This window comes from Myceligenerans pegani, from assembly GCF_014892515.1.
In the GTDB taxonomy this organism is placed as follows: domain Bacteria; phylum Actinomycetota; class Actinomycetes; order Actinomycetales; family Cellulomonadaceae; genus Myceligenerans; species Myceligenerans pegani.
The window spans coordinates 17,859-66,101 of the sequence record NZ_JADBGR010000111.1; the positions used below are offsets into that span (position 1 = coordinate 17,859).

Consider the following 48,243-nt stretch of genomic DNA (forward strand, 5'->3'; position numbering starts at 1 on the left):
GTGCGGGGGCTCCGCCCCCGCAAGAAATGACGAAGGCGGCGCGGCCCTCCAATGGAGGGCACACGCCGCCTGCCGTCTCGTGGCGGGTGAGGGATTCGAACCCCCGTAGGCAGTGCCAGCTGATTTACAGTCAGCCCCCTTTGGCCGCTCGGGTAACCCGCCGTGGTGCGGGAGCAACACTAACCCGTCCGGGGCCCGCACGGGAAATCGAATGTCGCATCACGGCCGGTGATCACGCTCACAGGCCCATCGGCCCGGTCGCGTCGGCTTCCGCCTTATCGTGGCCGGGTGAGCTCGACCGTGCCCGACGAGGCATCCCCCCGGCCGCACCGTTCCGCCGGACCCGGCCGGCCGTCGTCGGACCTCACCGGCCGCGCCCCCGCGGACGACATCGGCGGCGGGCCGGAGCACGGCACGGCGCACGGCGCGGAGCACCGCCCGGACCGCTGGGGCCTCCCCCTCGGCTTCGCGGCGTTCCTGTTCTGGGGCATCGGCATGCCGCTGTTCTTCCCGCTGCTGGAGCCGGCGGGCGCGATCGAGATCATCGCGCAGCGGATCCTGTGGAGTCTGTTCTTCTGCCTGCTGGCGCTGCTCGCGATACGGTCACTCGGCGAGCTGCGGACGATCCTGACGAGCCCGCGCACGGTGGGAACGCTGGCGATCGCCTCGGCACTGATCGTCGTGAACTGGACGGTGTACGTGTACGGCGTCCTGACCGAGCGACTGCTCGACGCCGCGCTCGGGTACTTCCTGAACCCCGTGGTGACGGTGCTGCTCGCGGTCCTGGTGCTCCGCGAGCGTCTCCGGCCGGCCCAGTGGGTCGCCGTGGGGCTGGGGCTCGCGGCGGTCGTGGTGATCGCGACGGGCGTGAGCGGATTGCCGTGGATCGCGGTGTGCCTCGCGCTGTCGTTCTCGGTGTACGGGCTGGTGAAGAACCGGACGGGCCGCTCGGTGGGCGCACTGCCGGGGCTGACGGTGGAGACGCTGCTGGCGGCTCCGGTGGCGGCGGGGTACCTGATCTGGCTCGGCGAGGCCAACACCTTCGCGGATCACGGCCCGGGCCATGCGGCGCTGCTGGCGTCGGCGGGGATCATCACGGCGCTGCCGCTGCTGCTGTTCGGGGCGGCGGCGCGCCGGCTGCCGCTGTCGGTGATCGGGATGATGCAGTATCTCGCGCCGACGCTGCAGTTCCTGGTCGCGGTCCTGATCCTGGGCGAGCACATGCCGCCGGCGCGCTGGGCGGGCTTCGCCCTCGTCTGGGCGGCCATCGTGACCCTGGCGTGGGACGCCCTGCGGGCGACGCGCCGCAACCCGCGCCCGCGCTAGCGGTCGCGGGCCGAGTGGTCGGTTCCATGCGTGGTCGGCTCCATGTCGCGGGATCGGTCGCTCGGGGAGCCGATCATCCGACGTCGGACCGGCCACGGACGGCGGGGACGCTCAACCCTCCGCCAGAAGTTTCTCCAGGGCGATCGCCACGCCGTCCTCGTCGTTGGAGCCGACGACGTCGTCCGCGCCCGCGAGCACGGCCTCGTGGGCGTTGGCGACGGCGATGCCGCGGCCCGCCCAGCGCAGCATCGGCAGATCGACCGGCATGTCGCCGAACGCCCAGACGTCTCGCGCGACGACGCCGAGCCGGTCGCACCACCGCTCGAGGGTCGCGGACTTGGTGACGTCCAGCGGGTTGAGCTCCGCCAGGCCGATCGCTCCGGAGTAGGCGAGGTTGGCCCGTCCGTGCGCGATCCGCCCGACGACGTCCTGCAGCGCGCCGGGCTCCGTGACCGGGGACTGCGCGATCAGTTTGAGGACGGGATCCAGGCCGAGGGTGTGCTCCACGAGCAGGGCGCGGTGTGCGGCCGTGATCCCGGGTTCGGCGAAGTCGGGCGAGGACACGAAGGCGGGATCGTAGGCGGGGCCGCTGACACGCTCGGCGACGAGGGCGACGTCGGGCAGCGTGGTGCGCAGTTCGGCGACGAGCGAGCCGACGACGTCGTCGGCGAAGCCCCACGACTCGATCACCTGATCGGCGGCGAGGTCCCAGACCGCTCCCCCGCCGAAGCAGATCACGTGTCCGTGCCCGCCCACCAGATCGGCGAGGTGCCCGAGGGCGCGCGCGGGGCGGGCGGTGACGAACACGACCTCGATGCCCTCGTCCTCGACGGCCGCGAGCGCCTCACGGGACCTGTCGGACACGGTTCCCCCGGTCCGCAGCAGGGTGCCGTCGAGGTCCGTCGCGATGACGCGGGGGCGGTTCGCGGGTGCGGGGCGGGGAGGGATGGTCACCCCGCAACGGTACTGCGACGCGGTGTTCCCGGAAACGCTCGTTACTTTCCTTGTCAGCTCAAACATGGACGTATTCACTGGTACCGGGAGCCGCGCAACCCGTCAGGTTCCCGCATCCGCATGAAGGGCTCCGCGATGCTGCGTCTCATCTTCACTCCGGAAGACCTGGCCCGCGTCCGGCTCGCGCCGGGTCCCGATCCGTTGTGGGAGTCGCTGCTGAGCGCCCACCAGGTGCACGCGCTCGACGGTGCTCGGATCTTCGGGGCCTGGCACCGGCGGGTCGTGCCGGACATGCCGCGCGCGGCACTGCCCTACCTGGCGCTCACCCCGCCGGTCGGGTATTCGCCCGACTTCCTGACGCCGGAGGGCGGCAGCACCGACTTCGCGGCGGGGGCCGAGAACATGCTGTACACGCCTCCGGAGCGGATCGCGGCGGAACTCGGCGTCCTGGGGCGTGACCGGAGGATGCCGGGGTGGGCGCACGACCTGGCCGAGGGGTCGCCCCGTGCGCTGCGCAGCCTCCGGGCGGCGATGGCGGCGTTCCATGCGCACGCCGTCGAGCCGGTCTGGTCCCGGGTGCGGCGCGTGGTCGACGCGGATCGGTCGGCCCGGACGCAGGTGCTGGCGGCGTCGGGCGTCGAGGCGGTCCTGTCGACGTTGCATCCGACGACGACGTGGGCCGACGGCGTGCTGACGGTGCACAGCCGCGTGATGCGTCGCGACATCCACCTGGCCGGGCGGGGGCTGACCCTGGTCCCCTCCTATTTCTGCTGGCGCATGCCCATCACGCTCGCGAATCCCGATCTGGCGCCCGTGCTGGTGTTCCCGGTCGCGCACGAGCGGCACCTGCTCGACGAGCCGGCGGGAGGCGAGGGCGCGCTCGCGGCGCTGCTCGGGCGGACGCGGGCCAGGGCGCTGCGGGAGCTTGCCGGATCGGCGTCGACGACGCTGCTGGCGCAGCGGATGGACATCTCGCCGGCGTCGGCGTCGGAGCACACGACGGTACTGCGTCGCGCCGGGCTGGTGGCGTCGCAGCGCGACGGGCGGCGCGTGGTGCACGTCCTGACGGAGCTGGGCCAGGGCCTGCTGGAGGGGACGACCTAACCGGCGTGGCCGTCCGTATCGGCCCGGGAACGCCGGTCCGCCGGTGCGGCGCTCCGGCGGAGGGCAAGTTCGCGCAGGCCGAGGAAGAGGGGGAGGGTGAAGGCGATGGCGACCGCGAAGCTGAGCGGCACGAGCACCCAGACCCAGCGGGCCCAGCCGAGCCGGGCGCCTTCGGCGAGCATGAACAGGCATGCGGCGACAGCGACGACGATGACGTCCACCGCCGCCGAGGAACTGGCCGCGTTGGCGAACCAGCCCTCGAGATAGCCGATCCCTTGCGGGTCGGCGATGAACGCGATGTTGAAGGCCCAGGTGCCGACAAGGCCGGTGACCGCGAGCACGAACCAGGCGACGGCCAGGGCGATGCGGACGCGGGAACGGATCGCCGATGGTGCGGTCATGACATCCTCCTATTGATACTCAAACTATCGATAGTTATGCTATCAGCATGCGGATCTCGGAACTCAGCGAACGGAGCGGCGTCAGCCCTGCCTCGATCAAGTACTACATCCGGGAGGGACTGCTGCCCGGCGGTGAGCGAACCGGCTACAACTCGACCGAGTACGACGAGAGCCATGTCGGCCGCCTCCGCCTGATCAGGGCGCTGATCGACACGGGTGGACTCACGGTCGCCGCCGCCCGCAAGGTCATCGGGGCGATCGACGATCCCGGCATCTCCCTCGACCACGTCCTCGGGATCGCGCAGCAGGCGATGCCGGAGAGTGCCGAGCCGCCGTCGGACATCGCCCTCGATCGCGTGCGTGCGGTGATGCGCGAGCGCGGCTGGTCGACCGTCGCCGAGAACCCCGGCATCACGCTCGCGGCGACCGCGCTGGACGACTTCGCCGCGACCGGCCGGACCGATCTGACCGCACTGCTGTCACGCTATGCCGCGGCGATCGATCTGATCGCGGAGGCGGACCTCGACTTCGTCGCAGCGCGCGGCGGCGACCGCGACCAGGCCGCCGAGACGGTCGTCGTCGGAATCGCACTCGGTGACGTGCTGCTGGCAGGTCTGCGCCGCATCGCACAGGAATCCCTCACCCACCGGCGCTACCGGGGCGGCGTCGTCCCGAGCGACAGGAAGGAACCCTCATGACTCCGCCCTCGACCGCACCGCTCCGGGCCGCCGCGCCCCTTCCCGCACTGCCCAGCCCTGACCGCTGGCACCGGCCGCTCGTCGGCCTCGCGGTCACCATGGCCGCCCTCACCGTCGCGACAGCCGTCCTCGCCATCGTGGACCCGCGGGAGATCCTCGGCCAGAACGCGTGGTTCAAGCCGCTGAAGTTCGCCCTCTCGATCGGGATCTACGCCGTCACCCTGGCCTGGCTCATCGGCCGGACGCAGCGCTTCCGGCGTACCGCCGACACACTCGGCACCGCGACCGCCGTCGCACTGCTCGTCGAGATCGCCGTCATCGCCGGCGCGGCGGCGGCCGGCACCACGAGCCACTTCAACATCGCCACCCCGCTGAACGCCACGCTCTGGGCGACGATGGGTGCGTCCATCATCGTCGTCTGGGTCGCGACCCTCGTCGTCGGAATCGCCGTCGCTCTCGATCCCGGCCCTGACGCGGCCCGGAACCTCGCCGTCCGCGCCGGCGTCGTACTCGGGCTCGTCGGCATGGGCCTCGCCTTCCTCATGACCACCCCCAACGCCGACCAGATCGACGACTTCCAAGGCATCGCCGGCGCGCACGCGGTCGGTGTCGCGGACGGCGGACCCGGCCTGCCGTTCCTCGGCTGGAGCACCGAAGGCGGCGACCTGCGCATCCCGCACTTCTTCGGACTGCACGCACTGCAGGCGATCCCGCTCGGCCTGCTCGCACTCGAACTGCTCGCCCGCGGCATCGCCCCGCTCCGGGACAGCCGGGTGCGCTCCCGACTCGTGCTCGTCGGCGCGCTCGCGTTCGCGGCGACGATCGGCATCCTCACCTGGCAGGCGCTCGCCGGCGAGTCGATCGTGCGCCCCTCCGCCCCGACCCTCGCCGCCGGCGCGGCAACCGTCGTCGGCACGCTCGTCGCGGCGGGCGCCGTGCTCGTGACCGGCACCCGCTCGGCCGGACCGGGATCTCCCCGGAGGACTCCGACCCGCCCACGTGGGCCGCGACCGGGGTGAGGGCGTCACCGGGTGGGCCAGGGCCTGCTGAAGGGGACGACGACGTCACCGGAGTTCTCCGGCCCTCGGGGTCCGTTGCTCCTCGCTTGGCCTCCGGTCGTCCTGAGGCCCTAACTTCGGGGCATGGGTACGAGCGAAGCACACGTGCGGGAGTCGCGGCTTCCCGAGCCGGTCGACGTCGTCGTGGACGAGGCGCGCATCGCGACCTACGTCCTGGATCCGGAGCGCGGGACCCCGGCGGGGGACGTGGTGTTCTGCCACGGCACGCCGTGGTCGGCGCAGGTGTGGGCGGAGGCGGCGCGGCACCTGGGCAACGGGTACCGGGTGTTCCTGTGGGACATGCCCGGCTACGGGAGATCGGCGCAGGATCCGGAGGTGCAGGTCGATCTCGCCTCCCAGATGTCGCGGCTTGCCGCGCTGCTCGCGCACTGGGGCCTGGACCGGCCGCACGTCGTGGCGCACGACATCGGAGGGGCCGTGGCGCTCGGTGCTCACCTGCTGCACGGCCGGGAGTACGCCGGGCTCTTCCTCTGGGACGTGGTGACACTCGAGCCGTGGGGATCGCCGTTCTTCCGGTTGGTCGCCGAGCACGGCGACGTCTTCGCTCAGCTTCCGGCCGCGCTCCACGCGGCCCTGGTCCGGGAGTACATCGCCGGTGCCGGCCGCCACCAGCTGACGGCCGGCTGGCTGGACACGCTGACCGGGCCGTGGCTGGGGGCGACCGGTCAGACGGCGTTCTACCGCCAGATCGCCGCGCTCCGGGTCGAGCACACCCGGCCTGTCGTGGCGCGCCTGGGACAGGTGCGCTGTCCGGTGGCGATCGGCTGGGGCGAGCGGGATCCCTGGATACCGCTGGAGCAGGCCACACGACTGCGGGACCTGCTTCCTGGACAACCGTCGGTGCTCACACTGGCGGACGTGGGCCATCTCGCCCCGGTCGAGGCGTCGGCACCCGTGTCCCGCGCCCTCGACGACTGGCTCGGCGGTTCCATGGCGCGCGACGGCTGAGCCATCGGTCCCGTCAGCGGTGACGGCGGCAGCGGGCCTCGTAGGACTCCGCCCCGCCCACGTGGGCCGCGACCGGGGTGAGGGCGTCGCCGGGTGTGGCCGGTCCGGCGTCGGGCACCCGGATGTGGAACGCCGCCTCCGCACCACAGACCACGCAGACCGCGGTGAGCTTGTCGACCGACTCGGCGAGCGCCATGAGCGCCGGCATCGGCGCGAACGGGCGGCCGTCGAACGTGACGGACAGGCCGGCGACCACGACGACGAGGCCGCGCCCGGCCAGGACGGAGGCGACGGGGACGAGGTCGTCGCCGAAGAACTGCGCCTCGTCGACCGCGACGAGTTCGGTGTCCGGGCCCAGCAGGCCGGGGATCGAGGATGCGGTGTCGACGGTGCGTGACGGCAGTTCCAGTCCCGAGTGGGACGTGACGCGCCCGGTCCCCTCCCGGGTGTCGAGTTCGTGGCTGACGACGGCGACGCCGCGCCGGGCGATCTGCGCGCGCCGCACCCGCCGCACCAGTTCCTCGGACTTGCCGGCGAACATCGGGCCGGCGATCACCTCGATGCGGCCCCGGCCGAACCCGTCGTCCATGGGGTCAGTCAAGCACCGGTCGGTCGAGGGGACATCAGGGCGACAGCAGGAGAAGTTCGTTCCCGTCCGGGTCGGTGAGGAGGATCTCGCCGGACCGCTCCCGTTCCGTCGCGCGCGTGGCGCCCAGACTGACGAGGCGATCGGCCTCGGTCCGCGGGTCGTTCCCGTCGGGCGCCAGTTCGAGGCTCAGGCGGTTGACGCCGGTCGACGGCTTCGGGTAGAGCGGACCGCCGCTCCAGGTGATCTTGACCCCGCCACGCGGGGACTGGATCGCGGTCTCCTCGTCCTGGTCCCAGACCAGCCGCCAGTCCAGGGCACGGCTCCAGAAGTACCCGGTCACGGGGAACCCCTCGCAGTTCAGCGCGCCGATCTTGCCGCAGCCCGCGAGGAACTGATTCTCCGGCTCGATCACGCAGAACTCGTTCCCCTCGGGATCGGCGAGGACGACATGCCCCTCGTCGCCGCGCTGCCCGACGTCGTACGGCGCGCCACCGTGCTCCAGTGCTCGGGACACGGTCCGCTCCTGGTCCTCGAGCGACGTGCTCGTGACGTCGAAGTGCATGCGGTTGCGGCCGGACTTCGGCTCCGCCGTCGGGACGAAGTGGAGCCCGAATCCGGCGTCGGCGTCACGTACCCGCGCGCCGTCGTCCGACACCGTCTCGACCTCCCAGCCGAGGACCGCCGCCCAGAACCGCGCCAGCGCGGCGGGGTCGACGGCGTCGTAGCGAACGGCGACGAGTCTGGCTGCCATGCCTCGACGGTAGCCCTGCGGCCGCGGACGGACCACGGAATTCTCGGGCGGCGCGGGCAGGACGTGGCTCAGGAGGACATCGCTGCGCGCTCGGCCGCATCGTGGAGAACGCAGAATTCATTACCTTCCGGGTCGGCGAGGACGACCCAGCCGCCACCGTCCGGTCCGCGGTGGTCGGCCACGTGGGTGGCTCCGAGGTTCATCAGCCGTTCGACCTCTTCCTCGCGGGTGGTCTCCGGACGGAGGCACAGGTGAAGCCGGTTCTTGATGGTCTTGGGCTCCGGGACCTGGTTGAAGAAGAGGACCGGGCCGCCGGGCAGCATCACTTCGGTCTCATGGTCACCGGGTTTGTCGTCTGGATGCATCGCGGCATCGAAGACCTGACTCCAGAAACGAGCGAGCTCGTAGGCGTTCGCGCTGTCGACCGCCACGTTCTGCAACATCGAGACCATGCGTGAGAGCGTGCCCGACGCTCCTCCAGGGCTGCAACCAGAATTCGGCCGTCAGCGGTAGTTGGTGAATCGCAGTTCGGACATTTGGTGCGGTGCGGTAGGGCGGGGAACGGCTGGGATCGTTGGAATTCCAACGGTCCCAGCCGTTGGTACATACGGGGTCCGACGGCGAGATGCGGACTTCTTGCGGACTGTCTGCGGACCGCTGGGCGCGTTGTGACCCCCACCGCGCCCAACAGACTCGTGAATATCTCTGAACCACAGAGCCGCAGAGTACGTGGTTGGGTCTGCTGCACGAGAGTTTCGGTTACGCAGCCAGGATCAGGTCTGCGAGATTGAGGTCTCAAGCTCGACCGGTGTGAGCCCGCTGCCGCTGCATCGCAGCCGACGCGCACCGGGACTACGATGAGATATGGGCACCCGCGGAGTCGGCTCGCACGAAGCTGGTCATGATCTTTCGTCGACACGGGAGACGACTCCCGACGAGGACGCCTCGCGAGCGCAGTGGGATGACGACGGCGGGTTCGAGCCGCGGGCCCCTCAGAGCGCGGAGGCTCCCGGCACCGGGACTGCCCCGCGCGGGGGACTGTTCTTGCGCGGCGTGCTCGATTCCGCTCTTCCGCACGAGCTCGGGACGGCCGACGAGCCGGAGCGGTACACGGTCTCAGCGGTCTTCTCCCGGCGGGTCTCCGCCGAGGAGCGTGCTCTTATCGAGGCTCCGAGCGTCCCGGCGATGCTCGCCGAACATGGGTACCCGGGAGTGTCCTTGAAGGTCGCGGACCGCCGTCTGGAGATCGCGGGGACGAACCTGGCGATGCTGGCCGCCGGACTGGCCGCTGAGGTCGCCCGGGTGTTGCGTGAGGTCGAGCAGCAGGTGCTCGCAGAGCGCGAGCGGCGCGACGACGAGCGTCTTCGGTGGAGCGAGGCGGAGGCGATACGCGCGGCCAAGGTGAAGGCCGAGGCGGAACGTGTTCGCTTCGAGTGAGCAGCCCGGCCGAGCGCGGACAACGGAGGGCCGCCGTCCGGCCCGGGCGGTGACCCGCGACTACTCCGTCCTGGCGAAGCTTGTGCGGGAGTCGGGGCTGCACCGGCGACGGTACGGGTACTACTGGACACGTCTGATCGGCACCACCATCGCCTTCGGGCTGGTCTGGACAGGGATCGTGCTCGTCGGTAACTCGTGGTGGCAACTCCTGCTCGCCGGAGCGCTGGCCGTCGTCCTGGCCCAGCTGGCGTTCCTCGGCCACGACAGTTCCCATCGCCAGATCTTCCGCTCGCGGGCGTGGAACGACTGGACCGGGCGCGTCCTGGCGAACGTGTTCGTCGGCCTGAGCCACATGTGGTGGACCACGAAGCACAATGCCCATCACGCCGCGCCGAACCAGGAGACCCGCGACCCGGACATCTCCCCTGGAGTGATCGCCTTCACGCCCACGATCGTGGCGAGCCGCCATGGCTGGCGCCGCTGGTTCACCCGCCGGCAGGGCTGGTTCTTCTTCCCACTGCTGCCGCTGGAAGGGCTCAACCTGCACGTGGCGAGTGTGCGTACCGTGCTCGGCACCAAGCCCGTGGTGCATCGCGGGGTCGAGGCTCCCGTGCTGCTGACCCGGCTGGCCGTGAACGTCGCCGTGCTCCTCGTCCTGCTGCCGCCCTCGATCGCCGCCGCCTTCCTCGCTGTGCAGCTCGGTCTGTTCGGTGTGCTGCTCGGCGGCGCGTTTGCCCCGAACCACAAGGGGATGCCGATCGTCCCGGCCGGTACCGAGATCGACTTCCTGCGCCGGCAGGTACTCATGTCACGCAACATCCGGAGCAATGTCGCGGTCGACTTCTTCATGGGCGGGCTCAACCGGCAGATCGAGCACCATCTCTTTCCGAGCATGCCCCGGCCCAACCTCCGTCGGGTCCAGCCACTTGTCCGGGAGTTCTGCTCGACTCTCGGCGTCCCATACGCCGAGGTGGGTTTCTTCCGCTCCTACGGGATCGTCATCGGCTACCTGAACGATGTCGAGCACCGCGCGCGCGACCCCTTCGGGTGCCCTGTGGCCGCCCAGCTCGGCCGTTGAGACACGAGTACCGGCGCCCGGTGAGAAGGCGCGTAGAGTGGAAGACATCCGGGCGAACGTGCCCCACTCGAGGTGCGCGGGCCCGGAACCGCAGGGAGGCCGTCATGGCCACCATTCCCACCCCCACCCCGCCGCGGCAGTCCGCGATCGATGGCAGCCCCAACAGGCCGAGCCCTGACCCGCACGGGTCGAACCGCATTCGGCGGACGGACCCCCACCCTGTCAAGGTCCGCCGCAGTCGTGCCGGTTCTGCTTGGGTCGGCATCTGCATCGCGGCACTCGTCCTGGTGGCGCTGATCATCTTCATGCTGCAGAACACCCAGCCGGCGCTGGTCTCGTTCCTGGGCATGCAGGGGTCGGTGCCGCTCGCCGTAGCCCTGCTCATCGCAGGAGTCGGCGTCGGCATCATTGCCCTGGCGATCGGTACGATCCGGATCACTCAGCTACGACGTCGCCTGCGCGACGACAACGGCGGAGCGCGCTGAGCGAAACCGTCGCACGACCCCACACCGGGTCAGGATCCGCCCCGGCGTCAGGTCCGGGGCGTCGGACCCAGCCCTGTCACGTCGGGCCCTGCCCTGTCGAGGGGCGGGGCCCCGGCACGCGGACCACCAACGACCTGGGACTGATCCGGATCCTGGCCGCGGTCACCTGACCGAAACCGTCACCGTCGAGCTCAACGGACTGCGGGGACTCGAACCGCGCGGTCAGGCTCCGTCCTTGCACATACTCCATGGCACGCAGCCGTGGCACGGACCGCAGGACGACCCTGCCCGCGTACGAACGGTCGAGGAAACCACCGATCATGAGGCGCCACCCGACGCGCACCCATTGCCAGAATCCCTTGGGCCGCAGGAGGACGACGTCGAGCAGGCCGTCGTCCACCTCGGCGTCGGGCAGCAGCAGGATCCCTGCGGTGAGAGTGCCGCAGTTGCCGACGATCACGGTGTGCGCGCGGACGGTGTGCTCACGAGCATGATCGACGCGGTAGTGCATGGTGAACCGCTTGTTCCCCACGACCGACCGGCTGATCGGGTCCGCGTAGGCCAGCCAGCCGACTCTCCGTTTCAGCGCGGCGTTCGTGCCGGTCGCCATGCTCGCGTCCAACCCGATACCCGCCATCACCAGGAACAGGTGCGTGGACACCGGGCCGTGGGGGTGCTCGAACTCGGCCAGGCCCACGTCGATCATGCGGTCCGAACCGCTGAAAGCTACCTGGACTGCCGCCTCCAGCCCTACCCGTAGCCCAAGTTCGCGAGCCAGCAGGTTCCCCGTCCCTCCGGGGACGATCGCCAGCGGAATCCCGCTCGAACGGAGTTCCTCGGCCGCTGCTCGCACCGTACCGTCACCGCCGACCACGACGACAAGCGCCGGATCATGACCCAGCGCGCTCCTCACCGCCTCACGTCCCAGGCCCTCAGATGTCGTCTCGAACCAAAGATGCGGTTGCCACCCCTGGCGCCGTTCCTCCGCAGCAAGCGCCACGCGAAGACGAACGACATCGACCCGGACCGGGTTCACGATCACGGCGGCGCGATCTCCCGACGGCGCGTGTGCGCGAGGCGAACCCTGCACGATCACCACTACCCGAACAAAGCCATCGTGGACTCCCCTGCTGATGCCGTCTGCCGGCCCGACGCCACAAGTGTCCCACGCATGACCATCAGCCGACCCAACGCCGGGTACGTGCTGCTGGGACGACGCAGAGACACAGCTGGACACGGCATCGGCCGGGAGCGTTGGAAATCCGACGATCCCGGCCGATGGCGCGGTTGGAGCCCGACGGCGGTTCGTGGACCTCCGGACTGTGTGCGGGACCGCACGTCGGCGCGCCAACCCGCTGACGAAGCATTCGGCGAGCATGGCGGGGACGGTGGGCAGAAGGCGCTGCGGCGCTGGCCCGGGTGGCACACTGGGCCGATGGCGGCCGACGCTCCGACGATCTTGGCGACCTCGATGGGGTTCAACCGCGCACGTGACCCGTGGCGGCCGGGTCCGGTCTTCACCTACGCGTTCGATCTGGCCGGTGGCCCCTCACGGCCGAGGGTGTGTTTCGTATCGACCGGCACGGGCGACCGGAAGAGCAGTATCGACGCGTTCCATGCCGCGTTCGCCGGCACCAGAGTGCGTGCCTCGCATCTGGCGTTGTTCGAGGAGCCGAACGTCCCGGACGTGGCGGAGCATCTGCGTGAGCAGGACGTGATCTGGGTGGACCGGGGCAGCGTGGTCAACCTGCTCGCGGTGTGGCAGGCGCACGGGCTACCCGAGGTCCTGGCCGGGTGCTGGCGGGCCGGGGTCGTGCTGGCGGGTGAGTCGGCCGGGTCGTTGTGCTGGCACTCGCGTACGGTGACCGACTCCTTCGGCGACGTGCGTACCGGTGATGGCCTGGGCCTGCTGCCCTACGCCAATGCCGTGCACTACGGCGAAGGCAACCGGCGAGAGGTCTTCCACCAGCTCGTCGCCGAGGAGACCGAAGCCGGCTTGATCGGGTACGCCACCGACACCGGCTCGGGGCTGCACTACGAGAACGACACGCTGGTCGCAGCAATCTCCGACCGCCCGCGCGCGGGCGCCTACCGCGTCACTCGGTCCGTGGGCGGCGACGTGCAGGAGGAACCACTGGAAGTGGTCCGCCTTAAGCGGGGCAAGGGCTCGTAGACGGCGGTCAGAGGGACAGGCGGTGGGTGAGGTCGGCGATCTCACTGCGCACGTCAGCGCGGTGTTCCCACCGGCGTAGCACGGGCAGGGTCCGACGCACCTCTGAGAGCGCCGAGTGCGAACCTACCTGGTCACAGGCGTCCAGGGCGTCCCAGGCCAGGCGGAGCGAGTCGTCTGGCTGGCCCGCATTGGCGTAGGCGCGGGCCAGCTTGGCGCGGCTGATCGTCGCCGTGCGGAGCGAGGAGTGAGCCAACCCGTCCAGCCGCGGTTGCAGGGCGTCGATCACGCTGTCTCCGCGTCCGAGGTAGATGTCGCATGTCGTCTGGTAGACCGCGCGGAGGTTGTCGCCGACAACGCTGCGTTGGCCGAGGTGGGCTTCGTCGTCTCTGCTGGCCCGGGCGAGCAGTCGCATCGTCTCATCCAGTGCCCGCTCGCTGGCGTCGGCCTGCCCGGCCAAGGCGAGACCCATCGCCGTCTGCTTGTAGGCCAGGCCCCGCACCCAGGCCAAGTCGGTCATGCTCAGGACCGGCGCTACGGCGTCGACCGCCCGGAGCCCGTCGCCCGTGAAGTTGACCACCAGCATGGAGCGGCGCACGAAGGTGTAGCCGATCATCGGTTCCCACCGGGCGGTGGCGGCCCACTGGGCGGCACGGTCGACCCAGTACAAGGCGCCGGAAAGGTCGCCTGCTTCCTCACACAGCCATGACAGGGACTCGACATATCGGGCCTGCATCACGGCGAACGCCGTGCGCTGAGCGGTGCTCGCGCGTTGGCCCAGCCGGTCCAGCAGGGCCACCTTGCCGGTCATGTCTCCGATGAGCTGGGCAGGTGGCACAGACCGCGCCGCTGTCGCGAAGCCCACGAACGCACGCTCGAACGCTGCGAGCGAGTCACCATCGGCGGCGAGTTCGAGGCGGTCGAGGAGGTCATCGATCCGGCTGGCCAAGGTGCCGCCAAGGGCGCCGATGGTGAGTCCTGCCAACAGTTCACGTCGCGAGATCGGCATCGTTACGCCTCCTTCCGGCGGCCGCAGTACGACGACGTCATCAAGCGCATTCGCATTTGGTAGACGGGTGTGGGAAACAGTATCCGCGCCGGAGGCGAGCGTGGCGATGGCCCCGCCTGTGCCGTAGACCGCGTCCAGGGCCTCGGCCAGCCATGGCTGAAGCTGGCGCCGCCCCTTCTCCACGTACGAGAGCAGCGATTCGGCGCAGCCGACCTGCCGGGTCACCGCTGCCAGCGTCAGGCCCCGAGATGTGCGCAGTTGCCGCAGCATCGCGCCGAGTTGCTGGTCACCGGGCATGCGGGCGCTCCTCGGCAGTGTGATGGCCGGCTTGACAGTTCTTCACAGCCGAGCGCGATCGCTCGACCGCGCCCAGTCAAGCACAGCAGCCTTCTGGTGGGCGGTCAAAGACCGCCGCATCCCGAAGACGGCTTCGACAGCGCCTTCCGAACTCGGCAGTACGCACCCTCTCGAACTTCGATCGACCGGAGCACGACATGCTGACCACCCCACACGAGTCCACGACGCCCGGCCGCCCGGTCAAGGTGGTGTTCCTCGACTACGACGGCACGATCGTGCGCGAGGGGGACGACATCGTGCCGGAACCAGTACGGAACGCGGTTGCCCGGACCATCGCGAAGGGCATCAAGGTCGTGCCCTGCACCGGCCGATCCGCACTGGGCATCTTGCCCGTGGCCGAAGTTCTCGGGCTGGGCAAGGGCTCGGTGTTCATCGCCTCCAACGGCGCGATCACCGGCGAGCTGACCGGGAAACGTCATCGTCCGTTCGACGTCGTGCGTAAGCGGGTGTTCGACCCGTGGGCCGCGCTGACGGTGGCGATGGCGGTAGAACCGCAGGTCAGCATGGCTGTGGAGCAGGTCGGGGTCGGATGGCGCGTGAACAAGCCTTTCCCCATGGGTCGGCTGCGAGGGCTTCAGCACATCGTGGACGAGCGGGTGCTGTGGTCGGAGCACACCACCCGTGCCGTCGTGCACGCACCGGGGATCGCGGCCTATGCCCCGCAGATCGAGGGCGCCGGGTTCACCGCGACACCGACCGCTGACGACTGGATCGACGTGACGCAGCGCGGCCTGTCGAAGGCGACTGAGGCCGATGCGCTGCGGCGCCGGTGGGGTATCCACCCCGACGACACCGCCGCGATCGGCGACGGCCGCAACGACATCCAGTTGCTGCACCAGGTCCAGCACGCCTTCGCCATGGGGCACTCCGCCCAGGCTGTAAAGGACGCGGCCGACTACATCACCGGCACGCTCGACCACCACGGAGCGGCCTCCGCGCTGAACACCCTGACCCTGTCCACCCGGAAGCCCGAACCGGCCATGACGAAGGCAGGGGCACGATGAGCATCTTCGAGGGCGAGGGAGACTTCACCGCCGAGACCACACACGGCCCTCCGCGCGAACCCGCGCAGTGGCAGGTGGGTGATCGGGTACGAGTCGTGGGCGGATCGCGCCTCCTGCTCGGCGCGACCGGCACCGTCGTCGAGGTCGACGTCTTCGAGGCCGGACAGGTCAGGGTCGACATCGACCGGGCCGGATTCGGCAGGGCACTCCTGGCTTCCCACGAGTTGGAACCGGCCGACGGTACGACGTCGTGATCTGGCTGGTGGTCGGCTACATCGCCCTGCTCGCCGTGCTGCTCGGCGTGCTGCGCGCCTCGCAGGTGCGACGGTAGACGGCCGCATCCCACAGCCCTCCTGGCCTTCCTGACCTTCCGTTCTAGCGGTCGGACGTGCACCCCCGGAATCCCTGCACCTCCTTGCACAGCGTCCGCCGCGAGCCCGCCCACCCCCGGGCGGGTACCTCAGGCGGGCCGGGACCGACGCCCCTCGGTCCCGGCCGGCACCCCAAGCACCACCGACGACGAACCCGGAGGTAACGACCGACATGTCCCAGCACTCCGTCGCGGTCGGCTACGCCCGTGACACCTCACAGCTCGCCGTCGTACAAGCCCACGCCCGCGACCACGGCTACCGGCTGGCCCACGTGATCGACGACAGTCGCGACGCCGCCACGATTAGCCAGCTCACCAAGCAAGCGATGGACCGCGGCGCTGACGTCGTCATCCTGCCCGGCGACGCGATCCTGTCGACCGCCCGCAAGAGGCTGGAGAAGGAGCTGACGAGTGTCGGCGCGAGGTGCGTCGTGCTCGGCGCCCCGAGCGCCCCGGCCCGGGCCGCACTCGAACGCGTCATGCCACGACGCGACTTCGACGCCACGCGGGGGAGGCACACCAAGGGAGCCGCCCAGAGGACCGACGCCTGACAACTCAAGAACTTGCGGCCGGGCGAGCACCCCCGGAATTCCCTGCACCTCCATGCACGGCGCCCGGCCGCAGGCCCGCCACCCCGGCGGGCCCAGACGGGCCGGGGCTCACGCCCCCGAGTCCCGGCCCACCCAGGATCCAGCGGGCACCTCGCGGTGTGCGCCTTTGCTGGATTTGCGCCTGGGCGAGGCTGCCGGCCTCCAGGTGGGGGACATCGACTTCCTGCGCCGCACCATCGGGGTCAATCGCCAGATCCAGGGTTCCACGGACAAGACCACCACGGTCGAACCGCCGAAGTACGGGTCCGAGCGGACGATCCACGTGCCGCGCGAACTTCTCACGCTGGTGTCCCAGCACATCGCGAAGTTCGCGCCGCGCGGCGACGAGCGCTGGATCTTCTGGAACCCGAACCACGCGGACAACGGGCTGTGGAACCACAACAGCGCCGGGCAGGCATGGCGGACGACACGGCGCGCTGCCGGTCTGGAGGCGTTCACGCTCCACGACCTGAGGCACTTCTACGCCTCGGGACTCATCGCGGACAACTGCGATGTCGTCACCGTGCAGCGAGCGCTCGGGCACTCCAGCCCGACCATCACCCTCGGCACCTACGCACACCTGTGGCCGAGCGCCGAGGACAAGACGCGGGCGGCGGCGACATCCCTGATGCGCACCGTCCTGTCCGCGAAGCCCGCCGCCAAGGCGGCGCAAACCTCCTGAGGCGAGCGGCCCGAAACCTTGGCGACCGCCCGCCCACGGTCCTCAGCGAACGGACTTGCGGACTCTCTGCGGACCGAGAGGCCAGAAATAGCCCTGACCAGCACCGTCAGCGGTAGTTGGTGAACTGCAGCGCCACGTCCAGGTCCGCCCCCTTGAGGAGGGCGATGACCTCCTGGAGCTGGTCGCGCGACTTCGACGTGACGCGCACCTCGTCGCCCGTGACCTGGGTCTTGACGCCCTTGGGGCCCTCGTCGCGGATGATCTTGGTGATCTTCTTCGCGTTCTCGCCGGCCAGGCCCTCCTTGAGGGACCCGACGAGGCGGTACTCCTTGCCGGACGGCTGCGGCTCCTTGTCGCCCGTGTCGAACGACTTGAGGGACACGCCGCGCTTGATGAGCTTCGTCTGGAACACGTCGAGCATGGCGAGCACGCGCTCGGCGGAGTTGGCGGCCATGACGATGTTGTCCTGGCCGCTCCACGAGATCGACGCGCCCACGCCCCGGAAGTCGTACCGCTGCGAGATCTCCTTGGACGCCTGGTTGAGGGCGTTGTCGACCTCCTGGCGGTCCACCTTGCTGACGATGTCGAACGACGAGTCGGCCACGACCGTGCTCCATTCTTCCTGGTGCGATCAGATCCTGGGTCAACCGTAGTCGTCCCGGGAAGCAGGCACCGCCTGTTCGGACGGTCCGCCATGGATCCGGATCACCTTCTGGGCGGGAACAGGTCGGCGGAGGACCCGGCCGGTCGCCGTCGTCAGCTCGTCCGATGATCCCGACACCGGCCGCCTCGGCTCATTCGATACTGTGGCGAACCATGTTCCGCAGTCTCGACCTCGCGACCTGGCGGCGCCGCACCGAGTGGCCGCTCGTGACGATCGCCGTGCTCTTCCTCGTCGCCTACGGCCTGCCGATCGCGTTCGACGGCGTTCCCGCGTCCGTGGAGATCGCCTGCGACGTGTTCATGACGATCGCCTGGATGGTGTTCGCCGCGGACTACATGGTGCGGCTCCACCTGTCCGGGTACTCGTGGGAGTTCGTCCGGCGGAACTGGATCGACCTGCTGGTCGTCGTGCTGCCCCTGCTGCGCCCGCTCCGGCTCCTCCTGCTGATCAAGGTGATCCAGCGGTTCAGTCGCACGGGGGTGCAGCGCCTGCGCGGGCGGGTCGTCACCTACGCGACGGGCGGCACCGCGCTGCTGATCCTCACCAGCGCCTTGGCGATCACGGACACCGAGCGTCACGTCGAGGGCTCGAACATCACGAACCTGGGCGAGGGGTTCTGGTGGGCGATCGTCACGATGACAACCGTGGGGTACGGCGACTTCTACCCGGTCACCGTCACCGGCCGGTTCATCGCCGCGGGCCTCATGCTGGGCGGCATCGCCCTGCTCGGTGTGGTCACCGCGACGCTCGCCTCGTGGATGGTGCAGACCGTCGAGGAGGCCAACGAGCAGGAGGAGGCGGCGACCCGCCGCCAGGTCGACGTCCTGGCCGAGGAGGTGCGCACGCTCCGCGCGGAAAGGGCGGAGGAGGTACGCACACTGCGGGCCGAACTCGCCGAGGCCCGCCGTCACCTGGGCCACGACGGCGCGCCGACAGGGGCCACGCGGCCGGAGGAGAACTGACGGATCGCGCCGTCAGAAGCCGCCGAAGCCGCCCGGGCCGTACTGACTGCCGTAGCTGCCGCCCGGACCGCCCGCCATGCGCTCGAGGCGTTCGATGCGGTCCTTCATCGGCGGGTGCGTGGCGAACAGGCGGGCCATCCCGGCGCCGCGGAACGGGTTCGCGATCATCACGTGCGAGACGTTCGTCAGCTCCCGGTCCTGGGGCAGCGGGGCGAGCTGGGTCCCGCGCTCGAGCTTCCGGAGCGCGGACGCGAGCGCGAGCGGGTCACCGGTGAGCTTGGCGCCGTCCTCGTCGGCGTCGAACTCGCGCGTGCGGGAGATGGCGAACTGGATCATCGTCGCCGCGATCGGCGCGAGCAGCGCCGTCGCCAGCGCCGCGATCGGGTTCCCGCCCTCGCGGTTGCCGCCGAACCACATCATCGCCGTGGCCACCGACGTGATGACGCCGGCCATCGCCGACGCCACCGACGACGTGAGGATGTCGCGGTTGTACACGTGCATCAGCTCGTGCCCCAGCACGCCCCGCAACTCGCGCTCGTCCAGCAGGCTCAGGATGCCCTCCGTGCAGCACACGGCCGCGTTGGCCGGGTTGCGGCCGGTGGCGAACGCGTTGGGGGCCTTGGTCGGTGAGATGTACAACCGCGGCATGGGCTTGCGGGCCTGGGTCGACAGCTCGCGCACGATCCGGTGCATCTCCGGCGCCTGCAGCTCCGTGACCGGGTAGGCGTGCATGGCGCGGATCGCGAGCTTGTCGGAGTTCCAGTAGCTGTACGCCGTCGTCCCGAGGCCGATGAGGACGAAGATCCACAGCCACGTCTGCCGTCCGCCCATCAGGACCCAGATCCCGAGGAGCACAGCCCACATCGCGCCGAACATCGCGGCGGTCTTCAGACCGTTGTAGTGCCGATGCATCGCTACTTCCTTTCCACCCACCCCGCTGAACGGCTCGTCGCGGCGAAGGGTTCCCGAGCGTTCACGGACGGTGTACGCGGGACCCGGTCGGCGAGCGGCCATGGGGAACGCTACCCATGGCCCGTCGGTGGGCGGGCTGCTTGGGTACATGTCGGAGAAGTAGGTAGATCGGCCCCTGTTCGCCGGGCATGATGTACCTGCACAGGTGAGAGGAGGCGTGGTTGAGCGGCAACCTGTACGGCGCCGACATCGAGGCGCTGCGGCGGCTCGCGGACCGGATCGCCCAGGGCAGCGAGACGCTGAACGGCGTCGTCGGGGTCGTGGAGTCGGCCATGCCGGATCCCGGGCAGTGGAGCGGTCCGGACGCCGAGAGCTTCCGGGACGAGTGGTACAGCACCCACAGCCCTGCGCTCACGGCGTCGGCCCAGGCCCTGGCGGATGCGGCCGAGACCGCGCGCAGCAACGCCGACGAGCAGGACGCGACGTCGGAGAACCTGGGTGGCGGCGGCGCCGGAGGTATCGGCAGCGGTGTCGGCGCCGTCGGCGGCTCCGACCGGCCGGGCAGCGTCTTCGACGTGCTCGAGACCGGCTGGGCCGCGATCGGCGCCGGCGGGGCCGCGTGGAAGGCGTTCAAGTACGGCCGCAATCTGCTCAATCTCACCCGCGCGCTCGACACCGCCGGCGATGCGGCCGCCGCCGCGACGACCTTCATCCGGCAGGGAATGCTCGCCGACGGGATGGGCATCGTCGGCAGGCTCGGCACGTTCGGCAGGTACGCGGGCATCGCCGGAGGCGCCTTCGGCGTGATCGGCGGGGTCAACCAGATGTTCAACCCGCGGTACGACGGCTGGCGCGGCGGGGTCGACCGGGTCATGGGCGGCATCGGCGCCGTCGGTGGCGTGGCCACGATCGGCATGTTCATGGGTGCGGCGGCGTTCACCGGCCCCGTCGGGATCGGTATCGCCGTCGGTGCGGGGCTCGTCGTCGGTGCGTGGGAGCTCGGCAACCTGATCTACGACAACTGGGACGCCATCTCCGGATTCGTCTCCGATCCGCTGCCCTATCTCGCGGACGGGCTGGACGCCGTCACCGACTTCGCGGGTGATGCCGTCGACGCCGTCGGAGACGTGGCGAGCGACGTCGGTGACGCGATCGGCGACGCTGCCGGGGCCGTCGGCGACTTTGTGGGAGGGTTGTTCTGATGAGCGAGCAGAATGCGATGACGTTCTCGGAGGACGACGTCCAGGCCGCGCGGGCGACTCTGGCACAGGCACGGGACGGCGAGGTCGTCGGTGTGGTGATCCTCACGGACGAGGAGGTGGCGATCCTCGACGGGCTCGAGAACGAACAGCTCGTGCCCACCCCGTGGATGGATGCCCAGACCGGCGGCGACCGGTCCCTGATGGGCAGGGTGGCGCTGCGGTCGATGCTCTCGCGGGAGCTGGTGCAGCCCGTCGACACCGACGACGGCAGCGTCAAGATCACGGCGCACCCGGGGATCACCGGGCCGCTGGTGCTCCGGCGTTCCGCCCAGGAGATCCTCTCGGTGGAGCGTACGAGCTCGAACGGCAAGGACTGGCTGTTCGCCTACGTCCACATCGAGGGCGGCAGGTCCACGGTGCTCGAGGAGGAGATCTCCGGCTCGGGACACCACGTCTTCTCGGTGTACCCCGCGGCGCTGCTGGGTGAGCGGTTCGAGAAGTTCTTCGATCCGACGGGAACGGCCGCGATGAGTTCCTCGCCGAAGAGCTACTCGGCGGAGGCGTTCGAGAGCGCCGTCCCCCGCCTGCCCCAGCTCAACGAGGCCGTGGCGGTGAGCATCGTGTCCGGTGTGCGCCGAGGGAGCGACACGCTGCTCAACGCGTCCGTCTACGCGGGGCCGCACGGCGTCCACGTGCTGCGCGGCAGCGAGCACGACGGCGACGGGACGCCGGTGACCTACACGCTCCAGGAGGTCGGGCCGCGCGGACTGCGCGCCCTCCCCACGGAGATGATCCCCGCATGAGCGGCCTCGGCAGGTGGAGCCTCTGGACCGGCCTCGGCCTGGTCGTCGTCGCTGTGGTCTGCGTCGCGCTCACCCTGGTCCCGGTCGGCGTGATCGCGGGCGTGCTCGGCGTCGTGGCACTGGGCATCGCCGGGTACGACGCGATCTACAACGCGCTGGACCGTGCCGAACTCCGCCGTCGCGCGGCCCGGGCGGAACGCGAGCGCGGGCAGGGACACCGGCCCGGCTCCTGAGGGAGCTGGGGGATCCGAGGGACGATCCTCACAGGAACGCCACGTCCGCCCCCTGGGCGTGGGGTGAGCCGAGCCTTACCCGGTCGGTAGAATCGCTCCTGGCCTTCGATTGTGTACAGTCCCTCGACCGGAAGGCGCCTCTTCGTGAGCACCCGACCTTTGCGCGTCGCCGTCGTCGGTGCCGGACCCGCCGGCATCTATGCGAGCGACATCCTGTCCAAGACCGACCTCGACGTCTCGATCGACCTGTTCGAGCGCCTCCCGGCGCCGTTCGGGCTGGTCAGGTACGGCGTTGCGCCGGATCACCCGCGCATCAAGCAGATCATCGTGGCGCTTCACAAGGTCCTCTCCCGCGGTGACATCCGCCTGCTGGCGAACGTGGATTTCGGCACGGACGTCAAGCTCGAGGACCTGCGGCAGTTCTACGACGCCGTGATCTTCTCCACCGGCGCCATCAAGGACGCCGAGCTGAACATCCCGGGCACCGACCTGGACGGCTCCTACGGGGCCGCGGACTTCGTGTCCTGGTACGACGGGCACCCCGACGTGCCCCGCACGTGGCCGCTCGAGGCGCGCGAGATCGCCGTCGTCGGTGCCGGGAACGTCGCCCTCGACGTGGCCCGCATCCTGGCCAAGCACCCCAAGGACCTGCTGCCCACCGAGGTCCCGGCGAACGTGTACGAGGGCCTGCAGGCCTCGCCGGTGACCGATGTGCACGTGTTCGCCCGCCGCGGTCCGGCGCAGGTGAAGTTCTCGCCCCTGGAGCTGCGGGAGCTCGGTCACGTCCCGGACGTGGACATCATCGTGTACCCCGAGGACTACGACTTCGACGAGGGCTCCGAGGCCGCGATCAACTCGTCGAACCAGACCAAGCAGGTCGTCAAGACCCTCACCGACTGGGCCCTCGACGACCCGTCGACCAAGACGGCCTCCCGCCGCATCCACCTGCACTTCCTGCACCAGCCCGCCGAGGTGCTCGGCGAGGACGGCAAGGTGACCGGCTTCCGCACGGAGCGCACCGCGCTGCAGGGCGACGGCACCGTCAAGGGCACGGGCGAGTTCCACGACTTCCCGGTGCAGGCCGTGTACCGGGCGGTCGGCTACTTCGGGTCGCCGCTGTCCGAGATCCCGTTCGACGACCACAAGGGCGTCATCTCCAACCGCGAGGGTCGCGTCGTCGACATGGACGGCGAGCACGTGCCCGGCGTGTACGCCACCGGCTGGATCAAGCGCGGCCCGGTCGGCCTCATCGGCCACACCAAGTCGGACGCGTCCGAGACGGTGAAGCACCTGGTCGAGGACGTGGTCGGCGTTGCCGACGGCGCCGACGTGTCGGAGGGGAACCTGGAGGGCGGCCGTACCGCCCCGCAGGGCGACCCCGACGCCATCACGGCGTTCCTCGCCGACAAGGGCGTGCGGGTCATCGAGTGGTCCGGCTGGGAGCTGCTCGACGCGCACGAGCGCGCGCTCGGCGAGGCGGAGGGCCGCGAGCGGATCAAGGTCGTCCCCCGTGAGGAGATGGTCACGATCAGCCAGGGCGTGCACCAGGCCTGACACCAGGTACGACGACGGCCGGGGCCGCCTTCCGCGCGAAGGTGGCCCCGGCCGTCGTCGTCGGCCCGGACGCGGCGTCGCCCGCGGCTCGGCGCTCAGGCCGGGCGACGGTCCGCCAGGAGGGTGAGCGTCGTGTACGGCATCGTGACCCTGCCGCCGAGGGCGTCGACCACGCGCGCGTTGCCCTCCAGGACGCGTTCCAGCGCGTCCGGCGACAGGCGCTCGTGCCAGGCCAGCGTGGGCACCTGGTCGACCCACGCGTCGCGGGTGAACTCCACCTGCCAGGGAATGTCGCGCCTGGTCACCGGCCCGAACGCGCGCGAGCCCCAGATGCCCGTGACGGCGGCTCCCGCGAGCTTCTCGTAGCCACCCAGCGGGGAGCGTTCCCAGGGCACGAAGTCCAGCCCCATGTCGACGTCGCGGTAGACGTCGGCGAGCGCCGCGGCGACCTCGGGTTCCGGGACGCAGACGTTCCAGAACACGGCGAGGCGTCCGCCGGGCCGGAGCGCCGTGGCGGCCTTGACGGCGCCCGCGCGCTGCTTCACCCAGTGCCAGGCCTGTCCGGAGACGACGACGTCGTATCCGCGCCCCGCCGGATCCCAGTCGTCGAACGGCCCGTCCTCGACCGCGAATCCCGCGGCCCGCGCGACGGCGGCCATGCGGCCGTCGGGCTCGACCCCGGTGATTCGGCACCCGGCGTCGCGGAACAGCGCCGCGGCGGCGCCGGTGCCGATCCCGACGTCCAGGACCGCGGGCCGCTCCTGCCGAGGCAGCACCTCTGGCGGGGACGATCCCGCCCCGGCCGGCGAGGGCATCGGCAGCGGGCGGCCCGGGCCCGGTCCGATACCGGCCGGACCCGCGCCGACCGGTCCACCACGGGCCCGGCCCGCACCGACCCGCCCCATGCCGGCCAGCACGACCTCGGCCAGCTCGGCCGGATAGCCGGGCCTGGTGCGGTCGTAGCGCTCCGCGTCCTCGCCGAACGACACGGCGATCTCGCGCAGCGAGCGCCCCCGGCCGGGCGGACCGGTCATCGCCGTGCTGATCAGCCCTGCCAGTCGCCGGTGAGCTCGAGCGACTGGTCCACCTGCGAGACGAAGTCCTGCGTCATGACGCTCTCGACGCCGGAGAGCTGGATCAGGGAGGGCGCTCCCTGGCTGTCGGTGATGCCCCAGACCACGGCCACGTAGGCCTCGCCGCCCGACTGGTAGGTGTAGGAGGTGTTCGCCCGCTCGCCGTCCGTGCGGAGCGTGTTGATGGGGGCGAAGTTGTCGTCGGTGGACCCGGTGCCCTCGACCTGGCTGATGAACCACTCGACGGACTCCTGCGCGCCCATCGCCTTGCCGCCCGGCATGAAGGCGATCCGGCCCGCGACGCCGCCCTGGTCGTTCGGCTTCTGGTGGATGTACTTCCACGGGTCCTCGTCGGCGGAGGGCGCCCAGTCGGCGGGGACCTGCGCGGTGATGTGGGAGGCCTGGATCGTCTGCATCCCCGAGGCGGCGTCACCGGCCGAGTCCGCACCCGCCGTGCTCTCGTCGGTCGCGGCGTCCTGGGTGCTCTCGGTCCCGGCCGTGGCCGAGTCCCCGCCGACCTCTTCCAGGTCGCCCACGGAGAACGAGCAGGCGGTCAGGGTCGACGCGAGCACCCCGGCCGCCAGGGCGGCCAGCAGGGAACGTCGGGTTCGCATGGTGAATCACTCACTTCCTGGGTCGAGGGCCGTCCGGCTGCGCGGGTGAAAGCTATCGTGTCGCGCGCTTCGTGCCCATCACGTCGATGCGTTGTGCCTACTTCTCGAAGATCCGCGCGCCGAACCAGTCGAAGCGCGGCCGCCAGCCGTTGTTGCGCAGCACGGTGAACACCGGGACCTTGGCGTCGGCCGGCTTGAGCATGACGCCGCCCTCCCAGGACGTACGTGCGCCGAACGAGCTCCGTGTGGTGACCTGTCCGTCAGCACCTTCGACGAAGGTCGCGGACTGCTGCCCGGCGGTCTTGCCGCGGGTCCATTTCCAGTTCCCCGCGACGAACCCGCCACCGGGGCTGATCGCGGCCCGGACGGATGCGGACCCGGAGTACTCGACGAACTTGTAGTGCCCGGTGGCGGAGTCGAGGTCGACCTCCATGCGCCAGGCGTACGCCTGCTTTCCCCTGACGAACAGCGTCTGCCAGCGCACCTCCTCGACCTTCCAGCGCACGTCGACCCGCGCTCCTCCCGGCGTCCGCGACGCCTCGATGAGGTACGGCAGCCCGTCGCTGTTCATGCCCAGGAGATCCGCCACCACGCGGTCGACCGGGGTCGGGGCGGCCGCCGACGCGACGGCCGCCTCCGGGACCTGTGCCTTCTCCCGGGCGGAGGCGGCGGCCTTCATGCCGCGCCGCATCGTCCACATCCCGCGGGCGAATGCCAGGACACCCACGACGACGAGCAGGACGATGCCGAGTGCCACGTTCCCGGCGAGGAACGCCCAGACCGCCACCGCCGCCAGGACGAATCCGAGCGCGAGTACGGCCACGCGGCTGACGACCGCGAACCGCGCGGCGTCGTCCTGCTCCGTCATTGGTCCGCCAGCTTGACGCTGTCCTGGATCTCGCGGACCTGGGGCCAGATCTCCGCGGCCTGCGGTCCGGCGCACGTGCCGGTGACCTCGACCATGTCACGAACGCCGTCGTGCTCCACCACCGCGATCCGCAGCGCCTGCGCGATCGTGCCGGTCTGCTCGGTGGTCCACGCCCCTTCGATCCGCACGGCGGGCAGGCCGCCGAACGTCGTGTCCATCCGGCCCACCTCCTCGTAGCCCGGCGTGGCCTGGAACTTCTCCACCGCCTGCTCGATCACGGCCTCGACGGTCTGGTTCGGCGCCATCCGCTGGATCACGACGACGACGTTCGGGCGGAACTCGCCCTCGGGCCGCTCCTGGATGATGGCCATCTGCGCCTGCGGCACCGAGTGCGTGACCCAGCCCTCGGGGCAGTCCATGACCACGGCGGGGAAGCCCGGGAAGGTCTCGCTCGGGTAGGTGACTGTGCTCATGTCTCCATCCAATCAGGTTGTACCGCGGCCATGTCAGAGGCTCCCGATCAGGTCACCCGCGCCGTCGATGAGGTCGCCGCCGACGTCGGCGATCGCGTCGACGGTGTCAGCAGGTGACCAGTTGACCTCGAACTCGAGGCCCGCGCCGATCCCGAGGGCGGCGCCGACGTCCACGCTGACTCCGACGTTGTCCCAGCCGACGTTCGCGTCGATGTCCGCGTGCGCGCCGATCCCGGCGTACACCGTTCCGCCGACGTTGGCCTCCACACCGGCGACGTTGACCCCGGCGTCGGCACCGGCCTCCGCGCCGGCGAAGGCATCGAAGCCGGCACTCGCGCCGATGCCGTGCGGACCGACGGACACCCCGGCATCGGCCTCGGCACGTGCGCCGACCAGCGCCGACGCGGACCCCTCGGCCGAGAGGTGTTCGCCGTACCCGACCTGGCCCTCGGCACTGGCGCCCACGCCGACGCTGCCGCCGACCTGACCCTCGGCCACCAGCCCGTTCTCCGAGATGCTGACCTGGCCGGAGGCGTCGTACCCGGCGCCGGCCTGCACACCGGCCGATCCCGAGCCGTGGAAGCCGTCCTCGCTGCCGAAATCGCCCTCGACGCCGTTCTCGTAGCCCACGAAGCCGCCGGTCTCCCCCTCGGCGAGCGTGTGGCTGATGTTCCCGCTCTCGGACGGGGTCACCTGCGACTCGTTGTGGTGCGTCGTGTTGCCGTTCTCGTCCGTCGTGGTGTGAGTCTCGCTACCCCACTGGCTGCCGTTGTGGGTGTTGTTGGAGTAGTCGTACCAGTCGTTGCTGTTCTCGGCCCCCGGGTTCGCGCCCGGCGAGGTCAGGGGGTTCCCGCCGTCGTCCTCGGACCCACCACCGCCACCACCGCCACCGGCGCCGACACCCACACCGGTGCCCACGCCACCACCGCCGGACAGGTCGTCCGACGTCTCCTGCTGATCGTCCGCGTTCTCGCGCACCGTCGCCGCGACGTCGTTCAGCGCGGCCGCCGTCTCGCGCAACCGGACCGCGTGCACGTCGGTCCACTCCGCACGGAACTCCTCGCCGTCCGGGCCGCTCCACGCGTCGATGGCCGGCATCGCCGAGTCGACGACGGCGACGACGTTGCCGAGCGTCTCACCGCCCTGAGCGACCCGATCGGCGAATGACCGCAGCGCCTCGATATCGGCACCATAGAGCCCTCCGCTCATGGTTTCTCCTCACATCCCTCCGCGCCAGGGCGGTTGCGTCGGTCCCTCAGAGCGAGCCCGAGGTGCCTTCCTGTTCCGCGGCGTTGGCCTCGGCCGTCCCGGCGAAGGTGTCGAGCGCCGAGGCGATCTCGTTCAGCTTCGCCGCGTGGGTGCCCGTCCATTCGCTCTCGAACTGGTCGGCGTCCGGCCCCATCCAGTCGGTCTCGGCCAGCTGCGCGGTGATGTCCTGCACCGTGGCGCGCACCTCCTCGGCCTGTTGCCGCAGGACGTTCGCCATCTGCCGGACGGCCTCGATGTCGAGGCCGAGCATGTCTCCAACCATGTCCCTCTCCTTCCCTCCCGGCCGCCTCTGGGTCGAGCAGCGGTGCGTGAACCGGCGCTCCGCGCTCGCCCGGATCGGACTGGTGGATCTCGTCTCCTGACCTGTGCTCCCGTGACGCGCGATGGGTGCGGCACCGGACCGGCACCGCACCCATCGTGTTCACGCCGCGAGGACGAACGCGTCAGAGCGCGTTCGAGGTGCCCTCCTGCTCGCTGGCGTTGCGCTCGGCGGTCTGGCCGTGCTCGACGAGCTGGTCCGCGATCCGCTGCAGCTGCGTGAAGATGTTGCCGTCCCACTCCTGCTCGTACTGGGAGGCGTCCTGGCCGTTCCACTCGGTCTGCTGCATCTGCGCGTTGACCTGCTCGCCGGCCTGCCGGATCTGGTCCGACGACTGCTGCAGAACCTGGGCCAGCTGCCGGACTGCCTCGACGTCACTACCCGAGACGTTGGCTGCGCTGTGCTGAAGCGGCATTCCCTACTCCTTCGTCGGTGGCTGCCCTGGTGGGCGGCCTCGGTTGATTTCGACACCACGTACTCAACCAGAGCCCGTGGCACTGCGGAATGGGGAGAGTTCCCCATCCCCGTCGCACGGCCCGGGCGCGTCACCCGGGCTGCGCGACGTGGATCTTGGCCGGCCGGCCGGCGCTGATGAGGAATCCACGGCCGGGCGGGAAGTCCTTCCGCCGCAGCCGGCCGAGCGGGGTGTTCATGAGCGTGTCGCCCTCCATGTCGCCCGGCGTCATCAGGATGCCGTTGCGGCCCGACTTGAACGGGCCGGCCAGCGCGAACGCCTTCGACCAGGTCGACGACTCCGATTCGCCGATCACCATGATGTCCTTGCGCACCGCGGCCTTGACGAACGCCTCCAGCGGCTTCTCCGCCGGCGTGCCGGTCAGCTCGGTGTAGTTCTCGATCATGACCGTGAGACTGCCGGGGGCGAACTTGTCGGCCTGGACCGCCTCGGTGAGCTCCTTGGCGGCCTCCTGGACGTCCTCGGGGGTCTGGGCCACCGAGTCCCACAGGTCCATCGAGCCCACGCTGCTGCGCCGCGACGAGAAGTACACCAGCCGCGTCCTGGTGCTCCGCCGCAGGGACGTGGCGATCGTCACGAACGTCGTCGTGCGGCCCGAACCGGGAGGGCCCGCCAGCATGAACGGCGAGCGGTCCGGGAGAGCGATCGGCGAGATGTCCAGATCCCGCAGACCGATCGTGGGCCGGTTGCCGACGGTCGGCGGCAGGGCGCTGAGCATGAAGTCGTCCGACAGCCGCTCGACACCGGGCGCTCGACGCGTCCCCGCGCGCTCCATCGCCTGTTCGAGCTTGCCCACCTCGCGCGACTGGACGACGCCGTTCGAGTCGCCGCCCAGGACGGCGATCTGCGCCTCCTGCCCGAACATGATCGCCCGGCCCGGGGCCGACGTCGGGCCGAGGACGTCCTTGGGCACGTTCAGCATCATGTAGTCGTCCTCCCGCGCCATGCGGTGCACGATGCGCTTCTGCACCGTGGACGCCAGCGACGGCGGGATGTTCGTGGACCGGTCCCCCGTCATCACGATGTGGATGCCCACGGGGCGGCCGTCCGTGGCGAGCTGCGTGAACGCGCCGAAGATCGAGAACCCGCGTCCCGCGAGGATCTCGTACGACTCCCGGAACGCTCCGAAACCGTCCACGAGGACGAAGATGCGCGGCTCGTCGGGCCGGTTCGCGATCTTGCGGTACTCGACGATGCTGTTCGCCCGCACCTCCGAGTACCGGGCGGAGCGGGACTCGAGCTCCTCGGTCAGCCGCCGCATGAGGCGGGTGATCCGTTCCTCGTCCTCGCCGTCGATGATGGCGCCGACGTGCGGCATGTTCTCCAGCATCGCCAGGCCGCCCGAACCGCAGTCGATGCCGTACACCTGGGTCGGCCCGCCGCGCACCGTCAGCCCGGCCGAGATCGCGACCGTGCGCAGCGTGGTGCTCTTCCCGGAACCGCCGGTGCCGTAGACGGCCATGTTCCCGTCCTGGTCCGGTTCGTAGTGCACGGTCGGCTGCGCCTGTCCGTGCGGATCGTCCAGGACGCCGAGCAGGAGTTTGGCGTCGGTCCGCGGGTTGGGCAGCAGGGCCAGGTCGTAGGTCTCGGCGAGTTCCGGCAGCCACGGCTTACGCGGCTCGGGCACCCCGGCGATGGTGGCCGCCTCGCGCATCGTCCGGACCATCCGGGAGATGTCGTTGGGGCCGGGGTCGCCGCCGTCGTCGGACACCTTCGTCGGCATCTCCCACTTCCGCGCGACGCCGAAGTCCAGCTCCTCGACGTCGATCTGGGCGGGTTCCGGCTCGTCCGAGGTCCAGCCGCCGGCGTACCCGGTCTGGAACGTGGTGATGCGGCCCGGCCCGGTCTTGGCGGCGCCGCGCCCGGGGATCGACGCCGCGAAGTGCGCCGCCATCGCATCTCCGAGCACGTCCTTGGAGTCGGACTCGTCCGCCATGCGCAGGGCGATGCGCAGGTTCGTGTTGGCGCGCAGGTTGTCCTTGATCACGCCGGCAGGGCGCTGGGTGGCCAGGATCAGGTGCAGTCCGAGGGACCGGCCGCGCTGGGCGACGTCGACGACGCCGTCCACGAACTCCGGGACCTCGCCGACCAGCGCGGCGAACTCGTCGACCACGATGATGAGGCTCGGCGGGGCGTCGGGGTCGCCGGTCTTCTCCAGCGACGCGAGGTCCTTCGCCTTCTTCCGGTTCAGCAGGTGCTCGCGGTAGTGCAGTTCGGCCCGCAGCGACGACAGAGCGCGCCGCACGAGGTGCTGCGACAGATCGGTGACGAGGCCGACCGTGTGCGGCAGGTGCACGCAGTCGGCGAACGCCGCGCCACCCTTGTAGTCCACGAACAGGAACGTCACGCGGTCCGGGCTGTGCGCCGCGGCCATGCCCATCACCCAGGACTGCAGGAACTCCGACTTACCGGCACCGGTCGTACCGCCCACCAGGGCGTGCGGGCCCTGGGTGCGCAGGTCGAGGTAGAACGGCTCGATGCCGTTGTGCCCCACCAGGCCGCGCAGGTTCGTCGGGTTCTTCCGGCGCACGGGAGGCGACCCGTCGCGCGGTGTGAGCGACAGGTTCTCCTTCCACCGGTCGATGATGCTGTTGGCGTTCGAGGCGACCTCCGTGCCCGCGAGCGCCAGGTACGACACCGACCGCGGGAGATCCGTCTCGTCGCTGACGGCAGCGCCGACGTCGACCACGGGCGAGAGGATGCGGGCGATCTCGTGGGCGGTGGCCAGGTCGGCGGTCTCGCACCGCACGGGGAAGGACAGGAGGCCGTAGTGCACCTGGCCGGACGTGGCGCTGTCGGCGCCGGCCTCGTGGTCGAGCACGACGAAGGTGCGGCACGCGGCGGGCAGTTGTTCGACCGTGGGCGCGACCCACACGACATGCACGTTGGCGGCGGGACCGCGCTCGACGAGGCGGACCAGGCGCGACCGCTCGAGCGGGGCGTCGTCCTCCACGAGCACCACGACCGACGGGAGGATCGGGCTGGGCGGCTTCTCCTCCCGGTCCTTCTCGGGGTCGCGCTCGCCCTCCAGGGGCGGCGGGCCGTCGAGCTTGACGCCGCGGGCCTCGATGAGTTCCTCGAGCCGGGTGAGCAGGGCCGCGCCCTGGCCGGGGTCGGCGGCGAGGTGGTCGCTGGAGCCGAGCGGACTGTGCGGGGAGCCGGTGTGCGGCGCCCACTGCAGCCATTCCCAGTCCTGTCGCGACCGGTTCGAGGTGAGCGCCGTGACCACGACCTCGGCGGGCGAGTGCAGCGTGATCATCTGCAGGATCACGGACCGAGCGACGCCCTCGACGGCGCCGGACCGGCCGGCGATGCCGACGCTGCCGCCGTACCGCAGCGCCGCCGCGGAGGGCACGTCGTCGATGAAGACGCACTGCTGCTTGAGTTCGAGCACCTTCTCCCAGTGCTCGGGGAGGCAGTCGTTCTCCCGAGGTTCGGAGAACCCCGTACGTGCGGGCGCACGCCCGGTCCCGAGGCGGACGGTGAGGAACCCGCGGTGTTCCGGCCGGTGCGTCCACATCAGGCCACCGAGTCGGCGGACGTTGTCGATCGCCTCGGCCAGCGACGGCGTCTCGGCGATCCGGACGGCGCGCTCGACGGCGTGCGTACGGCGGATCCGTTCCTTCGTGTACTCGACAGCCTCGAGGAACCGCTCGGACGCCTGCTCGTACTCCTTCTTCGTCTGGACCTTCCGGTCCCACCACATGCCGATCATGAACATCGGGCCCATGAACATGAACAGGAGCATGCGCGGGTTCTGGAAGACGAGGAACACCACGAGACCCATCACGACCGGAACCAGCATCACGAGCCAGGGCAGTGGGCGGGGCTTCGGCGGCTCGGGCGGCTTCGGCGACGTGATCTCGTGCTCGCCGAACCGGGTCACGACGCGCGGCGACCGGTTGAACTCGACGGCGGGGCTGGTGGGCGCGATGCTCGTGGTCCGGTGCAGTGCGATGACCGAGACGACGTCGTTCCCGATGGTGATCGTGTCGGAGCTGGTCACCGTCGCCCGGGTGACCGCCTGACCGCCCATCACGAGGCCGTTCGCGGAGTCGAGGTCGTGGATCTCGATCGACTCGCCGACGACGATGCGGGCGTGCCGCTTGGACGTCTGCTTGTCGGAGAGCCGCACGTCCATGTCGCGGCCCCGGCCGATGTAGGACGTCCCGACGGGGAGGGGGAACTCGCGGCCGGCGTCGGGCCCCTCGATCACGCGGAGCGTGGCGACCGCGGCGCCGCGGTCCGCCCCGGGGACCATGAACTGGTCGGAGACCCGGACGATCTCGACGGTCGAACCGGAGCGCAGGCCGGCCTGGGTGAGGTCGCTGTCGGGCCGGAGGACGCGGCTGTCGGCGCCGCCGCCCCCGGACTCGCCGCGCACCTGAAGGGTGAGGTTCTCGGGCGCCGCGGCACCGTTGCGCGTCGGGTCGGCCGAGAACAGGGTCTCGGCCACGTCCCGCACGGTGGCCGTCGCATCGGCCGTGACCGCCACGTTCGCGGAGGTCTGGTCGGGGCGGTTGAGTGTCAGCTTGATCCGCACGTCAGGCGTCGTCCTTCAGGTCGAGCAGGGGCAGGTCGTCGGCGGTCACCAGGCGTGAGGCGACGGCGTACTCGACGAGGCGCGCCCTGCGGTTGGTGGCCTGGGATCCGGAGTCGCCGCGCAGGCCCTTGACCCCGATCCGGTCGAGCTTCTCGCACACGTTGTCGAGCTTGCGGTTGAAGCGGGTGCTGGCCCAGCCGAGCCGCCGGGCAGCGGCCGCGGAGCTCGGGATCTCGCTCAGCCCGCTGCCCTCGCGGCGCAGCATCGGCTCGGCGAGCGCCACGATGAGCTGGCGCTGGCTCGTGGTGAACCGGATGGCGCCGATCGTCGTGGCCCCGGCGACGTCGTCGTCGTCGGACGAGATCTCGTGGTACGGCGCGTCCTCGAGGTGCAGGCTGAGCTCGTAGGTGGTGGGGCCTGCCGTGAACACCACCGACGTGCTCGGGAAGACGATGGGCAGCCGGTTGCCCGGGGGCAGCCAGGACTGCACCCCGCCCCCGGCGTCGCACACGGTGGCGGCGATCAGCGAGCCGACGTTCGACAGCCACCAGATCCCGTCCTCGTGCGTCACGCGCAGGAAGCGGCGGTGCAGGTAGGGGTTGTCGTCGACGGTGAGGTCACCTTCGCGGCCGATGTCGAAGCTCTCGCTGTCGCCCTCCGGGCGGAACCACTCGCCGCAGAACTCGATCGAGAGCGAACTCATCCGCCGGCCCCTTCCGCGGCGACGCAGGCCTCTGCCGGGTCCGAGACGTTGTTGTCGCGCATCGTCACGACCTCGACGCACGTGTCACCGGCCTCCCGTGGCACGGTGACGGTCGTCTCGTTGCCGAGCGGCTCGTAGATCGTGGTCTCGTCGGAGAGGCGCCGCACCCGGTAGCCGAACTGGTCGCCCTCCTCGAAGGAGTTGGGCCGCTCCCAGGTCACGATCACCTGATCGCCGTCCGGCTCGGCCTCGAGCTGGAGCGGAGGCGCCAGGTAGTTGGGCACGATGTCGTCACCGAAGTCCCCACCGACCGTCTCGGCGACCGTCGGGTCGTCCCCCTCGTCGGCCGGCGCGTCCCAGGGCCTCAGCAGGAACACGAGGATCCCTATCCCCACGAGCGCGACCACACCCAGGATCGGCGCCACCAGCCGCCACGGGCTGGGCTTGGGCTCCTCCTCCTGCGGCGTCGGCGCGACGTACTCCTGGGCCCCTCGCTGGCTCGCGGGCAGCGACGTGCGCGCCACCGTCTCCTCGACGGTGCCGACGCCGGAGCGGTCGCCCGCGACGAACGGCAGGTCGGGCGCCGAGGTGTGGCTCATGGACGACGACGGCGCCCCGGCGTACGGCGGAGCCCCGGCACCCGTCGTGGCGGGCGGGCCGAAGCCGCCCGCAGGCGAGGCGGTCGGCACGAAGCCCGGTGAGGTGCCCGGCCCGGCCGCCGGCGGCGCGGCCGGCGGTGCCTGCTGCCCCGGATCGATCGAGACGATGTTGCGGAACCTGGTGCCGTCCTGCTCGTCGTCCTCCTCCTGGTGCATCTGGCCGGACTCGTCGAGGATGTCGATCGGCGTCATGTCGCGCGACATCTCGACCTGGACCTGCTGCAGCGCCCGCGCGAACGCCAGCGCCGTCGGATAGCGGGAGGCGGGCCGCTTGCTCATGGCCGTGGCCAGCACGCGCTCCAGCGACGGCGGGACGTCCGACCGGCCGAGCGCCGGAAGCGCCGCGGTCTCGATGCGGGCCATCAGGTCCGCCGACCGGTTCGACCCGCCGGGGACCTCGAACGGGGTCCGGCCGGCCAGCAGCGTGTAACAGGTGGCGGCCAGGCCCCACACGTCCGTCGCGATCCCGCTGACCGGCGGGTCCTGGAACGACTCGGGCGGGGACCATGGGATGGACATGCCCTCGGCCGCGGATGCCTGGTCCACCGTGGACGCGATGCCGAAGTCGGTGAGGGCCGGGTGGCCGAACTGGGTGACCAGGATGTTCGCGGGCTTGATGTCACGGTGCAGGATGCCCAGGCGGTGCGCGGTCTCCACCGCCCCGGCGATCTGGATGGTCGTCCGCAACGCCTCGGCGACGGAGAACCGCTCGCTGCGGTACCGCGCCCCGAGGTTCGGACGCGAACAGAACTCCATCGCCAGGTACGGGCGGCCGTCCCCAGCCGTTGCCGCCTCGTACATCGTCACGATCGACGGGTGGTTGCCGAGCGTGGCCATGAGGTCGGCCTCGGCATCGAACGTCTCCCGCTGGGTGGCGCTCGACCACTCCTTGAGCAGCACCTTGATCGCGACCTGACGTCGCGGTCGTTGCTGCTCGTAGAGGAACACATCCGCGAAGCCCCCCGAACCGATGACCCGCTTGAACTCGTAGCCATCGATCTGCGGCGGCGCGGATGGCGCTCGCTTGCTGCTCACTCGGTTCCTTTCCTGTCTTGGACTCGTCGAGTGCACCGGGACCGTGGGCTCTGGGGCGTGAACCCCACAAGTACCGTGCGCTCAGCGGAGGATCCGGAGATTCACCAGATCCCCTCGAACTTGAGGGTCACACCGTCTCCCAGGTCGACCACGTCGCCGTCCGCGACGATCTCCTTCTCGTTCGGGTGGAGGCGACGCGGCGGCTGACCCGGACGGATCAGCGTGGTGCCGTTCGTCGTCGCCATGTCCGCGACCAGCACGTGCCACTCCTCGAGCGAGATCTCGAGGTGCGAGCGGGAGATGTCCTGGTTGGGACTGGACACGGTCACGAGTCGCGGGATCTCCGACGCGGACGTCGTCGACGTCCGCGGGCGGCGGCCCACGATCACCGAGCGATCCAGCTGGATGATCTGCTCCCCGCGCGCACCGGCGGCGCCGGCCTGTGCCGATCCGGTCGTGACCACGAGCCGGCCCAGCGGCGGGCGGGCCGCGGTCGACGGTTCGCCGGACAGGGCCTCGCCGCACGTGCGGCACGTCGGGCGCGCGGGCGGGTTCGCGTGGCCGTTCGGGCACGTGACGGCCAGGATCTGGACGCCGCCCGAGATCGGCTGCGACTCGACGGCGGGCGTCGGCGACGACGCCGGGCCACCGGGACGTCGCAGGGCCGCGAGATCGGACTGCATCACGGTGTGGCCGTCGTGGTCGTCGGGCTCCTCCACCTCGTCGACGGCCGCGGCGCGGTGCGCGGCGGCCGGGGTCCCATCCGTCGTCGCCGGCGACGACGCCCCCGGGAAACTGCCGGGGATCTCGGAGATCAGGCTCGGCGCTTCCCAGGCCTCGCCCGCTCCGTCGGCGGGCCCGGACGCGGCGTGCGCTCCCGCGGGCTCGGCGGGGGCGGGGGCCGGGTCCACCACCGGGACGGAAGACGCGGGCCCGGGAGCGGCCGAGCCCTCGCCCTCCTCCTCGTCGTCCTCCTCCGAGACGCGGACCGCGGCGTCCTCGACGCTGCGCATGATCGTCTCGCCGAACAGGTGCTCGTACTCGTCCTCGCCGTCGCCACCGACCTGCGTGGCCTCGGGCACCGGGCTGTCCGACACCGGCGCCGCGGGCGCGGCGAACGACGGACCGGGCCCGTCGCCCGGGCTTCCGACCGGCTCGGCCGGGGGCGGCGGCGGGACCGGCGGGGTCGCCGGGGCGCCACCGACTCCTGGGATCTTCGCGAAGACCGAGGCCGCGTCTGGCTCACCGGAGACGGGCGGGGCGGTCGCCGGCGCGCCGGACGTCGAGCCCGCCTCCGCGTCCGCGGTGAGCGCGCGGCGCACCGACGCCGCCGGCACCACCGCGGACTCGACCGGCAGACCGCCGTCGGACGGCGACGCCCCGGGGCCCGTCCCGGACGCCGCGAGCCCCACCACGAACGACGCCGGATCCTCGATGACACGCTCCGACCAGGACACGACGTCCTGGCCGGTCACCTGGACCGGTCCGCCGGCCGTGGCCACCGTCACCTCCACGCCCGAGCCGCGGACGGCCACGTGCGCGGCACCCGTGGACTGGACGGAGACCACCGCGAACGGCGGCACGGCGCGCAGGCCGCCCGGCACGGACGTGAGCACGCCGAGGGCGGCCGCGACACCGTCGGAGACGCCGGCCAGCTCGGTCCAGAGGTCGGTCAGCAGGGTGTCGTCGGCCTTGTCGGGGAGGACCACCACGGTCTCTCCCCGGATCACCGCGCGGGCGGGTCCCTCGGTGTAGTGCACAGTCATCTCGGTCCCTCCGGCGTCTCGGTCATCCGCCGTTTCGTGGTTGCGTGTCTTCCATCAGTCGTCGGCCGCCCGGCACCACGTCCTGGTCGCGCTCTGCGGTGACGCCGTCGGTGTCGTGGGGCACCCCGGTCACATCGACGACCAGCACCGTCACGTTGTCACGACCGCCCGCCTCGAGGGCGGAGTCGACCAGTTCCTGAGCGGCGGTCCCCGGATCGGGCACGGCGAGGAGGATCTCGCGGATCTGCTCGTCGTCCAGCTCGGCCGTCAGGCCGTCCGAGCACACGAGGATCCGCTCGTGCGCCTCGACCGGAACATACCGGAAGTCCGCGTCCGGCTCGTCCGGCCCGCCGAGGGCCCGGGTGATCACGTTGCGCCGGGGATGGTGGCGCGCCTCCTCGGCGGTGAGCATGCCGGCGTCGATCAGTTCCTGGACCTCCGAGTGGTCCACGCTCATCTGTTCCAGCTCGCCGTTGGACAGCAGGTACGTGCGGGAGTCGCCGACGTTGACGATGAGCCAGTACGGCACGCCGTCGACGTAGGCCAGCACGGCACCCGTGAGCGTGGTGCCCGCGCCGCGGCCCTTGGGGCCGGTCTCGATGGCCCGCACCTCCTTCTGGGCGACGTCCACCAGGACGTCGACCAGTTCCGGCTCGATCGTGTCGGCCTCGAGCAGGAAGCTCAGGGCGCCGAGCGCGGTGGCGCTGGCGATGTCTCCGGCGTCGTGCCCGCCCATGCCGTCCGCGACCAGGAACACGCCGTTCTCGGCCAGGTAGGCGTCCTCGTTGATCTTCCGCCGCCGGCCACGGTCGGATGCGGCACCCCACATCAGCGACGGCCGGTTGTCGGAGTTCACCCCTCCGCCCCAGGGTGGACGACGACGCGCCGGTCCCCGAAGTGGATCGTCGAGCCGACGGGGACGCGCACCCGCGCCCCGGCCTCCGCGACCCGGGGTGGCAGGCCCGGCACGGACACCACGGTGCCGTTCGTCGAGCCACGGTCCGTGAGCCAGAGACCCGCGGAGTCGACGCCGAGCTCGGCGTGGTTCTTCGACACCGAGCGCGTCGGGTCCGGGAGCTGGACCAGCTGGACGCCCGCGCTGCCCGGGGCCTGCGGGTTGCGTCCCACCAGGGTCGGGCCGTCCACGCGGACCCTCGCGCCCGACTCCAGCTCCAGCACGGCGCCCATGACCGGCGGCGGGTCCATCGCACCGCTCGAGCCGGTCGGCATCTGCAGCATCGTCTCGTCCGACGCCGGTCCGGCCGCCTGCTCGACGTTGGTCGCGTCCGGGTCGGGGCCCTGCGGAGCCGCGTGCTGTCCGCGTGGCGGCCGGCCGTAGCCGGAACCCTGGCCCTGACCAGGGGGGTCGATGCTGACGGCGCGGGTCGGCTGCGAGTCGCGCCGCTGCGGCTGCGAGATCGGCGGGTACGGCGACGTCTCCAGCAGCGGGTGATCCGGAATCGTGTTCGCGGCCGTGATCGGTCGCGGCGAGTTCGGCGTGGCCGGCGGCGAGGGCGTGGACGACGCCGTCGGCGGCGCGGCCTCGGGCGGGGACGCCGGCGGTGCGCCGGGCAGCATCGGCTGCTGCGGCTGGGCCGAGGGCTGCCCGCCCGGCCACTGCTGGGACGACGGCGCCTGACCCTGCTGGCCGGAGCTCACGGGCGGGAACGGGCCGGCAGGGCCCGCGGCGCCACCCGGCACGTCCGTGATCAGCCCGTCGCCGGTCGGGGGGCCCGATGCCTTGGGGAACGACCAGGGATCCGGCTGGGCAGGGGCCGGTGAACCGTCCGGGGTGAAGGAGGCCGGGGCCTGCGGCCCGGCCTGCTGCACCGGGTCGAACACGGGCGCCTGACCCGCCGACGACGCGGCGGTGTGGGCCTGGCCGGCCGCGCGCAGCGCACCCGGGCTCGCCGGGGCGGCCGGTGAGCCCGGAGCGGGGGTGCCCGGAGCGGGGGTGCGGGGACCGGGAACGCCCCGGCCCGCGGCGCCCTGGCCGGAGGTGACCCGGCCCGGTGCGCGCGGCCGGGAGTCCGGGTCGAAGCCCTCGACGACGGGTGCGGGCTTCTTCTTGATGTCGATCACGACGGCACCCGCCGCCTTGTCGTGCCAGCCCTGCTTGCGACCGCCCTTGTCCCACAGCGGGCTGAGCAGGACCACCCAGCTGCCGACGCCACAGGCCAGGCTGCCGGCGCCGACGACGAGGACGCGCAGGACGATCCGCCAGAAGCCGACCGGCTTCTCGTCACGGGCCGACAGGGTGCGGATGCCGAGCGCGACGTTGCCGAGGGTCTTGCCGGACGTGCCCTCCCAGATCCACATGGACAGGTTCCACACGAGCATGAGGCCGAGGCCACCCCAGAGACCCGCCATCAGCGTGACGAGCATCGCCTGGGCCTCGTTCTCGTCGATGGCGATCACGCCCTCGGGCGGTTGAGCCATGAGGAGGGCGATCCCGTACACGATCCCGAAGAGAGCGCCGCCCACGGCGCCGTCGACCAGGAGCGCGACGATCCGCCTGCCGACGTGTGCGTACACGGGCTCGGGCGCCGCCGGTGCGGGTCCTGGGTCGCGGACGGGAACGAACGTCCCGGTCTGGAACTCGTCGTCGATCCGCGACCCGCCGTGGTGGTACGGCAGGTCCTGGCCGTGGGGCGCACCGTACCCGCCGCCCGCCAGCTGCTGGACAGCACTCTGCGGCCCGGGCTGCTGCTCGACCACGGGCCTGCCGGTGCGCGGGAACTCACGCCCGCACACCCCGCAGTACTGCGTCCCCGCGGCCTGGCGCGACAGGCAGCCGCTGCACACCACGTCCGTCATCGGTTCTCCTTCGAGCCTCGCTTCACCAAGTCCTGCCACACACCCGTCATGCCGCGTCCTCCCGCCATGCGCGCGCGAACGCTGCGCAAGGACAGCGCCGCGGCGATCCTCTGCCGGGTGTTCACGGAAGAGCGTAGGCCCCCGAGGACCGTGTCCACCTCCTCCCAGAAGGAGTCGACCTCGGCCTGCGTCGGTTGCCTTCCGCTGAAGACCGTGGCATCGGCCCGATGGGCAAGCATAAGCGTGCCGGGCGCCTCGTGCTTTGTCGCGATAAGTCCCGCGCCCTCACGCCGCGTCGCCGACCGTGGCACGGACGTGCCCATGTCGGTGACCGCGTCGACCACCTCGTGCCAGCCACCGCTGAACCGGTCGGCGAGCTCCTCGGCGGTCCGCCGCCGGGCCCGGCGGCGCGCCTTGTGCGCGAGGATCAGCACGATCGGGAGCAGTATCAGCGCCAGCGGGATGGCCACCGCGAGCACGATGGTCAGGAGCATTCCCCAGTCGAAGCCCTCGTTGTCGGCCTCGTCCTGCTCCTCGTACTCCACGCTGCCGGCCTTGTTCTGCTCGGGCTCCTCCGGCGGCTCGGGCTCCTGCAGCACCGGCGGCTTGGGCAGCTCCTGCGTCTGGGGCTCGGGCTGGATCTTCGTGTCCTCGTCCGGGTCCACGTCGATCGGGACCCACCCGTACTCCTCGAACGGCACCTCGATCCAGGCCTTGACGTCTTCGCCGCGCACGGTCCAGTCCTCGCCGGCGCTGCGGTCGGACTCCTCGTCCTCGGCGAATCCCATGACCACCCGCGCGGGGATGCCCGTCTGCCGGGCGAGCAGGGCGAACGCGACGGCGAACTGCTCCTCGTCGCCGATCATGTCGTCCTTCTCGAGCAGGTCGTCGATGCGCTCCGCGGCGTGCCCGGGCCGTGACGGCGGCTGCCCCTCCAGGCCACTGGAGAGGATGCCGCCCGCCTCCAGCGCGTCCCGGATGAGGAACAGCTTCTCGGCGGGGTCGGTCGTCTCGCCGGTGTACTGCGCGACCTTGCCGGACACGTTCGCCGGGAGAGACCTCTTGTCGGTCTTCGGGAGCTCGACCTCGGACACGGTCGCGTCGGCCAGCTCCTCCTCGGACGGGTACGTCGTGAGCAGGGTGTCGAGTTCGTAGGTGTCGCCCGGCTGCACGCCGGCGAGGGTGACGGCGGTCTCGGTCTCGCTGTTGTAGTAGGTACCCGCGCCCTGGTCCGCGGCACGCGAACCCGTCCAGGTCACCCCGGTGAGGTCACCGACCTCCGGTACCCACACGTCGCGGTAGGCGAGCGACGTCACCTGGACCGTCGCACGGGTGCCCTGCGCGGCCGTCACGATCCGCTGGCCGACGCGCGTGTAGACGCCGGTCGCCCCGCCCTCGCCCGCGGCGTCGTACACGACGCCGTCGTACTCGTCGAGCGTGGCGAGCCGTACCCGGGCATTCTCCGGGAGACCCGTGATCCGGAGGATCTCGGTCTCCTTCTCGTCCTTGGCGTAGTGCCGGAAGGAGGCGAGCGGCGTCGAGAACTCGTGCAGGTCGAAGGGCGGGGTGATCTCCTCTCGCAGCACGGTGCGCGGGCTGTCCGGCAGGAGCGCCGGCCCGGCGAATCCGGCGGCGACGGCCGCCACGCCGAGGATGATCGCGCCGGTGCGAACGCGGTACCAGACCAGGCGGCGCGTGGCCTCGCGGCTCTGCTCGGTGCTGATCGAGTGGGTACCGACCCGGGCCCCCATCGCCCGGACGCCGCCCCACAGCAGGCCGGCGACGGCGATCACGAGGCCTTGGACGATCGGCAGCGCGGTCTCCAGCGTGCCGAGCAGGATCACGCCGGCGAAACCCGCCATGATCGGCAGCATCGCCCAGGCCGCGTGCCGCACGCGCAGCGCGATCGTCGTCGCGACGAGCGCCACGAGCAGCATCATCAGGTACGGCACGATCGCCAGGTCGGGGAACGAGTACAACGGCGGGACCGTCGTGACGAAGGCCTTCCAGCCCTGGATCGCGCCGAGCAGGAGATCCTGCAGCGTGGTCAGGCTCGGGACGATGCCGAGGATCGCGTCCCGCGGCAGCGCGAGAGGCGCCCCGAACAACAGGTAGCCGACGACGGCGAGCGCGGCCACCGTGACGGCGGGCCAGCGGCGCCAGGCACACAGCCAGGCGACGAACACGCCGAGGACGGCGCCGCCGACGGCGGGCACCAGGTAGCCGAGCGTTCCCCAGACGGGGCCGAAGCCGACGATGATCGCACCGCACATCACCGCGATGGCGCCCAGGTCGAACCAGGCGCCCTTCTTCATCGCCCGCGGGCGCGCGTCGTCGGCGCGCCGCGTCGTACCGCTGCCCCTGGTGCTCGACCCGGTCAGGCCGGACGGCCGCCGACCGTCCGGGTTGATCCCGCGGCGCGCTCCGCCGCGGGTGGTCTCGTCGTGGCTCATCCTTCACTCATCTTTCGCAGCGCCAGCGGCAGGTCGCCGAGCTTGCCGAGGGTCAGCACGCCGAGCTCGGCGATGGCGTGCCGGGACAGCGAGGCCCCCGGCACGCACTGGATGGCCATCACCTGCACGCCCACGGGGAGGCGGGCGGAGGCCGAGCGCAGTTCGGTCGGCGTGACGAGGCTGCCGGTGATGAAGGACATCACCGACGCGTCGTTCACCGTGGTGCCCGCGATCCGGGCGAGATCGGCGAGCGTCGTCTTCGTCGAGGTCAGCTCGATCCGCGACAGGTCGTCCAGCAGCCGCGTGCGGTGGTCCCCGCGCAGGTTGCCGGCATCGTTGACCATCACCGTGACGCCCCGGTCCTCGCGGATCGCCTGGAGGCCGAGCGAGCCGCAGACACTGACCGCGAGCTCGAACTCCTCCTCGCTCGCGTAGTCCTCGGCGCGCGTGCTCAGCAGCACCGCGAGGTGCGAGCGCCGGGTCTCCTCGAACTGGCGGACCATGAGCTGGCCGGTGCGCGCGGTGGTCTTCCAGTGGATGTGGCGCCGGTCGTCGCCCGGCACGTAGTCGCGCAGGGCGTGGAAGGACACGTCCGAGTTGGAGATGTCCTGGGTGACCCGCCCTTCGAGGTCCTTGAAGAAGCCGGTGTTCGACCCCATCAGGTTCTTCACCTGCGGGTGCACGAACAATTCCTCCGGCTCGGTCCACGTGACCTCGCGGCGCAGCAGGCCGAGCGGGTCGGCGCGCACGGACTTCACCGGCCCCACGACGATGACGCTGCGGCGCCTCGTGGGGATGGTGAAGATCTCCTCGTGTGCTCCCCCGCCACGCAGGCGCGGCACCGGGAACGCGGCCGTCCCGGTTCCCACTGGGAGCTCCATCACCGAGGGCAGCACCGGGCGCCGGGTCTCGTTGCGCACGTCGAGGCGGCCGACGGCGCGATCGCCGACGGTCACGCGCCGCTGCGCCAGGTCAAGCACCACGGTGTAGCGGAACTTGCCGAGCACGAACGCACTCGCCGCGATCAGGGTCACCGTCAGCAGCACCGCCGCGATCAGCACCTCGACCCACGAGAGCATGAGGCCCGCCACCCACGCCGCCACCGCCGTGACCAGCACGGCGAAGCCGAAGCCGCTGAACGCCTCGGTGAGCGGGCGCAGCCACTCACGTACCGCGGACAGCCTGCGCCGGACCGCTCCCGAGAACGTCACCCAGCCGCGCCGGGTCGCACGCCTCGCGTCCGCGCCGCGCGCACCGAGGCCGCTCGGGGCCTCCGTCCGCTTTCCGTATCCCGGCCGCGACGTCGCACTGGTGGTGACGGGCGGCCGGGTCGCCGTCGTCGTCATGCCGACACACGCTCCTGCGGAGCGGCGACATCGGACAGGATGCGGCCCAGGATGATGTCCGGCTGCGCGCCGGCGAACTCCGCCTCGGGGTCGAGCACGAAGCGGTGCGCCCACACCGGCTGGGCGAGGTCCTTCACGTCGTCGGGCAGCACGTAGTTCCGGCCGTGCGCGGCCGCCCACACCTTGGTGCAGCGCACCAGTGCGAGCGCGCCACGGACGGAGACGCCGACGCGCACCTCGGGCGCGTTGCGGGTCTCCTCCGCGAGACGGGAGACGTACTCGAGCACCGCGGTGTCGGTGTAGACGGTGTGTCCCAGTGCCGACATCTCCGTCACCGCCTTGGTGGTGATCAGCGGCTGCAGCGCCAGGCTGCGGTCCTTCACCGAGGCGCCGGTGAGGATCTCGACGGTGGAGGCGTGGTCCGGGTAGCCCACCGAGGTCTTCATGAGGAAGCGGTCGAGCTGGGCCTCGGGCAGACGGTAGGTACCGGCCTGCTCGATCGGGTTCTGCGTCGCGATGACCATGAACGGGTTGCCGACGCCGTGCCGCACGCCGTCGACGGTGACCTGACCCTCTTCCATGACCTCGAGCAGGGCGGACTGGGTCTTCGGTGAAGCGCGGTTGATCTCGTCGGCCAGCACGATCGACGCGAAGATCGGGCCCTGGTGGAAGTCGAACTTCCCGGTGTTCTGGTCGTAGATCGTCACGCCGGTGACGTCGGACGGCAGGAGGTCGGGCGTGAACTGGATGCGGTTGTGCGTGCCCTGGACGGACGCCGCGATCGCCCGGGCCATCGCCGTCTTGCCGGTGCCGGGTGCGTCCTCCAGCAGGAGGTGGCCCTCGGCGAGCATGCAGGTCAGAGCCAGTCGGATGACCTGGGACTTACCCAGCACCGCCTGCCCGACGTTGCCGACCAGACGGTCGAAGGTCTGTGCGAACCAGGCCGCCTGTTCGGGTGTCATCGTGCTGGTGCTCATGTGTCCTTACTTCCTCGTTTCATGGGAGATCCGTGTCGTGTTCTGTTCGTCGTGTCGGTACCGTGGGCCGGGCCCGCCTACCACGTCGTCCTGCTGTAGGCCTTGCCGTCGATGACCACACCGACCCTGGTGCCGGGGTAGCCGTAGAAGCATCTCAGCTCGATCGAGCCGGACCCGCCGAAGGTCCGGGTCTCTCCGGCGCCGCCCGGCCGGGTGCTCCCGTCGATGATGTTGTGCCAGCCCGGGGTGTCCGGGTTGGTCTCCGACCAGCACTCGACCCGGTGACTGCCGCTCGGGAAGTCGCTGTAGTTCACCTTGTAGTAGGCGCACGACGAGTGGGTGCAGTCGCCGTTGCTGACCCTGGAGCCGTGCACCACCGTGGCCTGGGGGTCGGGGGCGGACACCGTCGTGCCCGTGGCCGACGCCCAGCTACCGCAGCCGGCCGCGTTGCAGGCACGCGCCTGGAGCCTGTAGGTCCTGTCGTAGCCGTTGTTGCCGACGGTGATGTTGGTCGGCCAGCCGCCCTGCTGGATCGTGCCCGAGTTCGACCACGAGCCCGAGGCCTGCCATTCGATCCGCTGCACCGGACGTCCACCGTTCGAGCCCGGGCCGCGCACCGTGAAGTAGCCACCCTGGCCGTTGCCCGACCGGTGCCAGGTGACCCCCGGCGTACCGGGCACGGTGTAGGGGGTGACCGCCGGACTGGATTCCCCGGACCAGGCGGAGCATGCACCCTGGGCGTTGCAGGCGCGCACGCTGAACGTGTAGGCGGTGCCGTTCGACAGGCCCTGGTACGTGTAGGACGTGCCGGTGATCGGGCCCTTCGGGTTCGCCTGGTTCGCGCGGACCTCGTAGTACCCGCCCGTGCCGCGGAAGTCGCCGATCCCGCTCCAGCTCACGTCCGCCTGCCCGTTCGTGTTGCTGCCCAGCCTGGCGGTCGGCGCAGCGGGACGATCGGGCGTGCCGTGCGGCAGGACGGCGTTGGACTGCGGGCTGGTCTCGGACTTGCCGGCCTTGTTCTCGGCTGTGACCTGGAACGTGTAGCTCTTGTCGGTGTCCAGGTTCTCCACGGTCTGGCTCGTGCCCGCGATGTCTGGAAGCGTCCTGACGACCGAACCGCTCTGCAGGATGTCGAGGTCGTAGCTCTTGATCGCGTCACCGTTGTTCGCCGGCGCCGTCCAGTTCACCTCGACCTGGCCGCCCAGGTTGGTGTTCACACGCGTCGCGGTAGGGGCCGCGGGCCGCTCCGGCGGGCCCGCCGGAACCTCCGGCGCGGAGGGGTCGGACCACTCCGACGGATCGGGCGCCTGGTTCTTCGCCTGCACCCGCACCGTGTACGCCGTGCCGTTCTCCAATCCGTCCCACGTCGTACTGGTCCCCTGGAGGCATTCCTTCTGGATGACACCGCTCGGAGGTGGGGGAGAGATCTCGAGGTTCACGCAGTCGATCGGCGAACGGTCCGTGTACGTTCGGTTGACCCACGTCACGTCGAGCGACTTGTCGCCGAACTCGAGGTCCGGCGGCGCCGGCTGGTCCGGCTTCTCGTCGGGACGCGCCTCCTGGGACGGCGGCGACGCCTCACCCAGCCCGACCTCGTTCTCCGCCTGCACCGTGAACGTGTACGTCACGTTGTTCGTCAGACCCTTCACCGTGCACGTCGTCGTGGAGCACGGCTGCTCGTCTCCCCGAGAAGACGTCACCGTGTAGCCCTCGATCGGCGCGCCGTTGTTGTTCGGCTCGTCCCACGACAGCACCACGGTCTCGGACCGCACCTCCTCCACACGCGGAGCGCGCGGAGCCTCCGGCTTCCCGAGCACCGTGAGGTTGACGACCCCGTCGACCTGACGGTCCGGGTCCTTGGTGGCGTCCTGCACCGTGTACTTGACCCGCATCGCACCGTGGAAGCCCTCGTCGGGCGTCACAACCACCTGGTCGCCGCTGTAGTCGGCGGTACCGCTACCCGTCTCGACCACGGGGACGCCGAACAGCTCGAGCGGGGTCTCCGGGAACGGGTTGGTGTCGTTCGCCAGCACGTCGACATTCGTGGCGACGCCCTCATGCGCGCCGTCGACCATGTCCTCGCCCGTGACGGCCAGCGGTCTGGTCGACGCCACGATCTGGACGGTCAGCGCGCCCTCGACCGGATCGGTATGACCGTCGGTGACCGTGAACGGGATGGTCTGCGAGGCACCCTTGGTGACCGACGGTTCCGCCTGGGCCGTCACCGTGCTGCCCTGCACCGAGGCGGCCACACCGTCACCACTGTCCTTCACCTCGAACGACAGCTCGTCGTTCTCCGGGTCACGAACGTAGGCCGCCAGGTCGACGGCGCCCTCGTCCCCAGCCGGAACCTCCAGCACCGGCGACCCCTTGATCTCCGGCGGCTGGTTCTCGGTGGCTCGGACCTCGATCGGAAGCGTGAGGGTCGCCTTGCGCCCGTCGGGATCCTCCGGGCCGTCTCCGTCGGTCACCTCGAAGCTCACGGACGCCGGCCCGATGTAGTCCTCCTCCGAGACGAAGACCATGTTTTCACGGTCCGCCACCTCGACCGACCCCTCGACGGCGCTCACGGTGGACTCCTCCGTGATCCGCGGCTTCAGGCCCTCCTCGACCACGACGTAGTCGTTCAGATCGATCTCGAGCGGCTCCCCGCTGATGGCCTCGAGCGGCTCCAGGCCCGGCTTGAGGTGCGGTGTCAGCGAGTCACCCGGCACCCGGATGAACGCACTCGACTCGAGCCCGTCCATGTCGGTGACGGTGTACGTGACGATCTGGAGGTCCGAGGTCAGGGGAACCGTGACCTTGCCGTCCTCCGACAGCGTGGCCTCCCCGGCGTCCACACCGAGGCTCACCTCGAGGTCCGCGGCGACGCCGTCCGGATCGACGTCGTTGACCAGGACGTCCACGGTGACAGACTCCTTGCCCACCACGTCCGGGACGGACAGGACGTCGTCGTTCGCCACCGGAGGAACGAGCGGCGCATCCCGGGAGACCCTCACCGTGATCACACCCTGTGCCCGCGCCTTGTAGATGTCCTGGATACCGTAGTAGAAGGGATGCTGCCCGGCTTCGGACGGTGCGGTCACGACCACCTGGTCGTCGGCCACGGCGGGCTCGAGGTCGCCGGTGCTGCCGAACAGGGACTCCACCAGGCCGATCTCGTCGCCGTCCGGGTCGGTGTCGTTCGCCATCGCGTCGATCGCCACCATCCGTTCCGGCCGCACGAGAGTCTCGTCATCCTGCGCGACGGGCTTCTGATTGGTCTCCGGCAACGGGGCGATGCCTACCCGGACGGTGCCGATTCCCACGGCGCCCCGGGTGTCCGTGGCGGTGTAGGTGAACGTGTCGGTCCCTACGGCGTCGGGCGACGCCTCGAAGTCGATGAAGCCGTCGGTGATCCGCGCACGGCCCATCGTCGGAGCTCCCGAGATGTCCGACAGCATCACGTAGTCACCATCCGGGTCGATCCCGTCCAACGGCACGTCGATCCG

Annotated in this window: 44 protein-coding genes, 1 tRNA gene and 1 pseudogene; 18 read left to right on the forward strand and 28 right to left on the reverse strand. The window is 70.9% G+C overall.

Going from position 1 to position 48,243, the window contains the following annotated elements:
- Positions 1-80: 80 nt before the first annotated feature.
- Positions 81-162, reverse strand: a tRNA-Tyr gene (locus IIE03_RS24410).
- Between the two features lie 126 nt (positions 163-288).
- Here IIE03_RS24410 and rarD point away from each other — a divergent pair.
- Complete coding sequence (gene rarD / locus IIE03_RS24415) at positions 289-1,326, forward strand: EamA family transporter RarD (protein WP_318843157.1); 1,038 nt, start codon at positions 289-291, stop codon at positions 1,324-1,326.
- Between the two features lie 111 nt (positions 1,327-1,437).
- Here the strand turns inward: rarD and IIE03_RS24420 are convergent, their stop codons facing one another.
- A complete protein-coding gene (locus IIE03_RS24420; RefSeq protein WP_318843158.1) occupies positions 1,438-2,280 on the reverse strand; it encodes an HAD family hydrolase in 843 nt (280 codons plus the stop codon).
- A 120-nt stretch (positions 2,281-2,400) separates the two neighbouring features.
- Here IIE03_RS24420 and IIE03_RS24425 point away from each other — a divergent pair, with 120 nt between their 5' ends.
- Positions 2,401-3,384, forward strand: a complete 984-nt coding sequence (locus IIE03_RS24425; RefSeq protein WP_192865403.1) for an ArsR/SmtB family transcription factor — start codon at positions 2,401-2,403, stop codon at positions 3,382-3,384.
- On the opposite strand, the gene IIE03_RS24430 is transcribed toward IIE03_RS24425, so the two are convergent.
- Positions 3,381-3,785, reverse strand: coding sequence for a DUF2834 domain-containing protein (locus tag IIE03_RS24430; protein WP_192865404.1), 405 nt, complete (start codon positions 3,783-3,785; stop codon positions 3,381-3,383). The two genes, IIE03_RS24425 and IIE03_RS24430, sit on opposite strands and share 4 nt — an antisense overlap.
- A 47-nt stretch (positions 3,786-3,832) precedes the next feature.
- On the opposite strand from IIE03_RS24430, the gene IIE03_RS24435 reads away from it, so the two are divergent.
- The 3 genes from IIE03_RS24435 (at position 3,833) to IIE03_RS24445 (ending at position 6,510) form a co-directional block, all read left to right on the forward strand.
- Positions 3,833-4,483, forward strand: coding sequence for a MerR family transcriptional regulator (locus IIE03_RS24435; protein WP_192865405.1), 651 nt, complete (start codon positions 3,833-3,835; stop codon positions 4,481-4,483).
- Positions 4,480-5,502 carry a hypothetical protein gene (locus IIE03_RS24440; RefSeq protein WP_192865406.1) on the forward strand — a complete coding sequence of 341 codons (1,023 nt, stop codon included), beginning with the start codon at positions 4,480-4,482 and terminating at the stop codon, positions 5,500-5,502. Before IIE03_RS24435 ends, IIE03_RS24440 begins: the two co-directional genes overlap by 4 nt.
- A gap of 123 nt (positions 5,503-5,625) precedes the next feature.
- Positions 5,626-6,510, forward strand: a complete 885-nt coding sequence (locus tag IIE03_RS24445; protein WP_192865407.1) for an alpha/beta fold hydrolase — start codon at positions 5,626-5,628, stop codon at positions 6,508-6,510.
- A gap of 13 nt (positions 6,511-6,523) precedes the next feature.
- Here IIE03_RS24445 and IIE03_RS24450 read toward each other — a convergent pair whose 3' ends face one another.
- From IIE03_RS24450 to IIE03_RS24460, 3 genes are all read right to left on the reverse strand, one after another.
- Entirely contained in the window at positions 6,524-7,099 is a 576-nt protein-coding gene (locus IIE03_RS24450; RefSeq protein WP_192865408.1) for a thymidine kinase, read from the reverse strand.
- 34 nt (positions 7,100-7,133) lie between these two features.
- Positions 7,134-7,850, reverse strand: coding sequence for a VOC family protein (locus IIE03_RS24455; protein ID WP_192865409.1), 717 nt, complete (start codon positions 7,848-7,850; stop codon positions 7,134-7,136).
- Positions 7,851-7,918: 68 nt separating this feature from the next.
- Complete coding sequence (locus IIE03_RS24460; protein WP_192865410.1) at positions 7,919-8,302, reverse strand: VOC family protein; 384 nt, start codon at positions 8,300-8,302, stop codon at positions 7,919-7,921.
- A 601-nt stretch (positions 8,303-8,903) separates the two neighbouring features.
- On the opposite strand from IIE03_RS24460, the gene IIE03_RS24465 reads away from it, so the two are divergent.
- The 3 genes from IIE03_RS24465 (at position 8,904) to IIE03_RS24475 (ending at position 10,850) form a co-directional block, all read left to right on the forward strand.
- Positions 8,904-9,287, forward strand: a complete 384-nt coding sequence (locus IIE03_RS24465; RefSeq protein WP_192865411.1) for a hypothetical protein — start codon at positions 8,904-8,906, stop codon at positions 9,285-9,287.
- Complete coding sequence (locus tag IIE03_RS24470; protein WP_318843159.1) at positions 9,271-10,365, forward strand: fatty acid desaturase family protein; 1,095 nt, start codon at positions 9,271-9,273, stop codon at positions 10,363-10,365. The genes IIE03_RS24465 and IIE03_RS24470 overlap by 17 nt, the downstream gene beginning before the upstream one ends.
- Before the next feature lie 104 nt (positions 10,366-10,469).
- The gene (locus IIE03_RS24475; protein ID WP_192865412.1) at positions 10,470-10,850 is read left to right on the forward strand and encodes a LapA family protein; all 381 of its coding nucleotides are present in this window, start codon (positions 10,470-10,472) and stop codon (positions 10,848-10,850) included.
- A 76-nt stretch (positions 10,851-10,926) separates the two neighbouring features.
- Here IIE03_RS24475 and IIE03_RS24480 read toward each other — a convergent pair whose 3' ends face one another.
- On the reverse strand, positions 10,927-11,556 hold the full coding sequence (locus tag IIE03_RS24480) for a diacylglycerol/lipid kinase family protein (protein WP_264158637.1): 630 nt from the start codon (positions 11,554-11,556) through the stop codon (positions 10,927-10,929).
- Between the two features lie 45 nt (positions 11,557-11,601).
- Positions 11,602-11,850: pseudogene (locus tag IIE03_RS26530) on the reverse strand (diacylglycerol kinase family protein); the annotation flags it as partial.
- Between IIE03_RS26530 and IIE03_RS26240 the strand changes: the two are divergent.
- Positions 11,743-13,023, forward strand: a complete 1,281-nt coding sequence (locus tag IIE03_RS26240; protein ID WP_225998283.1) for a Type 1 glutamine amidotransferase-like domain-containing protein — start codon at positions 11,743-11,745, stop codon at positions 13,021-13,023. The pseudogene IIE03_RS26530 and the gene IIE03_RS26240 overlap by 108 nt on opposite strands.
- Positions 13,024-13,030: 7 nt before the next feature.
- Here the strand turns inward: IIE03_RS26240 and IIE03_RS24490 are convergent, their stop codons facing one another.
- Positions 13,031-14,326, reverse strand: coding sequence for a helix-turn-helix domain-containing protein (locus tag IIE03_RS24490; RefSeq protein WP_192865414.1), 1,296 nt, complete (start codon positions 14,324-14,326; stop codon positions 13,031-13,033).
- A 197-nt stretch (positions 14,327-14,523) separates the two neighbouring features.
- Between IIE03_RS24490 and IIE03_RS24495 the strand changes: the two genes are divergently transcribed.
- The 4 genes from IIE03_RS24495 to IIE03_RS24510 all read left to right on the forward strand — a co-directional run bounded on the left by IIE03_RS24495 (position 14,524) and on the right by IIE03_RS24510 (position 17,032).
- On the forward strand, positions 14,524-15,390 hold the full coding sequence (locus IIE03_RS24495) for an HAD family hydrolase (protein ID WP_192865415.1): 867 nt from the start codon (positions 14,524-14,526) through the stop codon (positions 15,388-15,390).
- Positions 15,387-15,644, forward strand: coding sequence for a KOW domain-containing RNA-binding protein (locus IIE03_RS24500; RefSeq protein WP_192865416.1), 258 nt, complete (start codon positions 15,387-15,389; stop codon positions 15,642-15,644). The genes IIE03_RS24495 and IIE03_RS24500 overlap by 4 nt, the downstream gene beginning before the upstream one ends.
- A 289-nt stretch (positions 15,645-15,933) precedes the next feature.
- Positions 15,934-16,311, forward strand: coding sequence for a hypothetical protein (locus IIE03_RS24505; RefSeq protein WP_192865417.1), 378 nt, complete (start codon positions 15,934-15,936; stop codon positions 16,309-16,311).
- Positions 16,312-16,477: 166 nt separating this feature from the next.
- Complete coding sequence (locus IIE03_RS24510; protein WP_225998284.1) at positions 16,478-17,032, forward strand: site-specific integrase; 555 nt, start codon at positions 16,478-16,480, stop codon at positions 17,030-17,032.
- 106 nt (positions 17,033-17,138) lie between these two features.
- Here IIE03_RS24510 and IIE03_RS24515 read toward each other — a convergent pair whose 3' ends face one another.
- Positions 17,139-17,636 (reverse strand): YajQ family cyclic di-GMP-binding protein, encoded by a 498-nt coding sequence (locus tag IIE03_RS24515; protein ID WP_192865418.1) that lies wholly within the window; start codon positions 17,634-17,636, stop codon positions 17,139-17,141.
- A gap of 212 nt (positions 17,637-17,848) precedes the next feature.
- Between IIE03_RS24515 and IIE03_RS24520 the strand changes: the two genes are divergently transcribed.
- Positions 17,849-18,658: a potassium channel family protein gene (locus IIE03_RS24520; protein ID WP_192865419.1), complete on the forward strand. Its 810-nt coding sequence runs from the start codon at positions 17,849-17,851 to the stop codon at positions 18,656-18,658.
- Positions 18,659-18,670: 12 nt separating this feature from the next.
- Here the strand turns inward: IIE03_RS24520 and htpX are convergent, their stop codons facing one another.
- Complete coding sequence (htpX, locus tag IIE03_RS24525) at positions 18,671-19,570, reverse strand: zinc metalloprotease HtpX (protein WP_192865420.1); 900 nt, start codon at positions 19,568-19,570, stop codon at positions 18,671-18,673.
- 221 nt (positions 19,571-19,791) lie between these two features.
- On the opposite strand from htpX, the gene IIE03_RS24530 reads away from it, so the two are divergent.
- The 4 genes from IIE03_RS24530 (at position 19,792) to IIE03_RS24545 (ending at position 23,362) form a co-directional block, all read left to right on the forward strand.
- The gene (locus tag IIE03_RS24530; protein ID WP_192865421.1) at positions 19,792-20,772 is read left to right on the forward strand and encodes a WXG100 family type VII secretion target; all 981 of its coding nucleotides are present in this window, start codon (positions 19,792-19,794) and stop codon (positions 20,770-20,772) included.
- Complete coding sequence (locus IIE03_RS24535; RefSeq protein ID WP_192865422.1) at positions 20,772-21,575, forward strand: hypothetical protein; 804 nt, start codon at positions 20,772-20,774, stop codon at positions 21,573-21,575. The genes IIE03_RS24530 and IIE03_RS24535 overlap by 1 nt, the downstream gene beginning before the upstream one ends.
- Complete coding sequence (locus IIE03_RS24540; protein WP_192865423.1) at positions 21,572-21,808, forward strand: hypothetical protein; 237 nt, start codon at positions 21,572-21,574, stop codon at positions 21,806-21,808. Before IIE03_RS24535 ends, IIE03_RS24540 begins: the two co-directional genes overlap by 4 nt.
- A gap of 144 nt (positions 21,809-21,952) precedes the next feature.
- The gene (locus tag IIE03_RS24545) at positions 21,953-23,362 is read left to right on the forward strand and encodes an FAD-dependent oxidoreductase (protein WP_192865424.1); all 1,410 of its coding nucleotides are present in this window, start codon (positions 21,953-21,955) and stop codon (positions 23,360-23,362) included.
- 95 nt (positions 23,363-23,457) lie between these two features.
- On the opposite strand, the gene IIE03_RS24550 is transcribed toward IIE03_RS24545, so the two are convergent.
- The 17 genes from IIE03_RS24550 to IIE03_RS24630 form a co-directional block, all read right to left on the reverse strand.
- The gene (locus IIE03_RS24550) at positions 23,458-24,396 is read right to left on the reverse strand and encodes a class I SAM-dependent methyltransferase (protein WP_192865425.1); all 939 of its coding nucleotides are present in this window, start codon (positions 24,394-24,396) and stop codon (positions 23,458-23,460) included.
- An 11-nt stretch (positions 24,397-24,407) separates the two neighbouring features.
- On the reverse strand, positions 24,408-25,049 hold the full coding sequence (locus tag IIE03_RS24555) for a hypothetical protein (RefSeq protein ID WP_192865426.1): 642 nt from the start codon (positions 25,047-25,049) through the stop codon (positions 24,408-24,410).
- A gap of 97 nt (positions 25,050-25,146) precedes the next feature.
- Positions 25,147-25,917, reverse strand: a complete 771-nt coding sequence (locus tag IIE03_RS24560; protein ID WP_192865427.1) for a hypothetical protein — start codon at positions 25,915-25,917, stop codon at positions 25,147-25,149.
- The gene (locus IIE03_RS24565) at positions 25,914-26,390 is read right to left on the reverse strand and encodes an LpqN/LpqT family lipoprotein (protein ID WP_192865428.1); all 477 of its coding nucleotides are present in this window, start codon (positions 26,388-26,390) and stop codon (positions 25,914-25,916) included. Before IIE03_RS24565 ends, IIE03_RS24560 begins: the two co-directional genes overlap by 4 nt.
- 33 nt (positions 26,391-26,423) lie before the next feature.
- Positions 26,424-27,599 (reverse strand): WXG100 family type VII secretion target, encoded by a 1,176-nt coding sequence (locus tag IIE03_RS24570; protein ID WP_192865429.1) that lies wholly within the window; start codon positions 27,597-27,599, stop codon positions 26,424-26,426.
- A gap of 46 nt (positions 27,600-27,645) precedes the next feature.
- On the reverse strand, positions 27,646-27,921 hold the full coding sequence (locus tag IIE03_RS24575) for a WXG100 family type VII secretion target (protein WP_192865430.1): 276 nt from the start codon (positions 27,919-27,921) through the stop codon (positions 27,646-27,648).
- Positions 27,922-28,102: 181 nt separating this feature from the next.
- Positions 28,103-28,393, reverse strand: a complete 291-nt coding sequence (locus IIE03_RS24580) for a WXG100 family type VII secretion target (protein WP_192865431.1) — start codon at positions 28,391-28,393, stop codon at positions 28,103-28,105.
- A gap of 130 nt (positions 28,394-28,523) precedes the next feature.
- Positions 28,524-32,996, reverse strand: coding sequence for an FtsK/SpoIIIE domain-containing protein (locus IIE03_RS24585; protein ID WP_192865432.1), 4,473 nt, complete (start codon positions 32,994-32,996; stop codon positions 28,524-28,526).
- Position 32,997: 1 nt separating this feature from the next.
- A complete protein-coding gene (locus IIE03_RS24590) occupies positions 32,998-33,699 on the reverse strand; it encodes a hypothetical protein (protein WP_192865433.1) in 702 nt (233 codons plus the stop codon).
- Positions 33,696-35,393: a serine/threonine-protein kinase gene (locus IIE03_RS24595; protein WP_192865434.1), complete on the reverse strand. Its 1,698-nt coding sequence runs from the start codon at positions 35,391-35,393 to the stop codon at positions 33,696-33,698. The genes IIE03_RS24590 and IIE03_RS24595 overlap by 4 nt, the downstream gene beginning before the upstream one ends.
- A gap of 101 nt (positions 35,394-35,494) precedes the next feature.
- Entirely contained in the window at positions 35,495-37,159 is a 1,665-nt protein-coding gene (locus tag IIE03_RS24600) for an FHA domain-containing protein (RefSeq protein WP_192865435.1), read from the reverse strand.
- A 22-nt stretch (positions 37,160-37,181) separates the two neighbouring features.
- Positions 37,182-38,015, reverse strand: a complete 834-nt coding sequence (locus tag IIE03_RS24605; RefSeq protein ID WP_318843160.1) for a PP2C family protein-serine/threonine phosphatase — start codon at positions 38,013-38,015, stop codon at positions 37,182-37,184.
- Positions 38,012-39,976: an RDD family protein gene (locus IIE03_RS24610; RefSeq protein ID WP_192865436.1), complete on the reverse strand. Its 1,965-nt coding sequence runs from the start codon at positions 39,974-39,976 to the stop codon at positions 38,012-38,014. Before IIE03_RS24610 ends, IIE03_RS24605 begins: the two co-directional genes overlap by 4 nt.
- On the reverse strand, positions 39,973-42,429 hold the full coding sequence (locus IIE03_RS24615; protein WP_192865437.1) for a transglutaminase TgpA family protein: 2,457 nt from the start codon (positions 42,427-42,429) through the stop codon (positions 39,973-39,975). The genes IIE03_RS24610 and IIE03_RS24615 overlap by 4 nt, the downstream gene beginning before the upstream one ends.
- Positions 42,426-43,775 (reverse strand): DUF58 domain-containing protein, encoded by a 1,350-nt coding sequence (locus IIE03_RS24620; protein WP_192865438.1) that lies wholly within the window; start codon positions 43,773-43,775, stop codon positions 42,426-42,428. Before IIE03_RS24620 ends, IIE03_RS24615 begins: the two co-directional genes overlap by 4 nt.
- A complete protein-coding gene (locus IIE03_RS24625) occupies positions 43,772-44,752 on the reverse strand; it encodes an AAA family ATPase (protein WP_225998285.1) in 981 nt (326 codons plus the stop codon). The genes IIE03_RS24620 and IIE03_RS24625 overlap by 4 nt, the downstream gene beginning before the upstream one ends.
- A gap of 77 nt (positions 44,753-44,829) precedes the next feature.
- The coding region (locus tag IIE03_RS24630) for a fibronectin type III domain-containing protein (protein ID WP_192865439.1) at positions 44,830-48,243 on the reverse strand (3,414 nt) is incomplete at its 5' end.

Bases quoted from the DNA above. Each gene is read 5' to 3' on its own strand.
- IIE03_RS24490 (WP_192865414.1), bottom strand. From the start codon at position 14,326: ATGCCCGGTGACCAGCAACTCGGCGCGATGCTGCGGCAACTGCGCACA.
- IIE03_RS24440 (WP_192865406.1), top strand. From the start codon at position 4,480: ATGACTCCGCCCTCGACCGCACCGCTCCGGGCCGCCGCGCCCCTTCCC.
- IIE03_RS24620 (WP_192865438.1), bottom strand. From the start codon at position 43,775: ATGACGACGACGGCGACCCGGCCGCCCGTCACCACCAGTGCGACGTCG.
- IIE03_RS24535 (WP_192865422.1), top strand. From the start codon at position 20,772: ATGAGCGAGCAGAATGCGATGACGTTCTCGGAGGACGACGTCCAGGCC.
- IIE03_RS24505 (WP_192865417.1), top strand. From the start codon at position 15,934: ATGTCCCAGCACTCCGTCGCGGTCGGCTACGCCCGTGACACCTCACAG.
- IIE03_RS24550 (WP_192865425.1), bottom strand. From the start codon at position 24,396: ATGACCGGTCCGCCCGGCCGGGGGCGCTCGCTGCGCGAGATCGCCGTG.
- IIE03_RS24500 (WP_192865416.1), top strand. From the start codon at position 15,387: ATGAGCATCTTCGAGGGCGAGGGAGACTTCACCGCCGAGACCACACAC.
- IIE03_RS24580 (WP_192865431.1), bottom strand. From the start codon at position 28,393: ATGCCGCTTCAGCACAGCGCAGCCAACGTCTCGGGTAGTGACGTCGAG.
- IIE03_RS24575 (WP_192865430.1), bottom strand. From the start codon at position 27,921: ATGGTTGGAGACATGCTCGGCCTCGACATCGAGGCCGTCCGGCAGATG.
- IIE03_RS24590 (WP_192865433.1), bottom strand. From the start codon at position 33,699: ATGAGTTCGCTCTCGATCGAGTTCTGCGGCGAGTGGTTCCGCCCGGAG.
- htpX (WP_192865420.1), bottom strand. From the start codon at position 19,570: ATGCATCGGCACTACAACGGTCTGAAGACCGCCGCGATGTTCGGCGCG.
- IIE03_RS24610 (WP_192865436.1), bottom strand. From the start codon at position 39,976: ATGACGGACGTGGTGTGCAGCGGCTGCCTGTCGCGCCAGGCCGCGGGG.
- IIE03_RS24560 (WP_192865427.1), bottom strand. From the start codon at position 25,917: ATGACGGAGCAGGACGACGCCGCGCGGTTCGCGGTCGTCAGCCGCGTG.
- IIE03_RS24570 (WP_192865429.1), bottom strand. From the start codon at position 27,599: ATGAGCGGAGGGCTCTATGGTGCCGATATCGAGGCGCTGCGGTCATTC.
- IIE03_RS24475 (WP_192865412.1), top strand. From the start codon at position 10,470: ATGGCCACCATTCCCACCCCCACCCCGCCGCGGCAGTCCGCGATCGAT.
- IIE03_RS24600 (WP_192865435.1), bottom strand. From the start codon at position 37,159: ATGACTGTGCACTACACCGAGGGACCCGCCCGCGCGGTGATCCGGGGA.
- IIE03_RS24565 (WP_192865428.1), bottom strand. From the start codon at position 26,390: ATGAGCACAGTCACCTACCCGAGCGAGACCTTCCCGGGCTTCCCCGCC.
- IIE03_RS24430 (WP_192865404.1), bottom strand. From the start codon at position 3,785: ATGACCGCACCATCGGCGATCCGTTCCCGCGTCCGCATCGCCCTGGCC.
- IIE03_RS24480 (WP_264158637.1), bottom strand. From the start codon at position 11,556: ATGATCGACGTGGGCCTGGCCGAGTTCGAGCACCCCCACGGCCCGGTG.
- IIE03_RS24425 (WP_192865403.1), top strand. From the start codon at position 2,401: ATGAAGGGCTCCGCGATGCTGCGTCTCATCTTCACTCCGGAAGACCTG.
- IIE03_RS24460 (WP_192865410.1), bottom strand. From the start codon at position 8,302: ATGGTCTCGATGTTGCAGAACGTGGCGGTCGACAGCGCGAACGCCTAC.
- IIE03_RS24455 (WP_192865409.1), bottom strand. From the start codon at position 7,850: ATGGCAGCCAGACTCGTCGCCGTTCGCTACGACGCCGTCGACCCCGCC.
- IIE03_RS24625 (WP_225998285.1), bottom strand. From the start codon at position 44,752: ATGAGCACCAGCACGATGACACCCGAACAGGCGGCCTGGTTCGCACAG.
- IIE03_RS24555 (WP_192865426.1), bottom strand. From the start codon at position 25,049: ATGCGAACCCGACGTTCCCTGCTGGCCGCCCTGGCGGCCGGGGTGCTC.
- IIE03_RS24615 (WP_192865437.1), bottom strand. From the start codon at position 42,429: ATGAGCCACGACGAGACCACCCGCGGCGGAGCGCGCCGCGGGATCAAC.
- IIE03_RS24445 (WP_192865407.1), top strand. From the start codon at position 5,626: ATGGGTACGAGCGAAGCACACGTGCGGGAGTCGCGGCTTCCCGAGCCG.
- IIE03_RS24540 (WP_192865423.1), top strand. From the start codon at position 21,572: ATGAGCGGCCTCGGCAGGTGGAGCCTCTGGACCGGCCTCGGCCTGGTC.
- IIE03_RS24520 (WP_192865419.1), top strand. From the start codon at position 17,849: ATGTTCCGCAGTCTCGACCTCGCGACCTGGCGGCGCCGCACCGAGTGG.
- IIE03_RS24435 (WP_192865405.1), top strand. From the start codon at position 3,833: ATGCGGATCTCGGAACTCAGCGAACGGAGCGGCGTCAGCCCTGCCTCG.
- IIE03_RS24495 (WP_192865415.1), top strand. From the start codon at position 14,524: ATGCTGACCACCCCACACGAGTCCACGACGCCCGGCCGCCCGGTCAAG.
- IIE03_RS24450 (WP_192865408.1), bottom strand. From the start codon at position 7,099: ATGGACGACGGGTTCGGCCGGGGCCGCATCGAGGTGATCGCCGGCCCG.
- IIE03_RS26240 (WP_225998283.1), top strand. From the start codon at position 11,743: ATGACCCAGCGCGCTCCTCACCGCCTCACGTCCCAGGCCCTCAGATGT.